Genomic DNA, 55,866 nt, shown 5'->3' with positions numbered 1-55,866 from the left:
TTTATTGTTTAATTCTTTTTCAACTTTGTCGACCCATCCATTGTCTATTTCTTTAGTGGCTTTATTCGTAATCGCTAGTGTATCTAAGTCTGAAACACCTTTTATACCCAACCCACGAGGAACGGAACCTCTTATATATATACTATGTAAATCCAACCCCAAATGAGTTTGGTAGTATTGTGTCACTTCCTCAATTAGCACTTTAAAATCAGGTTTAATCTTCTTAAAACTTGCATCATTTAATATAAACCCGTTCTCATCGACCGGGCAAAAGCGTCCAATATTTTTTATATTAGTCAACTTATCTCCCCTTCAACTTATCAGTTAACTGCTCCTTAGCATGAATAACATTCATTATACAGTGGAATACACTTGTACATCTTGTCCGCCTGATACAATGTTTTTATCTAATTCCATTCCTAATTTTTTCGCTATTTTTATGGAAGCCACATTATCAGGCTGAATTAGTGAAATAAACCTTTTCTTATCAAGTAGTTTACTTCCATATTCCAAGAGTGCCTTGGCTGATTCGGTTGCATACCCTTTTCCCCAATGTCTACGAGATATCCAGTAACCAATTTCCATTTCCTCATTACCTTCAATCGTTTGTGGTACTAAACCCGCGTGCCCAACTAAAGTCCTATCTTCCTTATCAACTAAAACCAATAATCCGATACCTTCGCCGAATTCATATGTACTGTATATCCAATTCAGAAAATCCTGTCCACTATTTATATCCTTTGTTTCTCCATTGCCTATAAATCTCACTACCTCTGGATCTGACAATAAAGACATAAGAAATTCAAAATCATTATCAGTATATGGACGAAAAAACAGTCTTTCGGAGGTGATTGGCAAATTCAACATTCCTTTCCACTTAAAGAATTGCGCCATTCCTTAATGATAATGGAGTGTAGGACCTATTGCTACACTCCATTTCTGATTAGTTTTGAGCATCAGTTACAATAGTGAATGTTACTCCAAACTTGTCCATTAAATAACCCTGGGCTGGGGTGAAGGAGGTTTCCTCCAAAGGACCGATGACTTTTCCATCCTGTTGCAAGGCTTCAAAAATTTGTTTGGTTTTTTCCACATCATTTGTTGTCAGATAAATAGCTGTTTGATTTCCTATTTGACGAGAAAACCCCGGAGAATCGTAAATAGCAATATCTGTTTCACCAACTTTTAACCTTGCATGTGCCACTAGGTCCAAGATTTTTTCTGGGAATGACATTCCGGGAAACTCAGGAATCTCTCCATATGTTTGAATAGAAAGGACTTTCGCATCCAATACCTTTTGATAGAATTGGATCGCTTCCTTGGCATTTCCATCAAACATCAGATGAGGGATAGCTCGTAATGTCATTAACAGTCAACTCCTTAATTTATTATTTATTCTTTTTTATAATAGCATAATAATATAGATTTGATTTCTTCAGAATTGCTATCTTATTAGGAGATTATCCTTGAATATCTTCGTCACTTTTGTATTCTAAAATGTCTCCAGGCTGACAATCTAAGGCCTTACATATTGCCTCTAACGTTGATAACCTGATTGCCTTTGCCTTTCCATTTTTCAAAATAGAAAGGTTTGCCATTGTTATTCCAACCCTCTCCGAAAGCTCTGTTACACTCATTTTCCTTTTAGCCAACATTACATCAATATTAATTATAATTCCCATGTTATTCACCTCAGACCGTTAAATCATTTTCTGATTTTAGATTAATAGCTGTTTGTAAAAGTCTTTGGAGCACAGCAGCAAAAACTGCAATCACCATTGATGCGAAAATAACGACCATTCCGATTATTATCCCTGGTGCGTCGTCAGCCTTTGTAAGAAGATATAGGAATGGTATCTCTACAATATACAGAACAATAATTGTGATTGCACAGTATTTTATAGTCTTTAAAGCCTTAACAGATAGTTCCGAGAAAGCTTCGTTCCTGTCGATATAGCCTAAAAGTTTTAAAGTATGATACAAAGCAATGAAAAACGGTATCATTGCAGCATACATTCCGATTAATATTGGGTATTGCAGATTTGCCAGCTCAGGAGATTGCCAATATAGTGAATTTGGGTCAAACCTGGATAAGCCAAATATACACACAGCAAGGACTGGAGTTCCTATTAGAAAAACAGCTATTCTTAAAAAGAGTGTTGATCCTCGTTTCATAAAAAGCACCTCATTTAAAATTATTAGTAATTCAATATTAATACATTATTTATTGAATTTCAATAAATAATTGACATTTATTAATATATTATTATCGTATTAAGTCTTTTTTTATAACTACTCCCATTGGGTCAAGTCCATTTACAGGGCTGGTATTGCCTATTGCGAAAAATCTAATGGAAAAAATGAACGGGAGCCTTACTGCTGAAACCAGTTAGTGATGAAGTGTGAATGGGAATACTGGTGATGAATTACACATGTGACCATACTACTGAATTTCTAATAAGTTTTATGGGATTTTGTAGTTTGTGACTTAAACTGGAAGGATTATCAATAAGGGAATAAACAATTGAAACTCGGAATGGGGATCCGCCAAATCAGTAAACCGAATCCTCATTCCGTTACCAAATGAATTCTTCAACAACAGGGGCAGAATACATGCTAATTATTATCTGATTTCTAGTGTTATTAGTATTTTTCTCTTCCAAAACTGAATCCGTTACTCCTAGTTAACTTCTAACAAATTATTAGAGCTAATTGCAATTCTATCATTATTAGTTGTTATTATTTCAAGGGGATATATGGCAGATAATTTATCTGAAAATATCCATCGTCTTTCTGGCTGAGTAAGTAATATAAAAATTCCTTTTGAGTTATCACCCATAAAATTAAGTGATGTAGAGTTTAAAGGTTGATTGTCTCTTTCTTGAATTCCAATATCAATTAGCTTTTCACCTGCATCGATTACATTATCTACAGTCAGCCCTATTTCACTAATGTTTAATACACCCTTAGCAGCTGAGAAAGGTTCTACCATTTCTTCAGATATAGAATACCTTGAAATGAACTCAACTATATTACCAGCAGGGTCATTGAAGTATAGTGCATGTGCAGGAAAATGAGAGAAATCTGCTTCATCTTCGCTATCTTCTACATTTAAACTAACTCTTTCTCTGACCCATGATTTTGCTTCATCAAATTTATTAGATGGAATATTAAAAGCAAAGTGGTAATAGGGTTTACCATTTACGTGTTCTGATGTAAATTCCAATTCACTTGAACCAACTACAATTCGAAAGCTGTTTTCACTTTCTTTAATTAAAGGGAACCCGAAACAGTCAACATAGAACTTTCTCATTTCTTTAATACTTTCCGTATATAAAGTTACTGATTTAATTTCCATTGTTTTAGAAAACTCCTTTAATAAATTTTTAACAACCTGTATATACAATGTAATCCATTTATGCTAATAAATAAAATAATGAATTTTAATCACAAGATATAATTACTGGTTATTTCACGAACCTTTATCTATTTGAAATCTTATATATTTGGCTGATTAGTTACTGTTTGCTAAATAAGAACCCCTCTACCCAATCTAAAATAATCAACACATTATTACATGTATATATCAATAGTGGAAAGTATAACAGTAAGCGTTTCGATTTGGAGGTAAATAAATGGAAGGAAAAGAGAATCAGATCAGACTGTCTTCTGCTGAGTTGGGGCAACTTTGGACGCAATATTTAAACGATAGTGCGAGTATATGTATGCTAACTTATTTTGCAGAAAAAGCTGAGGATACTGAGATCAAACCTATTATTGAACATGCTTTAAAGTTATCTGAAGTACATATACAAAAAATAACCTCTATTTTTAATGAAGAGAAACACGCCATTCCACATGGTTTCAAGATTGAAGAAGATGTCAATTTAACTGCACCACGATTGTATTCGGATAGTTATGTGTTAAATTTCATTCATAACATGGCTAAAATTGGGTTAACTTCTTATTCAAGTAGTTTATCAGTAGCTGTAAGAGAAGACATTACCGATTTCTATATGGAATGTCTATGGGAAACAAAGCAATTATACAAAATGGCTAAGGATCTGTTGTTGTCAAAAGGGCTATATATAAGGGCTCCCTATTTCCCAAATATAGAACATAATGAATTTGTTATAGAACAAAGGTTTCTTTGGGATATGTTTGGAAAAAAAAGACCTCTAATTGCATTAGAAGTATCCAATCTGTACTCTAATCTGCAAAGAAATGCTTTAGGTACAGCTACCTTAGTTGGATTTTGTCAGGTGGCTCAGGATAAAGATGTTAAACAATTCTTTTTAAGAGGGCTAAAAATTGCTAGAAACCATATTAAATCATTTGGAATTAAATTAGAGGAAAATTATCTCACTGTACCTATGACTTGGGATACAGAGATAACAAATAGTACAAATAAAACTTTTTCAGATAAAATCATGATGTTTTATATATCTGCACTAATAACATTAAGTATCGGGTATTATGGTACTGGTCTAGCACAAAGTCCAAGAGTAGATATAGGTATCATGTATAACAAACTTTCAGCAGAAATTCAATTATATTCTGAGGACGGGGCTAATATTATGATTCAAAATAGATGGTTAGAACAGCCGCCCATGGCTTCAGATAGGGATGAGTTAGCAATAAAAAATAAGCCAGATCTGTAATATAAATTAAGTGAAAAAGAGTAAGTTATATTAGCTGGATGGTATTATCAAGTTGCTGAAACTGTTTTATTTTGTTTACTGCAGACGCATATCCAATGTGATTATTCCTATCCAAAAAGACCACCAAATAAGCATTTAATTTGATGGTCCTTTACATTATATTCTTTTGCAGTACCTCAAAGTTCAATCTGCTATGACGCCTTTGAAAACCATACCTTGATCAAGGTCAATAACTTCGAGTACATTTGAATTTTTTACATAAACACTTTTATATTGTGCGTGGCCATCTTCATCTTTTAATATAATAACTCGCGTCTGTTTATTATCCTCGATGACCTGAGCCTGGTAATCATCTGAATCTACCTGTTCATCTAATACAGTGAATTCAGGCAGCACTTCAACCTGATGACTTTTTTCCGTTACTTCAACATTCGCTTTTGACTTTTTTGTTTTATCTATTGGTGATACACCGGCATCGGTTATACTTCCTGCAGACAATAGTAGTGCTCCTGCAGCTGTAGTCATAAATAGTGATTTCATATGTTTTTTCTCCTCTTCTATTTGACTAATACCATCATAGTCAAGAAATGTAAGAGAATGCTTTGAAGAAAATTAGAAATTGGTGAGAATTCGACAACAAATAGATGACAAACATTTCCTCTTTGTTTCAACTGGCGATTTTCGTTTCACACAACTTACTTTTTCTTCTTTGCCAATTCGTCTCGGTCCAGAGCCCTCGGAGGTTCTTCAAGCCACTGATTTTTAATCATGATGTTTGCTCCATCTTCAGCGTACTTTAAGATTTCATTCAATAGCCTATTATAAGTAGTACCTAAATCCCTTCTAGGACTCATTGACATACTAGCTCCATAATAACCGACACTAAGCGCTATAAGACCAGTACAATAATACATCATTAACTTATCCGAAAATGTATATGTTGTAGAATCTGTAACAGAATCATCCATCTTTGCTGGAGCAGGAACATCATCCTCATGCAAAATGGACCCAAAAACTTCGCAATGTTTTTGAGAAATTTCCTTACCTCTAACCAAAAACTTCCGTACATCCGTATTCTTTGCCACTTGACTAAACCCAATCATGGTAGCCGATCCTAACGCATTTCGTTGATAATTACCAAACAGATTAACAATTTCAAAACCAGCTAATGGTCTCCTCTCCCCGAAATATCCTGTCAAAGCGTTTTGGCTTTTTACGAAATCATAGCTTTCCGGTACTGGCAGGTATGGCATATTGATGTATAGTCCTTTTGACTGCAGCACGGTTATCACCGTTTTAAGTAATCCGGTTTGTTTATAAACACACTGTGAAAAATAATTAAATATATCCACCCTTCCAGCCATTGACAGGCTAATACTGTATGCCTGTAATGCAATTTGTAAACCTTGATACAGGTAACGTAAGATATAATCATCTGAATACAATTTCGGTGCATTAACGTCAACATCTTCAGATGGATTAAACCCATAAGGTATCGGATAATTCTCCTTAGTAAATATCTCCCTTAGCTTAATCAATTGTGATTGAGCTAAATCCAATGCCTGTTGTACAAGGGGTTGAATTTCACCATCAGATACCTTCGCTAAAAAATATTGCAATTTACATTCCAGTGCACTATCATTCATGTAAGCAGCCCACAATTGTGTAATTTCCGATGAGGTTAATTTCTGATTCTCGTTATTAATATCTTACACCTCCTACTAGTATAAATATAATATTACTTTTTCCATATGAAGGGGTTTTTATGTAAACAAAAACCAGCCCACAAATGAATGAGCTGGTGATACGTTAATAGTTTATTTAATTATTAAAATTGGGCACGTTGCATGGTGAACAATATTTGTACTTACACTTCCCAGCAGAAGTTTTTTCACTCCGCCAAGACCACGACTGCCAACAATAATTAGGTCCATCTCATGATCTTCAGCATATTCGCAAAGCTTATCTCCTGCATTCCTTTGAGAGTCTAATGTACCTAAAATTGCATAACGAATTGAACTGCATTTTGTAGTGATATATGTAATTAAAAATAAAATATCTCAGTTCGGTTTTTTAAACTGAGATTTTTCTTTTATTTATTTTCAATTGCTTCTTCAGGCTTCTTCAACTAAAGCTACAAAAGACTATGATTTATTTTAATTAAAACTTTTCCTTCATAACTGCGGCTTTCGACTAGTTTATGAGCTCTTGCAACATCACTTAAATTGAAGACTTGTGCAACAGGGAGAGTGATTTCATTCGAATCAAATAGCTTCAAGACTTTTTCTGCAACAGGTGCTAAACGTGCTGGATGATGCTTTCTAGTTGTTCCTAAACTAAAACCTTTAATATTCCTGCAACTACTATGTACGTCGCTTGTTTTAAAGGTACCAACTTTACCACTGCTATTGCCAAATTGGACAAGCGTTCCGAATAATGCTAAACAATCTAAACTATCACCGCTAACTTCACCTGCAACAGAGTCAAAAATAATATTAGCACCTTGATAGTTTGTCTGTTTTAATACTTCCTTTGTAAATGTTTCGTAGGTACATACTGTATCAGCTCCCAATTCTTTCACATAATTTTCTTTATCTAAATCTCCAACTGTTCCAATAATGTTTTGAATGCCAGCTAACTTTGCTAACTGTACAAGCATTGAGCCCACACCACCAGCTGCACTATGTATAACTAGGGTATCTGATTTTTGAACCTGTCCAATTTCATATAGAAGAATATAAGATAAAATAGATACTGTTGGCATAGTCGCAGCTTTCTCAAGCGGAAAGTTATGAGGGATTTTAAAAACTAATTGCTCATTTGCTGCTACATACTCTGCATATGAACCGTTCTTTGGAAAAGCTATCACCCTATCTCCTTTTAAAAATGAGGAATTAGGAGAAACTTCTTCAATTATTCCTGAAACATCCAACCCTAATATTAGAGGGAAATTATCTTTTCCTTTATTTCCTGAACGCTTTTTTATATCTGCGTAATTTACACTCGAATAGGCTACTCTTATTAAGACTTCGTTTTCTCCTATTTTTGGTTTTTCAACATCAGTATATTTAAGTACATCAGCATCTCCATATTCATTTTGAACTACAGCCTTCATATTCTTCATTCCCTTCAAAATATTCACATTCTCCTATTCAACAATCAAGTCATTTAGTTCAAGTGTAATCGTTCACAATATCTATATTTTAACATAAATATTCTGAATAACTTGTAAAATCAAGCGAAAATAGAGTAATTTCCAATTTATTCATAATTTTATGCATGCCAATTTGTATTCGTATTTGTAGGTCAAAATGTAGACGTACACTGTCTATTGTTATTTAACAAAAAGGGGTACAAATATCACTACAATTTTAGTGCATATTATAAAGAAAACACTATTAAACCAACAAAAAATAACCATCAAAATTCTCATATGCATACAGAAATTGATGGTCATTTTACATTACATTTTTAATATTTGTGATAGGAAACGGAGGGTTTTGAATTTCCCGATGAACTTATTTAATCAAAATTATTATTTAAACTTATTCTAGATATAGACTCCTTTAATACTTCTAATTAAAAGATTTCGGTGCTATCATTAACCTATAAACAACTATAAGGTTCGTGATCCTAATGCCCACACTAAACTACGGAACAACAACGATCAACTACATACGCTACAGCCAAAATCGTAAAGACCTGAAAATATCTGTAACTATCGTAAACGGGGTCGAAGTGTACTCACCTGATGATCTTGATGATGAGGATCTTAATGACTTACTTAAAAAGAAAGCACCGTGGATTCTTAATAAAATAAAAGAACTGAATCAGGTTGAGGCATCCATTCAGTCGAAGGAATTTGTCAGTGGGGAAAAGCTTCCGTACCTAGGACGTAACTATCGCCTTAAAGTCCAACGCGAGGCTGTTACGAATGCTGAGTTTTCCTTGTACCAAGGCAGGTTCATTGCAACCGTTCCAAAAAACTGGCAGCAAAGTCAGGTTCAAGAAACGTTAGAAAAGCAACTTATCCAATGGTACCGCCAACATGGTGCTAAAAAACTCCAGGAACGGGTCCAGCATTACCAAACGCTGATGGATGTCACACCAGAATCGGTGAATTTACGTACGCAGCATAAACGGTGGGGAACTTGTACGCCAGATGGTGATATTTACATTAACTGGCGATTGATTATGGCACCAGTAAAAGTATTGGATTATGTCGTTGTACATGAGCTTGCACACCTTAAAATTCAAGATCATTCAGCCGAATTCTGGAAAATAATTAAGTCCGTTATGCCAGACTATAAAAAACGAAAAGAATGGCTCCGTGTAAATGGCATGTCCCTGCATTGCGTCGGATGAAAAATAGAGCATGATATCTCATTGGTGTCATGCTCTTAATTTCGATATAAATTATTATTACTTATCCGGTTCTATTCTCCAAAAAATTTCATGCAAGGTTTCTGTATTTATAATAAGTCAGTCTTAAGTTGGAGTGAAAATCGGTCCCAGTATTATTAACTATTTACGACATATACGTTAATGTTAGTTATTATAATTAAAAACAAGGGAGAGTGTTATATGGATATTCCAAAACAAAAAGTCCAAAAAATTTTCGGAGACGTTACAAAGAAAAAGCAAATACATGAATCTGTTCTTCTCATAGAAAATTCAAGTGGAGATGTTTCATACAGTCTTGGGTATGGGGGCAGGGATACAGATACACCATTTCTTATGGCAAGTATAACAAAACTGTTCACAACCACTTGTATTTTTATTTTGAGAGATCAGGGAAACCTGTCACTGGACGATGAAATAACCAAATACTTAAAAAAAGATACAATAAGTAATCTTCATGTTTACAAAGGCCAAGAGTATTCTGATCAACTTACAATCTCGAATTTATTATTTCAAACAAGTGGATTGCGGGATGCCATTGAGGAAGGCAGTAATGAGTCGAAAAAACGTGCTATTTATGAGGATGTGCTAACTGATTTTAATGAATCCATCATAGAGACAAAGAAAATCCAGCCACACTTTGCACCGGGGATGGGAAAAAGAGCTCATTACACAAACATAAACTTTGAAATTCTCGGTAAAATAATTGAAATCGTCACTCATTCACCGTTGGAAGATGTATTTAGACAATTTATCTTCGACCCTCTTGGGCTTATAAATACTTATCTCCCTCAAAATGAGGATGATTTTGTCCCGCATGTTTATTATAAGGACACTGCACTCTACCGTCCAAAACTACTTAAAAGCAGTCGCGCGAGTGGCGGTTGTATTTCTACAGCTCGTGAATTAATGGTATTTCTCAAGGCTTTCTTTAGAGGAAAGTTATTTAATAATAGTATATTTCATGAACTAAAAGTAAATAACAGGTTGCAGGCTTCTATGCTTCCAATTCATTACGGCGCTGGATATATGAGAATTCCACTGAATGGTCTTGCTACACTTTTTATGGGAAAAGGTGAGTTAATTGGTCATTCTGGTTCAACAGGTTCTTTAGCATTTTACTATCCCGAAAAGGATATGTTTTTTATTGGAGATGTCAATCAAATGGAAAACCCCGCAACTCCTGTACGGATGGTGATGCGACTTGCCATGTCTATGAAGTCATAAAAATACAAATAACGGGAGTTAATCAGGAATAAATATTAACGGCCAAACCGTAAAGGGTCAGATTTCTGAATGTTATTAAATTGGTTTTCTACTAACTAGCCCATCCTTCCTCTTTATTTTACTCTTGTATTATATTAAAATCCGTTTCTTCATATTAGCGAATAAATGCCTTACTTTTAACTTTCTTTATTAAAAAATCCTTAATTGCCACCACTTGTTTTGTTGGGTTGAAGCTATTTATTTTCTGTAAAAATAACCCTTGATAATTAAGGGGTTGTAAAACTACCTGTGATTTTGATTTTTGTTATCCGCCCCATTATGTTTCATTCTTTTATAAAACACGTAAATCGCATTGCCAGCCACCAACAATACAGAGCCGGTCAAACATCCATATATAGAAGGTAGATGGGGCACATCAGGAAAAAATATGATTTGACTTCCAATACTACCCCCGATGAATGCCGCTAGAGCCATCATGCTTAGTCCCCATTCAGAATCCTTAAGTTTCTTCTTTTTTTTCATTTTATTCATACTCCCTTCCTCGAAATTTTTACATATATAGCCGAAGCTACCCTATATTATAAAACTTGCCATTCGCCAAGTTTTATATTAGTTGAGGGAATGAAAGGCACCTAATTTGTAACTTAAAAATAAAACACATTAAGCATACCATGGAATAAACTTGCTGGAATTACACTATTTGATTTCTCTCGAAGCCAATTGATAACAAAGGAAAAAAGAAACAATTGTCCACAATATACTATTGTGTTAAGAAATATATCGTCTGAATACTTATATAAAACAGCCACTGGAATGTGCCAAGTTGACCAAATGAGAGCAGTAATAATGTAAGCTTTAAGTCTACTTACAGGAATCAATTCGTTCCATAAAAAACCACGCCATGTGACTTCTTCTAATAATGCTGATAGTGTTGAGACAGTAAATCCTATCAGCAGCATTTTAAAAAACTGTTCGATTGTCCAGTTAATGTTAAATGACAGTAATATAGGAATAATTATTGCAATGATATACCACTTGAATTGTCCGATTGATAAACCGAGTGTTGGAATTATTTTTTCCCTGTAAATTATTTTTTGTATTATAACAACAGTAAGGAAAGGTATCACCATGGCATACCCTAAGAATTTATTCGGATTAATTGTAAAAGAAATTATAAAATGAAAAAGCAAAGTTAAACTAAATGTTATTCCAATAAATAGAGTTACTTTTCTAATATCGACCTTCACTTAGCACCGCCTTTCTTATACCTACAACATCTTTTTTCACACTAAACAGCTTCGATAGTGCAATAAGCTGCTCTCTTACTAAACAGTCGCCCCTTAACTTTAAGTCTATCACTTCAGAAAAAACAAATGGACCTGGAAAACAATTTGTCAGATGAATACTAAGTAATAATCCATTAAACTTAATTCGATTGACATTTATAATAGTAAATTGTTTTAATTGCCAGGTACCCAATAGGTGAGAATATTAAAGCTATACCTAATGAATATAGAACATTGAAAGAAATGACCCCATCCCAGTTAAGATTATATCCTTTATTAGCCTCCAATAAAGAAACTATTGTAAAAGCCAATAAAATTATTATAAAGAGAGTAATGAAGCTACCTATCCAATATTTAATTTTCATTGATTTTGATTGCTCGTAATTCATAACGGAAATCTTCGTAAAGAAGCGTCTCAATACTTCGTCTATTAACCAAAAGAAGAATGCGAAAGTTGTAGCACGAATAAAGCTTATTCTAAAATTTTCTCCTGATAGACTGATTAATAGTGCAAAAATGATACCGAACAGCAAATGTATAAAGAATGCTAACGAAGCCCTCTTGACTCCCATAAAACGCTTAGTGATAAGGTCAGAAAAGAATGTTACTGGCAAACCATAAAGTAAAATAAAGGGAGAAAGAATAAAACTGGTAAATACAACAGTATTAAATAAATCAATGTTTATTCCTTCACGAAAAATAACAACTGCTAAAGTATGAAGTGTATATTTCCCTTATGATTCACCCATTCCGAAGCCAAGCAAAAGAAGATATCCTATTGTGATAAGTGCAATAACATTAAGTAACGATAATAACCATTTACCAACACCATTTTTACCTTTTACCCCAAGAATGACTCCTAATAATGGGAATAAGAACATTGAGATTATTGCTATTTTACCTAATGAACCGAAAGTAAAGCCATTTATCATCATAGAAAACAAAATAATAAATGTCCCTAAACAGATGGTTGAAAGAACATTGTAATTTTTTAATCTAACCCCTCCTAGTTTTGAACTACTGTTTAACACAAAACTTTAAATTACTCCCTTAACTTTTCTGCATCGTTAGTGAAATAAGCCAACTCTTATTAAACCATCGCACCTTATAGTTTAAGTGCAAAACATAACAATTATTTCACTGACAAGTTTGTTAATTTAAAAAAACCAGGGTCAGGTTTCATTGATTTAAGACCTTTTTTTGATTGGAAGTAAATTGTTTTGTCCTCTTCATAATGAACATTTATTTTTATATCCCCAACAACAATCACACTTTCATTGACGCGAGACTCCATTTTTTCTTTCCAGTCAATCGCATTATTAATGAACTGTACAACTTTCTTTATTTTAGCCTGATCTCTGATTTTTGCACATTGATTATCATTTGTGTTTTTATAAATACAAATGTTCTTAGGAATGCTTTCAATCCACTTTTTTGAATGATGAATTAGGGTTTTGTCAAATATGACCTCTGTTTGATTATTAGTTTCAGAATAGCTGCTGTAAACCGATAATCCCCACTCTAATCCATGTTTACGCCATCGTGTTATAAAGCCTGATCCATTTTTATTGGGGCTTGTGTCTTTATATACAACATTCCAACCACGCTTTGGTAATTTTTTAAAGTAAAAATTCTTAATTTCCTTCCATTGGTTACCTTCCATTACATAATTGCTTCTAGTAGGTTCCAATCCAGTAAATAAAGGTATGTCACGCCGCTCAGGAATAATGGACATACCTTCATATGTGTCATCGGTTACGTTTTGATAGGCAAACCAAACAATAATAAACGATAACACAATAACCCCAATGATTAACCCGTTTGTCTTTTTCATCTAATCCCCCCTCCCTTGAGGTAAAATCTATTATTCTCTTTATGACACTAAATTGCTGCTTTCGTACTAACTCCTTATTAAAGTCTTGCACTCGTTTGTTGAAGAATTCACATTGTTCCATCATAACCCTAGTTAGGTAACATCTTATTTAATATTCTAATTTGTCCCCTATGGTTGATTTCGTCTTCGAAGGTATGGAACCATATAAAATAATTATTGGATAAATTGTTATCCCAAATTGCTTCTTCATATAACCACTTGTCATTTCTTTTTTTTAACTCTTCTAAAGTTCTGTTACGAACCTTTTTCAATTTCTCGATATAAAACTCTAAAGGATTACCTTTAATCTGATTTCTTCCTAAATCATCAAGTTGGTAGGCAGCCCCCCATTCTTCAATCTCTTGTTTATTAGGCTTTCTCTTATCGAATAACTCAACTTGAAATCCAAACTCAACAGCAGCCATATGTAGCAATAATGCACCAATCGAATTACCTTCTTCATTTGCCAAAAAATCTAACTGCTCAACAGTTAACCCTTGGACCTCATTTAATGTTGTAAATCTAGCATATTCCATCATAGAAACCAACTGCCCAATTTGTGGTGAATATCCTTGAATTTCCTCAATTTTAAATGTATTAAGTTCTTTAAATTTATTAAGTACGTCCATATTCATTATCCCCCTACTTGTTACATAAAACATACTTTCTTCTTCCACAATCCTGCGGCATTAGTGAAACAAAGATGCAATTACTTATTCTAGTAAAGCACCCGTTAATGCAATAATTATTTTTTATCTTTTACGAAGGTAACTATTCCAATACTAAATACCAAGATACCGATTAACATCAACGAATGTATAAAACCGTTTAGAATTGGTACGTATTCTCCAGTTAAATTCTTATTTCGATACACGATATTAACTAAGTTGTACCCTAAAGGTGTACTAAATAGTAATATGATACCCCCTAAAGTAAAATATATCGCTGCTTGTTTGTTCATAAATCATTCCCCCTGATTCATTTTTGATTCTTAAACTATTCTGTTAATTTAGCACACAAGAAGCGAATACTCTTATTAAACAATCGCACCCGTTTGTTTAACAGGGCATTATTGATTTTTTTCTTGTAACCATTCTTTGTATTCAGGTAATGTGTATTCATCAGTTTTTTCTACGGTCCATTGATTATCATTCTGTTTTAAGAAGACCTTCATTAAATATTCCCCACCAGATTCGTCGAAGTCATCTCTCAAATAAACAATGCTTCCGTGAACCAGAACTGTTACTTTGTTATCATTTATTGCATTCACTTTAATTCGTTCATAACTTTCAATATTGTAATTGGCATCCACCAAGTCAAAACCGTGATTTAAGGATTCAACCTCATTTTTTTCTACATTAACTCCTTTTTCACTATCAATATTCTCTTTTAATTCTGGGTACCTTTCCCAAAGTATATTAATATCATTATTTATTACTGCTTGAGTTCTATGATACATATACTCTCTTACAGGTTTTGTATATTTCACCCAATCTGATGGTTCAGGTTCAACAAAACCTTGTAAATCTTTTTTTGAATTAAGGTCATCTGACAATACGGAATTTTGCTGACACCCTAATAATGACAATAATAAAACGACCATTAAACCCCAAAAATGAAATGTCTTCATATTATTTGTCCCCCTTTAACTATAAGACGAACTTTACTTTGCATTTGCTTCAAAATGGCAAAAAACTAAACTGCTGCTATAGTTGAACAAGGATGCAATCCCTTATTCAAGGAAAGCACCCGATAGTTGAACAACGTCTATTTCTTCATAGGCATGAAAGATGATGGATTTAATTCTTCACTTTCAATCACTATAGCAGTTAACCCTTTATATGTTTTAGTTTCATGCCATTCATACTTCTTCCAAAATACAGCGTCTCCCGACTGAATTTTGAAATATTCTTCTGGCTCACCTCGAACATATCCTTCACCATTCATAATCAAGAGAAGTTGAGGTGTCACTGCTTGGTGGTAGCCTATAACCCCTTTTTCTTCTAAGTGCATACATCCTATATGAGTAACCTTTTCAGTTTGGATAATACGAGACATAATAAAATTTGAATTGAATTTCGAAATTGCTTTCCCACTGTCTTTATCGAATTTATAAAACTCCATTATGTGCCTCCTAAAACATTAGATACTATACTAATTTCGCCAAATTCAACCCTTTCCCTGTCACGTTAATACAATAAGAACAAGGTGCCTTCGTACAAACTCCTTGTTTAACTCTTGCACCCGTTACTTTAAAACAGTCACTTAGCGTGTTTTTTCTTTTGTTTTTATAAAGTAAAATTATTCCTATAACTAATACAATAACTCCGATTTGCCAAAACCATCTATCTTCAGTTTCAAAAAATATAAATGTTAAATAATCTGATGTTTGACTGAACTTATAAGGGTATAAAAAAATTACAGGAAATAAGCCGAATACAGTAGAAAGACCACCTAAGACGGTTAATAAATAAGAAAAAACTTTAATAAATATCCCCTCCAAAATTGTTCGTGCAAGAAGAATCCTTACTACACTAACTAGCTCCGTTACTTTAAGTACATTAATTCACATACTAATTCTAACATAAAATTCCAATAATTCTTTAAATAAGAATAGGATCGCCATAATCGACGATCCCTTGTTAAACTATTGCACCCTTTAATTGAAGAACATAAGGCAATTACTTTACTTACATTACTTTTAAGCTCAAACTTTCGGTATGTTCCTCCCACTGTATAGTAATTTCATAGCTGGTTGGTTCTTCACTAAACTGAGAATCAATAGTCTTCTTTCCTTCTTCAGATAGGTGAAATGGCGTAGTAAATTCCATTTCCTTATATTTCCTAGATAACTCTACTTTTCCTTGTGGAATTGCCTCATCACCAATGTATTCCACAATCAAGTTTTTGTCTCTATCATAAACAACCTTCCAATTTTCACTCTCCCCTGCATAATAACCACTAAAACTTTCTGAATACAATTCCGAGCATCCAGTCAGGTATAATCCGATTAATAGAAATAACATCAACCTCTTTTTTATCATTTGATACACCCTTGTTCCATAATCCTGATAAGTTACTTGAATAGCTTTTATTTCTTTAAACTGTCCAATAAAACATATCCAAAAACAATGCCAGCCACTGTTATCAAAGTAGTAGTTCCCATTGGTATCAATTCTTTTGCGAACAACAAGTTCAATCCAGTAGTCGACAAAATGGGCAATAATGCTATATAGATTGTTGGAATGCCTATTGCGACTATTTTAATCCAATCAAATGTCCATTGCTTTTTTTCTTTCATCTCCATAATTAACTTCGGCAATCGTAAAAACATTCCGATAACGATTGGATATATACTTGCAAACAGTAAAACTGGCATTAACTCAAACGTCATAGATGCCTCTTCTTCTAATCGAACTTGATACTTTGCTCCTAGATAAAAAATAAATCCAATAATAACTGTACATATAAAATAATATAAAAACTTTTTAATCAAAAACTCCCCCTTTTAACCTATTTGCTACTTGTAGATACGAAAAGATTTCCCTTATTGTTTCAATATTAAATAAATTAACCTTATTAAACAATTGCACCCTATAGTTTAAGTGTAAGCCTTCTCAAGCATTTTAATGTATATTTTAATTCTGAATAACTAAATCGGCTTGTTCAATTGGTGAAACTGTTTCCAAATAATAATTTTCTGCTTTCCAGTATCTCTTTTCAAATTTCTCAATGTTAGTTTGTGTTTCTGCACTTTCACGATTGAATCTCTCATCTCTTACACAATCCAGAAAAATCATAAAATCAAAGTGACTTCTCCACTCTTCTCTTTGTAAAAATACTCCTTCGATTATAATTAGACAAGTATTAGGTGTTTTGACAGTCTGGAATTTTTGTGAATCGGTACTATTGTCATAAGTTAATAATTGTAGTTCATTAGATTCTTTTAGTTTTTTAAACAAATTTTCTTTTAGCCATTCTACATCCCATTGCAAATTGTAATACTCATACCATTCTTCATTACCAGTGTTATAACGTCTTTCTCTTTCTACAATGTAATCGTCTATATGCAAAACACAAGTAAAAATATTTTCTTCTTGAATATGCTGTTCGATGTTTCTTACTAATGTTGTTTTACCAGAACGACTTAATCCATCTATTCCGAGAACAACCTTTTGACCTTGTTCCACTTTTGGAATTTTTTTTAATGCATTTGTTATTTTATCTTCCAAACCATTCCCACCCTAATTTTCCATATAATAACAATCTAATAAGTTTGGATACATAACTGAAGATTAGTAAATTTTTTCGATAATTTTTTTAACTAATTTAGTTTTCTTTTTTACGGACACCAATTGAATTATCATTTCACGATCATTGTGATTGGAATAAACAATACGACCATTCTCTAATAATGCTAAATAAAAAATTGATTTTGTCGTTCTATTGTCTAAATCCTTTTGAGTTAAGAATGATAATATATATGCACCTTTCCCATTTACCTTCGATCTAATTTCTTTTGTCTGTTGATTTCCAGGGGTTTCTACTGAAACAGAATTCAGTAGATCTATGATTTTGTTTATCTTCTTTTTATCCCAGACTTTTTTATATTCAACATCCCCATCCAGTTTTTTCTGCACAAATAATTGAGCATAGTCATTTTTTGGAATTAGTCTTGACTCCTCAAAACCACAACCACTACAAAATAGTACAAATATTAATATATATATAAATTTTCCCATCTTCTCACCGATATTTCACCCTCCTGAATTAACTTGTTTTTCTGTTTCGGGATTTTTCTAATTTATAACCGAATTAACCATCTGTCTTTGACAAACCCCATCCTTTAGATAATGCTCTTATTAAACGTAGAAAAGATAATTGGACCGCACTCTTTTACTAACCTGCTGCAATAGTTGAACAAGATATGCCTTTTCCTTATTGAAGAAATGCACACGTTTGTTTAAGTACACTCTTTCACAATCGTTTGATCTTTTTTGGTTTACATATCCTAATATTTATCAATCGTTACACCTATAACAGAAGTCCTAACAAGTTCCAGATTTTGAAACCTTTTTAATTCCTTTGGCGTTCCACTTACTACTGCTCCATTAATAGTTGTATCGTCTGTTGCATTTTCAGTGTATGGGTGTTCTTCCGAAACAGGAAATCCATAAGCATCTTCCCCGTGTTTTACTTTCCATGTATCATCATCCCATTTTTCTTCTAATCGTTCGAGTTTCTTTTCAGTTGCTTTATCAAGCCAAAGCCAAGTTACATTTTTATAGCCCAGCGTTTCACCTAATTCTTCCAGTGTTTTCGGTTCATTAAAAGAAAGCGCCACTTCAACCAATGTGTTTTCATCTAAACCGGTGGCTATTTTCAGTTCCTGGGGCAAAGAGTCATATCTTAAATTAGGGTAATAGAAGTCAATCATTCGCTCATTATTAACCTTATTATACCGAACAACTCTATTTGCTTCCTTGTTGAATTTAGTCATTTTGCTCATTCCACTGCCACGATCAATTACTTCGACATTGCCTATAGCAGGATATTTTTTCGACACAGTATCCCAAACTATTCTCCTGTTACCAATTGTTTTATAGTATGTTGTTTTGCCAACTACACTGAATAAATTATGATGATACATTGTGACACTGGTGATTTCTGCTCCTTGCTGATAACCCTCGGCAAATATATTTGGCTGCTGCACATCTTATTTTTGGATTTTTCTATTAGTGAGATACTCACTGGCACTATAAACCAATACACTACATACAACCAACGTGATAATCGAGATAACGATATATAACATGATCTGTTTCCACTTTGTTTTCTTAATAGATTTTTGAAAAGAAGGATCGCTTGTGAAATCAATTTCCGAGTTCTGATTGGAATTTTTTTTATCGTCCATCATTTCCCTCCTCATATAGCTTGACTAACTTCTTTCTAGCTCGAAACATATTCGTCTTTACAGAACTGTTGCTAATGCCTAGTAGTTTAGAAATTTCTTCATACGATAGCTCGGATTCGTATTTTAGTAGAAGAAGCTCCATAAATTGTGGTTTCAGCTTAGAAAGCAACCTATAAAGTTCTTCCCTACGCTCTTTTGCTAGAATAATCAATTCTGGCAGTTCATCTGCTTTATTTTCTTCCATATTTCCCTCTAAATTTAATATGTATTTTTTATTTTTCCGACATTGATCATAATAATAATTCAATGCCACCCGAACCAACCAGCTTCGTACTTTAGAGGAACGAATGGAATCTGAAAATCTAAGGTATTTATATGCTGTTTCTTGTACCGCATCTTCAGCATCCGAGTGCGAAACACCTTTTTTTACTAAGTACCGAAACACAATATTTAGTTCATTATTTAGTTACTCATTTTTGTTTTGGTCTTCCATTGTCCCTCCCCCTATGTTTAGAAGACGTTTGAGCAAAGAAAAAGTTTACAGGGTTAAAGTGAAAACTTATTCATTAATTTTCAAGACTTATAATAAAAAGACTGCATCCGTCAGAAAGATGCAGATACTTAAATAAGAAAGCGACTGCCTCTAGTTCAACAATCGCACCCGTTAGTTATGCGTAAAGACTTACTCAATAATTGCAAAAGTCATTCTTTCTTACCTTTTCGTTCTAAAAATATAGGTGCTATATTTAGCAAGATAGAAACAATTGTCAAAAACCAAAATGCCCTTGCCATACCAGGTATTACATCCGATAAAGCCACCCAATCTTCCACTTTTACCCACCGAGTTAGATAACTGTAATCTGCACAAATTGTTAATGCTGTAAATGATAATGCCATCGCCATAGCAAGCTTATAATCCTTTCCTGTCGCATACAAAGAAAGATTTATAACCGTTAATACTATTGCAATAACCCCTAATATTACCCACATAACTATATCTCCATTTATTTTTATTTATATCGTGTAATCAGTCTACTATGTATTAAGAAGTGATACTTACTTCACCAACTAAGCTGCTGCGTTACTTCAATAAGCAATAGGAGCTGCCAAATCGACAATTTCTTGTTCAACTAAAGCACCCGTTAGTTTAATAAACTTTCTACTCTTTCTTTCACTTCAAGCGGTAAAGACTGTTTCAGTGCTTCTTCTAACAATTGTGGATATGCTACTCCATTAGTTCTTAAATAGCTTTCAATAAGCAATGCTTTTTCTTGTTTGTTTGGAATTAACCAATATAGGATATACCAATCTTCGAGTGAACATAAAGGGATGTCCACTCCATTTATTTTTTTGTGAGTTACAATGGATTCCTGTTGCAGTGATATTTTATAAATCCCTTCTTGATGTTGTATTGCAAATCCACCCATGACATCAATATCAGTACCATTTATTCTATATTTAGAGAAATTCATTGTACGAAAAGGGGTAGAACTTAATGCTTCTTTCGGTTTCCCAATGGATGACATTATTTCGTTTAATTTGGTGGCATTTGTCTCATCTACCAAAATATCTATATCATTAGGTTTATCAATTATTTTATAAAAACTAAGTAGAAGTGAACCACCAACTCCCCAAGTTATATTCTTGTTACTCAATCTGTCGCCGATAAAAGATAACGTTTTTAGCATATTAACTCTCCTGACATTCATGGTTATTAATGTTTACTCAAGTAACCTGCTGCTATAGTTGAACAAGGAGTGCAATTTCCTTATTTAAGGAAAGATCCCGTTAGTTCATCTTTTCCTTTTTAAAAATACCAAAGTAATTATAATAATAAATACTAATGAAAAAACTGCCACATAAGGGTAAATTGATACTTCAAAAGAATATAGAAACTTGTCAATATCGGATACCTCAGAATTGCTTGCTGGTGTATCTGTGAATACAAAATGTTCTTCCATATTTTCCTCTGTAATGATATAACTTCCAACGATTCCTGAAGCTACGTATGAAACTGAAAACAAGATAATCCCGAATATCAGTAATATAAAATAAATTCGTTTTCTCAATTTCCCAACCCCTAATTTAGTCTCATATCAAAGAGCCTACTTAAACAATTCTGCTGCTTGACTTCAATAAGCAATAGGAGCTGCCAAGTCGACAACTCCTTGTTCAGCTAAAGCACCCGTTTGTTTAGGAAACACCATTCTTTCTCTCCTGTGAAAAACTAAATAATGCTATTACTAAGCAAATCATACTCAATGCCCAAACAACTCCAGCAATACCTATTTGGAAGGAAATTTCTTCTGAAGCCATTGCATGATTGTAGTCGAAAGCAATTGCCTTTAGTGCAAAATTCACTGCAACAGAGACTAACAGTAAATGCAGTAAAGTCGAGATGTATCCCACTCTATTATTTTTATTTTTTACCCAAAGTAATACAATAACTAAAATAGTAATCCCCATAATAATCGCAAATCCACCAATCAACAGACCCATAACTCCTTCTTCTAATGGCAATAAAATCCCCCTAGATTTTAATTCTTTGTTAAACTATCCTGCTGCTATAGTTGAACAAGGAGAACAATTCCTTATTCAAGGAAAGCACCAGTTAATGGAATAGAGTAATATAAATTATACTCCAGAAGTAGTAAAGAAGTACAAAACCAAAAGTACAATCATTATCACTAATATACCTAAAAGAAGACGCTTCATTGGACCCCCCCCATAATCTTTAATATTTAATTATCTACTTGTAACTATAATTTCTTTATCTTATTGGAAAATTCCTTCTTAAACAATCCTGCTGTGTTAGTGGAACAAGGGGGCATTCGTCTTATTAAAGTAAAGCACCCAATAGTTTAATAAGAATATTTGACATCCCATTAACATTTTTATTGTTTTAATTGATTCATAACATCAAGGTCACTCATTTCACACCACATTTCTTTAATTAAACTGTTCTCAAATCTAATTATCATAATACCTGTTTCTTTTACACGTTGGTCAGAAGACGGTATATCTTCCCAGCCACCTTTATAGGTCATATGTCCTGTATATCTTACAGTTACTTTATCTTCAAGTTCTAAATAATCCTCAATACTCCAAATATCATCAGTAAAAACTGTTCTAAACCAATTCATAAAATCATTAATAAACTCATCATGACCATTGAAGTCGTGATTCGGAACATGACTTACAAAATTAGGTGCAGTAATCTCTTTTAGTGCAGTGACATCACCTTTCGTGAAAATGTCATTAAACCATCTCTCAACAACTCGTTTCTTGTTCATCCAATCTCCTCCCATTCCATTATTTCTGTATAATAATTATGTAGTATTAAACTATCCTGCTGTGTTAGCACAATAAGATTAACTCAATTTTTCGACTAGAAGCTGTTTATGTTTGTTTGTTAAATTCATTAGGATAAAATTATTATTTTTTATTTGTTTAGTTAGTTTATTTACTTCTTTCCAAGCTAAATCATATTGATATTTTGTTACCACACCATCTACAAAAGCCTTCTCAAGTTCATCAGTATCGAGCTGTATTATCTCCCCTGAGGGCAGAACCACAATATCCAAAAATAGGTCATCCATCCAAGGCACATTTTCTTCGACTCCGTTTCGAAGACAAATATCAATATACCACTGAACAATTTCTCCATTAGAATTGAACATTGATGTAACTGAATGATGTGCTTCTAAAGGAAATTGGTGAAGCCACATATAATCATTATCAACAATGGTAACGTCTTTGTTGCCATACCTTTTTATTAATGGCTCGTTAACCTCAATTATATGGTTTAAGGTTACATATCCTTTAAATTCATTTGAATAAAAAAATTCTTGTGAATACCTCTTTTTACTAACACGTTTCCATCCGTTATGGTTACCGTACTTTCTTTTTAACAGCCCTTCTCCCTCCCTTGTTTAACAATCCTGCTACGTTAGTGAAATAGCGTTTTTATTTAGTTTTTGCTATTAAAGAAATGCCCCCTCTACTTTAGGTGCAATAGTTCACATTTCATATTCCAATTCATTTATTGCCAGTTTAAATTTAACAAATAACTTTTAAAAACCCAGTTTCTTTTGGGAAATCATTTCTGGTGAGTTCTCTACCAGTAATAAGCTGACTATACGAGGTTATCGTTCCATCGTGAGAAACTATGTATATTCTTTTATTTCCAATTTGCTTACACCATTTTAAAAATTCTTCTGCTACAAATTTAAAATCTTTTTCAGGTAACTTATTTATCCCTTTTGACCACCATTCATTTGATAGTTCTTCTTCGATGTAAAAATCAGTAAAATCTTCTTTTATTATTTCTTTTGTTAGAATTTCATCACAAGGTAGTGTCTGCCATTCTGGATTTTGAGGAAACATTCTTGGAGATATTAGTGGGCTTACTATTTTCCGACACTTTATACCTTCACTCCAAATTTGTGCAGTCTGTAAGGTTCTTCTAATTGGACTAATTATAATTACATCTGATTGCGATAAAGGAAACTGTTTTTTTAGTGTCTTGGCTTGATTTACTCCTTCCTTTGTTAATGCAGGGTCTAAAGTATGTAGACTTTCAGGTAAATCTAAGGTGTGTTCCCCTTGTCCGTGTCTTATAAAGACTAGATCCATCAAAGCTCCTCCTTCAAAAAAAGTAACTCTTATTCAACAATCCTGCTGCGTTACTTCAATAAGCATCAGGAGCTGCCAAGTCGACAGCTCCTTGTTCAGCTAAAGCACCAGTTAGCACAATAAGAAAACATTTTCTTATAAATTTTAGTCTATCTTTGTAAAAGAAACTAAGTCTCCATCATCACAAGAAAGAAAGCCATTTTTTTCGTAAAAAGCACGAACATCAGGTGCATCATTTGTAAGTAAAACCTTTTGACGAACATCTTCATATTTAGAAAGAATTCTCTTCAGTAATTCAGAACCAATTCCTTCATTTTGGTAACTTTGTAAAACTAAAATATCTTGAATATAAATAATTGTTAAACCGTCACCAACTACTCTAATAAGTCCTACTAATTTTTCATTATCCCAAGCTGTTACAACTGATAAAGAGTTTTCAATTGCCTTTAACAATCTCGGCATATCATTAGTATACGCTGACCATTTAACATCCCCATATAGTGTTTGCATGTCATATTCCTTAAATGGACCGTTTTCTTTGTATTGAATATTCATAATTAGTCTCCTAAAGTTTATATTTTAATGGAGAAAGGTTAATATTAACTCTAATTATTTCTATAGTCCCTATTATGCTCGAAGGTAATTTCTATGATATATATACCTTTTCAATAATTGTAGTATATTTAATATTGAAGGAATTAGATTAGTGAATTGTGTTTTCTACCACGCATTCAATAAGAAAGAATCTATTCCTACTCACCCTTTTTGAATAAAAAATGACTTCATATCTTTCTGGAATGTCTTAATTTAATATACGTTGGATTTTCTTCTGGAACTCTTTCATATTGAAGTTTGAAACCTTTGGCTTCATAAAATGGAATTCCTTTCATATTTCCTTTTTGAACAGACACCCATTGCTCTTTGGCTCCATATTCTTCTTTCTGTTGTTTCGTAAAAGCATCCAATAATTTAGAGCCAATCCCTTCATTTCTTCTTGCAGGGTCAATGTATATAACGAATAATTCTCCGACCTCTTCATCAATCATTCCTCCGCCTGCCGCACCAACTACTTTTCCGTTCTCAACGGCAACAAAATATCCACCCCAATCACGATTAAATTCTGTTACTTCTCTTAGTATTCTCTCGTGATTATAAAAATCTTTTATCACTCTTTCAATCCATTCTTTTGAGTGACTTTCCCCGTATGTCGCCCAATATCCCCTAATACATACGCTTGAAATTCCTTCAACGTGGCTTTTATTAGCCTTCATAATTTTTATCATATTTTCTCCTTTAATTCCTTTTGAAGTAACTAAATATTAAACAATCCTGCTGCGTTAGTGGAACAAGCAGTTCAATTCCTTATTGAAGATTAGCACCCGTTAATTTAAGTTCAACATTTCATCTTACCTTTATTTTCAAATAGAGTTATTGTATCTGTTTAATAATCTTCCTTCTTTATCTACCATCCCTAATCCATAGGCTTTTTCAAAAATATTATACACTTGATTCCAATTTCCACTACTCGAGTAGTTTTGGTTAATCGTAATATGTGTTTTCGCTGTTTTGGCTACATCTCTAGCATCAACTTTACTAACCATTTCAGCCTTTTCAAGAGCTTTCTTAAATTCATCATAGGTAGTGTCAGATTTATAGTCAGCCCAATTACTTATGCTACCTGTTTTTTGATATGATTGTTGTATGGGTTTAACTTTATTCAGAAAGTTATATGCAATTTAGTTGGACTATTCAGTGAACCGTTAATATTCACAGAAAACACCTCCTCTTCTTATTAAATATTCTACACTTTCTGATGTTAACCTCCTTAAGTATTCCTGCTACGTTACTTTAAGTACATTTTTTCACAATCTAAGTATTTATCTTAACATGAATATTCAGAATACCTTGTTAATCAAGCAGAAGCTAATCAATTTGGTAAATTTATGTATGCCAATTTGCATACGAAATTGTAGGTTGAAATGTAAACATACACTAGCTATTGTTATCTAACAAATAGGTTGCAAATCACACTACAATTTTAATAATTATTAAACTAAGAATACTTTGACACCAATAAAAAATGACCATCAAACTAGTATACAAAAATTGATAGTCATTTTACATTATATTTTTAATGTTTGTGATAGGAAATGGAACCTGTTACAGACTTTTTGAATTTTTTTCTTGTAAACATATTGTGATACTAAACAGGAATTTTCTATAATTACCCCAAACACAAAACTATAATTCTGTATGGTATTGTTTGGGCGGGGATACTTTTTGTGGATGGTCCATAAAATACAATGAGATCTCGGTTCGAAGGGTCTCTTGTAAAGGGTTGCCCATTTTGTAAAACAATTTGGGTATATGGAGATAGATTTAATCGTAATTGTCCATCACTACTCTCTAACTGACTATTAAAATAATCTACTTTTATATTTTGATTTGGGTTATCTTTTACCATGACGAGTGCTTGATATTGTGGAGGATAAATAAGGAGTGTAGGTGCATTCCCGTCATAATAACCTGTCACACTATCTCCTATTGAAACATTTACATGGTCTACAAAGTAAGTCGTAGGTGAAATTATGAAATTCACTATTGCTCCTGTTCCGTTTTCAACAGTTATTAACTTTTTACAGCCATCCGCTTCCCCATTTTGCCCTATAAGATCGGTAATCATGGTGACTGTCCCTTGAAAAGAATAAAATTTGGTCATCCTTATACCTCCTGTAAATAGACATTATCTATAAAAACGTCCCCGTCACATCACCTTGCTTCACGTCGGAGCATAATGTTTATAGAATAAGTCTTATTACCATTTGAAAGTTCCAAATGTTTTCCTCCAATGCACATAAACTTATTTTGTGTACCATATGTAGGTCAATATCTATTCGACTGTGTGGTTGCCCATAATACATAAATGTTCTGTACTTTTATAGGAAGTAAATTTAATACGATTAAGAAATTAATGCAATATAGGTAAATGCACAATTTTAGGAAGACAAGTTAACAGGTTTTTGACTAATGAATATGATGGTGTGAGATAAAAATTATAGGGAGAGTTTTTATGTATCCTATCAGCTAACTAACAAGTACGATGCTTTAAGATAAGGCATAGTCTATTCTTGATTCAATTTACTAAACCGATTGGGAAGAATTTATTTGTAAAGGTGTTATATTCACCCACACCAAAAGTAAAAAATGAAAATAGAATATGTTAGATTCATTAAGGGGGTGAAAGGCAATGGGTAGTTACGGATCTGGATATGGCGATACTTTTGTGTTGATTGTTGTATTGTTCATCCTTTTAATTATTGTTGGCGCTTCTTTTTATGGTTCTTACTAAAATAACAACCGAATCCATTTCTTCTTTAATTACGTAATATAATAACCTTGTCCAAAATCCTCCTGCGCTCATTAAGCTACCTTTATTATATAAATGAGAAGTCGTCCTAATCATGACGACTTCTATATATATGTGTTAGCCCCGTTGTATTAAATGTGATTTAGACAGTGAAGGCGGAAGGTAACTATTATTAATTCCATTTGGCTACTAATAAGGACATAGTGTTATTATTATTTCAATCCTTTAATCCACATTATAAGAGAAGAAAAATTAATATTAAATAAAGCCTAATTCCTCGCTAAAAAGAAAGCGTAATTAGGCTTTTTTATCCTTCGTTATTTTAATATATCATCTTATTGATAAATGTGATTGCAACAAGTGGTAAGTCTTGTCGTAATCAATGGTAAAAAAGATGATTTGATATGGCTGTATTCACTCCTACATCCAAAATACAAGGTATAGATAGGTATCTGTTAATACGCAATATGTTTATAATGCACTTCAGCAAGATCCATCAATTGTATGGCAAGTGCTTCTACTTTTGCACCGGGACAATTATATTTTCGCAGCTTCTTCTTGATTTGCCTGCGCATTTCGCGTTTGACGTCATCCTTTACTGTCCAATCGATAACAGCATGCTCTCTGATTATACCAGTAACGATATGCGTCAGGTCTTTCACATCTTCTGGTTCGAATTCTTCTAGTTCCTTTTCAAGCATTTGATAAAAGGGGTATTCCTTTGGTTCGAAGCCATGCTCAACACTTTCTTCTGCATTATTGCGCATGACATTCATGACATCACGGTATTCTTCCAGCAATTCCTCAATGGTTAGTTGTCGTGTCTTGCGCTGCTCAATTAATTCCTCTAGCCGTTCTTTCAGCGATGTATAGAGGACTGGATTTTCGTCCAGCTTAACACGTATTTCATGCTTAATCGCATGCTCTATCTCAGCTGCTTTTGATTCGGGTGACTTTATCTCATCAAGCTTCTGATCAAACCGGTTCGATAAAATATCAATCGGCTCGACCAATACATGAGGAGTTGTTGCATATACATGCTCCTCGACCAGTTCCCTTACTTTCGCACCACAGTCAGAGATGTCCATTCCAGTTTCGACATGATACCTTGACTTAGCCAATTTTCGAATCTTCCCTAGCCACTTCAAATCGTCTACATATGGCTTTGCTTTTGGATTTGGCAATACCATATCCATGCTTTCGGAAAACTTCTGAAAAGCTGTATCAAATTCATTGCGGATGTCTTCTGGTGCCAGCACCATTAAGCATGCTTCGAGATCATCTTTATTTTTATAGTCAAAAAACCGCATTGCCTTACGGTGTCGTGTTTGTAAGCGTGGGATTTCCACATCAACTTCCCGCAATGCACCTTTAATATCTTCCTCATGGAAAACACCTAATGCTTCCTCTAAGAAACGTGATACCCCATAATAGTCAACAATTAAGCCATACGTTTTTTTATCATATGTCCGGTTTGTTCTGGCAATTGCCTGGAGCAAATTATGCTCTTTTAAAGGCTTATCCAAATACATTACCTGTTCAATTGGTGCGTCAAATCCAGTTAACAGCTTATCGCATACGATCAAAAAGCTTAACGAATCCTCACTCATCGGCTTTTTAAAACGTTGAATAACCTGCTTTTCTTCCTGTTTTGCTAAATGATGCTCTTTCATCTCTTCCTCATCATTATGTCCACTGGAGATAATCACCTTGGATTCATAATCACTCAGTTCATCCAGCATTTGTTTATAAACAACAGCCGCTTGCCTGGATACAGCAACAATTTGTGCCTTGAAACCATTTGGCTCAATGTGAGTTTCATAGTGCTCAATCATATCCAACACAACCGAACGAATCCGCTTTGGCGATGCAGTAATGGTTTCTTCTGTTGCATACTTCTTTCTAATTCGCTCCCGATCTTCCTCCGAATACTCACGGAAATAACGGTCAAATAACTGATCAATCGATTCCCCATGAACGTGTAAATCAACCATCCGGGCTTCGTAAAAAATTGGTACTGTTGCCCCATCTTCCACAGACTGTTCAATCGAATATTTATCAATATAAGTTCCAAACGTTCGAAATGTACTCTTATCCGATTTATCGATTGGCGTACCGGTAAATCCAATATAAGTAGCATTTGGCATGGCCAACCGCATATTCATCGCAAGTTCACTGTATTGGGAACGATGGCTTTCATCGACCATAACAATGACATTCTCAGATTTAGTGAGCTGCGGATATTCTTTCTCACCCTCAGCCTCCTGGAACTTCTGTACAAGCGTCATGACTGTTGACCCTGGACCTCTTTGTAATAGGGTTTTTAGTTCTGAAACAGATTCAGCCTGTTGCGGATTCGGAAAACCACACAGGCTAAATGTATTCGTAATTTGACGATCCAAATCCTGACGATCGGTGACAATCACAATCGCAGGGTTTTTCATTTTAGCAATGCGTCTTAACTTTGTTGCCAAAAATACCATCGCAAGACTTTTCCCTGAACCTTGTGTTGCCCATACCACACCACCACGATGCTTGGGATCTTCAGCATGCAATATACGATCAATTGCTTTATTCACTGCACGATACTGCTGGTAACGCGTCATCTTCTTAATAACTTTACCCTCATCCGGTTCATAGACAATAAAATTTTGAATGATATCAAATAAACGTTCTTTCACTAAGATCCCAGTCAGCAAAATATCCTGGGATGATGGACTAGCACCGATTTCCGCAACAGTTCTTGGATATGGATCCTTCCATTCACTATAATGCTGCAACCTGGCACCAATTGTTCCAGCTCTAGCGCGATCATTACTAGTCGAAATCATAAACTGATTATACTTAAATAGCTGCTCATTCTCACGCTGGTAACGAAGAAGCTGTTTCACACCTTGCGAAACCTGTTCATCAGGTGGCAATGTCGGACTCTTACATTCAACCACAACCAAAGGCAATCCATTCACAAAAATCATCACATCCGGGCGAATCGTTCCCACTGCATTTGTTATTGAAAACTGATCCACTACAAGAAAATCGTTGTTTTGGATATTATCAAAATCAATAAGTTGAACCGTCTGGCTTTTACGCCCTTTCCCAAGATCCTGCTGCACGGAAATCATGTTAATCAAAAGCTCATGAAAATCCTGGTTCGCCTCCATCAGATTGGTCGCTTCCATATGCGTCAGCGAACGAATAACCTTGTTCAGGTTATTCTCAGAAAGCCATGGATTTAATCGCATTAAAGCATCCGTCAGTCTTTTTCGCAGCACAATCTCCGCCTGTGTATCCCGTTCCTCGTCTAAAGAGGCTCCATGGACATACGTATACCCAAGACTTTTCAGATGATCAATCACTCTATCTTCGACTAATCCTTTCTCATTCCAGTCTTGCGTAATACTCATGTTTCCACCACCTCTTCATTGTCGATTGGAACACGGACTTTACCGGTTAGGAGGTCTTGCATAAGACCTTGTTTTATCTCCAAGATCTTTGATAACTTTTGCTGTTCGATTTTTATTTTATAATCAATTGAAGATAATTTTTTTGAAATTTGTTTTTGCTCTCTCAAAGGAGGCTTCATTAATAATAAATCCCTAAAAGATGTTGCGTTTAATTTAAAGTTGACTTGAACAGAAGTATCCTTCGAAAAATACTCAATTGATTTTAAGTAATTTAACAAGTAATGGTAATATTGAAAATCACAGTCATCATTGTTTACTCTTATACGCAGAATAAATGAAGCAAAAGTATAATCCTCATCTAAATTAAAAATTGCTGTTTTCCCTACGTGAAGTTGACTACCAGACCTCCAATTGAACAATAAATCACCTTTTTGCAATTTAAATCTTTCCTGAGCTCTCTTCTCTATATAAACCTTCTTAGAAAGGTTTAACTCACCTTTTAAAGTTATGTTTGCACCAGTAATAATTGGGATACCGATATTAGGGTCTGAATTATTTGATACAGCTTCAGATATCCCGTATTCTACACTCGCAAATTCCTTTACTGAAAGAACTTCCCATGTACTAGGTATCTCCCCTAAAGGTGAGTGTTTAAATTGGGTATGCCCTACCCCTTTTGTTAAGAGTTGTTGCATCACCCCACTCTTTACTTTTTCTGTTTGATGGATAATTTGTTCTGTCTTCTCTATCGCCTCATCTACAGAAGAAAGGATTGCTACTATTTTTTGTTGCACCTTTATATTAGATGGAATTAGTATATTAAAAGTTTTAATTTCTGATTTGCTAATTTCTTTAAAAGTACTACCTGAACCCAAACTTTCAAATTTCTTAGCATTTAAAACTAATGTATAATATAAAAATTCAGGGTCTATTAACTCATTTTTACTTATAAAATTAGTAAATCCTTGATTAGTTGTCACAGGTATTCTATTTATTACACATTTACCAATAGTTGCTCGGGTTGTCATTAGCACATTATTGACATCTATTAGTTTTGCAGCACTCTTTTGAAGACCAATTTCTGTAATGGTATTAAGAGTTTTGTCTAAATACTTATTATTGTTCTTGGTAATATCTGTTGGCGTAACCCATTTTATATTTCCATTCCAATAGCCAGTTTCTTGTCGACTTGGGGTGCCTCCACCAACGATTTCAGCAACATCTTCTAATTTTACTTTTTCCCACTCACTCACCGTACCCCAACTCCTTCAAATACCCATACATCTCACTTTCAATTTTATCCCGTTCGCTTTCTAACTCTTGAAGTTCGGATAACGCATCAGCAACATCAATCTGTTCTTCTTCCTCTGTGGTATCAATATAACGAGCTATATTTAGGTTATAATCGTTTTCTTTAATTTCTTCTAAACCAACTACGCGGCAGTATTTTTCTTGTTCTTCCCATGAATCATAGGCTGCTACGATTTTTTCAATATCTTCAGTTCTTAATAGGTTTTGATTTTTGCCTTCTTCATAGTTCTTTGAGCCATCCAGAATAAAAACTTTACCTTTATTTTCAGTACCTTTATTTCTATTTAATATTAAGATACATGCCGGAATTCCAGTTCCATAAAACAGATTTGATGGTAAACCAATAACAGCTTCAACTAAATTCTCTTTTAACAATCCTTCTCGAATCTTGCCTTCAGCTCCTCCACGGAACAAGACACCATGAGGCATGACAACTCCTGCTTTACCTTTATGATTCAAAGTAGAAATCATGTGCTGGATAAATGCATAATCTCCCGCATTTTTAGGAGGGATACCAAAACGAAAACGACCATATTCATCACTTTCCGCTTCTTCACGCCCCCAATTCTTCAGTGAAAATGGTGGATTGGCAATTACGCGATCATAAAGAGACAACTCCCCATCTTCAGCAATAAGCTTCGGCTCACGGATTGTGTCCCCACGCTCAATTTGGTGATCACTTAAGCCATGCAGCAACAGATTCATTTTACAAATTGACCACGTGTTTAAGTTACGCTCCTGTCCATGCAACGATAGATTACGTGGATCGCCACCTTCACTTTTTATGTAATCCACTGATTGAATCAACATACCACCAGAACCAGCAGTCGGATCACAAACACGCATACCTTCCTCTGGCTTTATCAAATTAACAATTAATTCAACCACTTTGCTTGGTGTATAGAATTCGCCGCCCTTTTTACCAGCATCATCTGCAAATTGTTTGATTAAATATTCATACGCACGTCCAAGCATGTCAGGCTCGGACAAGTTTCCAGTTGAAAGATCAATTGAAGAAAAATGTTGAACAAGCTGAAGCAATAATTTATCAGGAAGTTTTTCTTTATCATTGAAGTCAATACTTGCTAGCACACCTTCAAGTGAAGTGTTCTCTTCCTCTAGTGCCTCAAACGCCTTGTTAATCGTGTTACCGATATCTTGTGTCTGACTCTGAATATGCTTCCAACGAGCACGATCAGGCACAAAGAATTGGTGCTCATCACGATCATACCATGCGTAATCGTCACCTTCTTCTCGTTCAATTGTCTCCGCTGTTTCAACAAAATCATCGCTCAAACGTTTCAAAAATAATAAACCAAATATGTAATTTTTATAATCAGAGGAGTCAATGCTCCCACGTAATATATTAGCTGATTCCCATAAATGGGCTTCAAGTTGCGGCAAGGTTAATTTACTCATTTTAGTTTTCCTCCATATGTATAGTCCTATGTTACTAATTATAACAGAGATGGGGGTGGGGGAGTATATGTTTGCTGGTTATCGGTGTGAGGTGTGCATGTTTTTGTGTATGCTAAAGAAAAAGGCATACTGAAGTTAGTATGTCTTTTCTCAATCTGTCTTCAACAATCACGTCTAATTATTGAAGATCATTTTTTATTGCATAGTATCGTTGTACTACGCAGTATATAAAGCTATTTTTTATCTTGATTATTCAATAAAAGCGCCCGATTGCGGCATAGTAAGGCTATCTAAAGACTCCTTTTCTTTTTGACAGCCAATCTTCCAAAGCATCCTCGTGTTGCTTTGTGAATAATGATGGCATCTGTTCCAAAGGAAAATATTTTAAATCCAAAGTCTCATTACCATCTGCTTTAAGTTTTCCGCTAATTGGTTTGCATTGAAAACAATGCGTAATGGTCTGAGCCTTATCCCCATTTGGATACTCAACTGAATATTTAGAGTAGACACCAATTAGATGTTCAACCTCAACAGTTAATCCGGTCTCCTCAAAGATTTCTCGTTTTGCAGTTTCTTCAAGAGATTCTCCAAGTTCCATACCACCACCCGGAAGTCCCCACTCATTGCTATCTCCACGCTTTTGCAAAAGTATTTCATTTCGTTCGTTGTACACAATACCTCCAGCAAAATTAAGAAATATTAAATCATGCCCAGCTTTTTCCCGAATATAATGAATGTAATCTTTATTATTAGTCATAAATAGCTCCCGATTTCTTTACTCTAATTAAGATTAATTTTATTAATGATTAGCGCTCGTTTGCACAACAATTCTACCTTATGATCCTAGTTTTTTATATTTTGACTTGTATGTACCGTCTTGATAAACTTTATAAATATTTACAGTTCCTGAACCACCGTTATTCTGCGTAGATTTGGAAACAAGTTTAACAGTATAATACGAACCTTTCTTGTCTGTTTTCAATTGCCCACCCATATCGCCAAAAGCTATATCATCATTATTTCCAGCTTCGATTTGAAATAATTAACAGCCGCCTTGCCGCTCGAAATTTGAACCTGGTTTGTATCTGTAGTTTCAGATGTTGATTTTGTTTCTTGTTTTGGGTTATTGTTAATTTCATCATTGTTGATAGTACCATCCACAGAGGAACTAGATAAATTACTATCTTGCGAATCGCTTGATGAATCATTGTCTTCAGACTCGTTGCCCTTTTTAGTCCCATCTTGTAAATTGCTTGCTGAAGACTTGCTTTCTTCCTTAGTTATGTTTTCCGACTTATTATTGGTTTGTGACTGACTTTCATTTGTTGAGGAACTATCATCAGATGAACTTCCGCAAGCAGCAAGAATAATTAACGAAAAAGCCAACTAACACATCCCAATCAGATTTCTATTTTTCTTCATTTTCCAAAACTCCTTTTATTTGTATCCATAGCACAATTAATATTTATCCTAATCTTCTACATATCAATAGCATCTACATTACTGTGAAGGAACACCAGGGGTAGAATTTTAAAAGACTCTGCATATGTACATTCTTCATCTGTCTTATCTGCTATTTGCATCGCTTTTTTTGTAAAGTAGTTAGTTACAAATGAAAGGTGTTCACCAGAAAACTGACTATTATGTGCTTGAATTGCCTTAATTTTGTCCACCCAAAATCCATCTACATTAATAAACGAATTGGGATGATAAGTAGTATAATAGCCTATTGCTTGAACTCGATGCGGTTCTATCCCTCCTTCAAGTTGCTCTGGATAAAATCGAAAGTTACCACTTGATCGCGCTGCAAAAGAAGCTACTTTTCCCGTAATAACGTGGTCAATATGTGTTTCATAATATAGCCAAGGATCAACTGTAAAAATAATATCAGGACGCACCTTCCGAATTACACCCACTAAATAAAGTTTTATCAGTACTTCCAGAACCGCCATCAGTTACCGTAAGATAGTGAACTTCCACCCCTTTATCCACTAGTTTTGCAATTGTCGCACCAGCACCAATATCATTGTCATCGGGGTGCGGTTGAATAAATAGCGTCCGCTTCATATTAAACGGATTTGGAATCTTAAATGGTATCATCGTTTTTACCTCACTTAGATTAATATGATATTTCATAGTATAGTAGAGAACAATAATTTCTCATCAGTCTTCGATTTATATTTATATTCAAAAAATATTGCCCTTACAATAATCAGGAACATTTAACCATTCCCCACTATTTAAATCTAGAGTTTTATCGGAATCTTTTCTTCAATTAACTGGCTCGATTGTTGAAGTCAGTTCCTACTTTACTGGTACAATATTTGTCATTCAGAGATAAAAAGTATATCAACTTAGGTATATTCCCTTGGCTCGAAATCAAACTTTATTATACAGTAGAGTATTCAATATATTGTACTGGCTCTCCACTCCGCAAACGGTTGCTCTTTTCTCCGCAATGACTGGCTTAAAACTTCGCATAAGTGGCTCAATTCACCCGCAATATTCAAGTAGGGTGTCATTATTTTGCTATTTTTATTTCTGGCAAGTATATTCTTTGATCGGTAATCCACTTTTTAGGTAAATGTTCACTTATTACAGGCCCATCTTCTTCCAGTCTATCAAAATGTAAAATTCCGCAACTATTTTTGTCAAATTCCCATAGTGGCCTACTAGCCAAAATTAACTTATTGGCAAAATTTATATCACTTGTGGAAATAATAACCTGCTTTTCTTGTGCTATATCACAAATTAAAGATATTAAAGCATCGTCCCTTAAGGTATCTAACATCTGAATTGGATCGTCTAAAATTAAAGTATCTAGGATTGCCTTGTTATTATTCGATGTAGAATGTTCATCAGCGACTTGTGATAAGAAAATAGATAAACCTAATAATGAAAGCTGGCCACCACTAAATGCAAATGTACTATTGGAATTGGTGCTTTCAATATAGTTCTCCAAATCATTTTCAAATTTATGCGGTATTGGGCGGAATATTAAGTTTGTTCTTTCTCTTAGACCTGGTACAACTGCATCAGACATTATGGATTTCCATGGTGATGTATCAGAAAGGACTTCAAATATAGTTGAAATTCTAGTAGCCATTTTGCCAATTTCCTTATTGGTTTCTTTTCTTTGGATTTCCCTTTGCCTCTTTTTGCTTTCAATTAAAGCAGCATTTTTCGCTTCAGTACTTGAAATTTCTTCATCTAAATCGGCTTTAACACTTAATAATTTTATGCTCTCCTCAATAGAACTTAAGAAATCTTCCAAATTTTTGAAGCCGGTTAAAGCACTTAGTAATGTGTCTTGCTGCTGAACATAGCTATAATATAATTTATTCTTAATACCCTGAATATCATCCATGAAGTTACTTGATTCTAGTTTCTGCAATTGTGATTTAATATTAATTTTCAAGTCGCTAAGAAAGGTCATTACATTATCTTTTTCCAGTACGTCTGTATACCCGTAATGTGCTAAATTATCTGTAATACTTTTTTTCGTTTCTTCTATTTGATTTGTAATATAATTACTTTCTTTTATCCTGCTGTCATACAAATCATTTTCAGAGTTAATCAACTCAATTAGAGCATCATTTTCTTCTTTTACTTTTTCATGCTTTTTTTCTACATTACTGAACTCATTATTTAATTTAACCTCAACCGATTCATTAGCCCTGAGTAACTTCAAAAATATATCATCGCTTAAACATTCATTTATCCCATAAAAAGCAAGCAGTGGCTGCAAAAAAGTATTCAGGCGCTTATTCTCTGTCTCCACATCCACTATTGTTTTTTTCAATTCTCTTAATTTTTTTTCATTATCTTCTCTTGATATCGTTAAATTTTTTATTTCACTAATTTTGTTTTTTATCTTTACAAATTCATTATTTAACTCGAATAAATTATGTATATTTGTTTCCTTTTGATTTTTTATAGATTGTAATAATTGCTGCTTTGATGGATGATTCACTCCACATAAAGGGCATTCTTCACTTGAAACATTTTTGGAAAGCACATCGAAAGATCCTTCAATTTTTTTCTGTTCCTCGTAAATATTATTAAATTTGCCATCAAAGCCATCTAATTCTTTTTCTAATTTACTAAGAAACTCTTTATTATTCTTATCAGAGTTTTCATTTAGCCATTTTTCGATTTCATTAACCTTTTCCTGGTGCTTTTTAATACATTCATTGTTGTCAATAAATTTCGAGTAAGATTTTTCAATCTCTTCTCTTTCCATATTTAGTTTATTTAGTTTCTCTTTAATTTCTTTAATTTTCTCTAACATGTAACTCATTTCTTCTTTATTACTTTCAATCTTATTGGAAACCTCAGGATGCTTTAGAATCCTTAATTTTAATTCTTCAATTAACTCTGATATTTGTTTTTTATTATTTTTCTCAATATCAAGCTTACTATAAAGAGTTGTGATGAATTGAATATCATTATCAATAATTTTAAGTTTATTCTCTAATTGTTCTATTCCATTTTTTCTGTCTTCTTCTTGTTTTGAGGTTAATTTTAACTCCTTTTCAAGTTCTTCAACCGGTTTGGAAAATTCATTTCTCTGTTTTTTATAGCTCAAAACTATGCTCTCTTCTTGACTTTGACTTATAAATCTATTTATGACTCCCCTTTTCTCAGTAACTTTATTGAGAACGTCATTCAGCCAATTCCTCCATTCTTCTACTTCTGACAAACCGGACATATTATTAGTGGGTTTTAAAGGTAAGGTTATAATAGTATTTAAAGTCTTCTCTAGCTCTATTACTTTCAACCTGAAGTTTTCTAAAAGGCCACCTTGATCTTTTTCGCTTATATCATTTTGTTTTTTTTCAAGTTCTCTTAGCTTTTCATTATTATATTTAAGTTGCTCATCCAATTCTTTTACTTGATTGTTTACTTCTGTTAAATCCAAAAGGGGCGCCAGATTTTCTAACCTGTCTCTGCCATTTGCTATGGCTAACTCCTGTAATTTTGCTTGGGAAAGCGAATGCGCCCATAATAAATCATCTCTACCTGCTGCGCTATCAAAAAATGAATCAATTAGTGCATTAGAATCGTCAATTCCAGTTTCATTTCTTGTTATCTTTTGTATTTTGCTACTTGGACTCGATACTTCTTGGAAATATCCAGTTATTTGAGTTTCTATATCTGGATTGATTAATGATCTAATGTGAGTATTCTTTGCCCTATTCCATTCTCCTTTATAGGATATGTACCTAGCTATATTGTTATTAAAAAGCCATCCCACCGCATCTTGAAGTGTAGTTTTCCCTCTACCATTTCTGCCATATACAACTGTTAAATTTCTAAAAATATTTATCGACTTCTTACGAGAATAAATTCGAAATCCTTCTACATCTAGTTTATTAATCCTGTACTTTTTCAATTTTCGTCCTCCTCAAACAAATTAGCTATTCCATTATCGTTCCTAGTTAATTTAATAGAGTACCAAGGGTTAAAACAGTTATTTACCACTTTTTCAGCAATATTTTTTATATCCATTTCATCTGATAAATCTAATAAAACCTTTCTAAAATACCGATTATCATCTCTCCAATTTTTTAGCCAAGTGTCGACTTCAGGGCTAATTTCCTCCTTAACTAACACTATCGCAAGTTGAGAATAACTGTATTCTGGACTAATAGAAGAAAGTGTTTGAGTAATAATAGGGGGATAATAATTATTTTCACTCATATCATCATAAACTTGATTTTCACCAGTTATAATTCCAATAATAAATCCATGGATTCCAGTTTTCCCATACAAAACCCAGTTGATAGGGTGACCGTAATCAAATGTGTTCGTCTCTACTTTTATGTATTCTATTTCACTAGGCAACTCAGAATGATATTTTGGATCATTAGAAACTGAAGTGAATTGTTTACTTATACCTTTATATAACTCGCTTGTAAAATCTTCGTACTTATCTTCTTTAACCATTATGGTCGCCTCGCTCTCACAGGTGGTTTTGTAAAATCTTGGCCGTTAAGAAACTTCTCTAAATCATCAACCTTAAGAACATCAATATACTTATACTCATTTGGAAATCTTTCCTTAACTGCTTCTAAAATTGCTTTAATTAAACTATCGATAAATTGATAATACTGAACATCAATAACTGTAATATGGCGATGAGTTGGCTGAATTATAACTCCATCAAAGGTTATAGCTATACCATTAGCTATTTTGTCCTCAGGTACTGTTGGATCAAATTTGAAAATATGAGCTGATATTGGATTTGCATCAAATTGTCTACCTGCGACAGTTAGGTTTGGTGCATATTCATTTGGATTCTGTATTAGTTCGATGTCCTTGATATAAAGCTTATGTAGGGCAAAGCCTAAGTTAGAATCATAAAATTTATAATTCCCATCTAGCTCTGGATATTTGTATATATGACTATTTTTATTAAGCACTTTTATAGATTCAAAGTTAGAATGTGCTGTTAAAAACCTTTCGATTCCTACATCATAAATACGCCTTGCTCTGTAAATACTTTCCACGAAAGTTGGTTTTAAATCATCTGATTTATATTTTTCTAAAAGGGGGATTTTATCTTGATCTATATTACAGGATACGCTTAACCAACGCTCATAAAATTCCGCTTGGGAAAACCATAATAAGTCATCTAAACTGTTCTGCAACCAATATCCATTTTCATTATTAAATAGTTCCTCGGTATCTTTATATACCCACTCTCTAGGTGAATCATATGGATTAATCCAGGCCCATTCAAAGTTATCTTTCACTTTATCTTTAAGGGCCGTCATTAAATAAGTTAAAGATGCAGCTAAACCAACAAAAACGACTTTACTATAGTTTGGTCCGTTTTTAATACAATTCAAAGATTTTTCGAGCAGTTCCTTTTCCCCTTTTAGAAATTCTGGGAAGTAGCCTTCATTTGACAAGGGGCTAGTTAGTAAACTTTCTGACCAAACGGATCTTGTGTTAATATTGTTTTTTCCGTGGGCAGCTAAAATAAGCCATTCCCTAAAAACATTCTCTTTAGATGACTTATCTAACAAATCGGCAACATTTATCACTATATCACTTTGCTTACTGTCTGAAATAGATTCAGCTACTTCAAAATACTCATCTAAATTTAGAGAATATACTCTTACTTTTCCATTCGATTCCATAACCTCGTTAATAAGTGATCGGTGCTGAAAATTAGGTACTCCAATAAACCGGTGCTGACCTTTGTTTGTCGTTATGCATTTAATAAAATTATTATGTTTCTCCATTGAAAATTGTCTCTCACCATCTATGTTAGGATAACAAAAATATTCATACAATTTGGAAATATCCCCAGATATAGATTCAGGGATAACTTCTCCTTGCCCTCTTAAATAATTCTCATAAATATTACTAACATCCCGTCCTGATGGGGCAACACTATATCCAGTCATCGATAATCCTGCACCAATAATAAATAAGATATCTTCCTCTCCTTGTCTTGCTTCATTTAACCACTTTGATAATAAAGAGCCACCATCCTTTAAGTTTAACTTCTGAATCTCGTTTGTTAACATAATATCCCCCCTCGTAAATTGTTAGAAACTATTAAAATTCTCTGGATAAAGTTCTGCTAAACTAACCTCCAATTTGTCTTTAATCCTAATTAAATTCAATACAGAAATATTCCTTCTCCTCTTTCCACGGCACCTAATACGTTCTATGCAGTCCACACTCAAATGCTAGTTCTTCTTGTGACCATCCCTTTTTAATTCTGTAATGCCTATATTTTCTCCAATTGTCATTAAGATTTGCTTTTTCTTTTTATTAGTCTTCATACCACAATTCTGATAATATGATGACTATAAATCGACAGACTATAAGTAGCATTTACAGGAGGACATCTTATGGAGAAAGAAATCAAGGAACGGATTGAGAAAGCTGAATTTCCAACAATATTAAAAGACTATTCCTTAAGAAATTATCACGTTCATCTCTATCTAAATGAATCCGTTTTAAATGAAATAGAGGAATCTTACATTGAGTACGACTCACTTTATAAATTTGATGGAGACTGAATTCTGTTGTTTTGTAATCGCAGGTATTAAAAAACAAGAGAAACACGAATATTTCTATCACTATTTAAAAAAGGTTCTTGATAGCAATTTACACCTTATTCCTAAATCTAAAGTTCCTGAGTGTCAAGAACTTATTAAACTAGAGAAAAACCTTTCTAAACTACCTGAAAGTTCAATTCTAGTTTCTTTAAAAGATCTTTTAATTACTATACAAGACTTTAAACAGTGTGACGAACCGAAGAAATTGCTTCATGCATATAAAATTTCTGGTGCATTACAAGTTCTTTTTACTTTGTATCCAGATAACATTTATAGAAAGGAATTCGTAGATATTTATAATAATTCATTAAACCTTAGCTCATAAATTAAATATTTTATTTTATTTTTCAAACTTTTGCAGCATCATATGTAATCTATTTTTTGGCGATCATCTATAGCTCTCATTTCGTTTATTGATAAACTCATTTGTAGACCTCCTTAATATAAACACAAGTATTGTTTGAACCTACTTGATAAGCCACTAAGCTACGATTTACAAGCTTTACTGACCGCTACCTTCATCCGACTAAATCATAAGCAAATCCATTAAACAAGGTTATTAACAACAAGCAAACTTTTTTCTCTCCTTTATGCATTAAATACTTAGCATTTAGATCCGTGTTTGTTTTGGAATTCAATATATCGTTTAAGCGTGAGGCGATAATGAGAGTCTTCTGGATACTCCCTATCTACAGAAGCTATCATAGAAGGAGAAAGCTCTGTTTCACCATTATATAAACCTTTTTTAAGTATTCCTTTCCACCGACTGATATAATCTTTTACTGATTTGTCTCCCAAATTATAATTCTTTTTTAAAAAGTCCCCAAATTCCATTGCATTCCCTTCCCTCCATATTATTTTCTAATATATCTATTCTCTGCCATCTGCTTCTTTTCCTTCTCAAAGGGAACAGAAAAACCAGTAATGAAAGACTTTATTGCGCAGTAGTATAAGTCTACTAAGCCATATAGATTTACTCCACCACCTGGCACGATTGTATTGCTGAAGGTTGACCTCCTTATTTAAGCAACCGTTCCATAAATGTAAATCATCTATTCACCACTATAACAGACAAAATATTCCAAAACTATACATAATTCTGAGGGTATGCAAAAATTTGAATACCTTAAACTTTAAATAGAGATTATTTAAATACTTAACGACTTATTTAACCAGCATTAGCGTGAATTGTTGTTTCTGTTATATTAAATGACTGATAGGAATGCTACCAAAGACTTGCTTCAGATCTGATTGAGGCAAAATCCACTTACAGATGAAATATTTACAATTGAGCCGCATTCATCTTGTTGAATCATTTGTTGTTCATATTTTATGCAAAATGCTACGCCTTTAAGGTAATAGAAAAAATTCTATTTCGCTAGTTAATAACGCTACACGGGTAAAACAAAGAGAGCGCTTATTGAAAATGAGATACACAACAAGGTTTTTTTAAATAATCTTAACAAATCGATTCGGAATTATTGGGTTGTAACCCACGCCGTTCGTACTAAAAAACCTCCTTCGAATAAACACATTCAAAGAGAATAATAGTTTTAACAGAAAACAATTACTATAAAATATTAACATTCATTGTTACTTCAGCAGGCTTCGTTTCTACGATAACCTCCCCATTCCGTATCGAATATAGAACTGGAGCTTGTGTGCGAATAGCTTCGTACTCTGAATCAGAATCAATAACAATTAAATTCGCCCTGTTTCCTTCTTTTACACCGTAGTCTTTTTCAATAGACAAAGCTTTTGCCCCGTTGGTTGTTATCAGATCGAGTGCAGTTACGATATGATCGTAGTCGGTCATATGGCAGGCATGTAAGCCAACGTCGACGACTGGCATTAGATTTCCATTACCAAGCGGGTACCAGGGATCCATGATGGAGTCCAAGCCAAAGCAAACATTGATTCCAGAATCTGATAGTTCTTTCACTCGTGTTAGTCCCCGGCGTATTGGGTGATTGTCGAATCTTCCCTGTAAATGTAAATTTGCTTTCGGAAGGGCAACAAAATTAATGTTTGCTTTTTTCAGTGTTTGGAACAGTTTGTAAGTATATGCGTTACTGTACGAAGCCATTGCTGTCGTATGACTCGCGGTAACACGGTGTCCTATGCCCATTTTTAGTGTTTCACCTGCGAGTACTTCCAAATACCTTGATTGGTCATCGTCAATTTCATCACAATGGATATCGACCAATTTATCGTATTTTTCAGCGAGTTCCAGCGCCTTTACCACTGAACGAACACCATCTTCACGTGTTAATTCATAATGGGGAATTCCGCCAACGACATCAGCTCCCATTTCCAACGCTTTAACCAATAGTTCTTCTCCATTGGGTTTCGTGTAAAGCCCTTCTTGTGGTAGTGCCACGATTTGCAAGTCCATCCAGGGCTTAATTTCCTCTTTCACTTCCAGTAATGCTTCTAGCCCTTTTAAGGTTGGATCACTTACATCCGCATGGGTTCGCACATGCTGAATGCCGTGTTTCAGCTGCATTTTGATTGCCTGGAAAGCACGTTTTTTAATGTCTTCTATTGTTTCGTTTACAACTTGTTTTCTTTCAGACCAAATCTCAATTCCTTCAAATACGGATCCCGATTGACTCCATCTGGGCGTCCCAGCTGTTAGTGCATAGTCCAGATGAATATGTGGCTCAACATATGGGGGCAATACAATTTTTCCATTTAGATCAATGATATGTACATCATCTGCAGTATAGTTATTCGTATCAGGCGTTATGGTTTTTATTTGGTCTGATTGAATTTCAATATTCCATTTGCCTTCCTGGCCATAGAGTTTTGCATTTTTTAAAAGCATTCTTAAACCGCTCCTTCATCTTATCTTTACTTTGGTAGAATTTATATTCAGGAAGAGAATTGGCACTTCTCTTCTATAAAGCTTTCGCTTACTACTTTATCTTCCATCCTCTAAATTATAAACCCACGTTTTCAGAAGAGCAAAAAACTCTTCAATTGAGATATAACCCTACCCCCTCATTTTGTTCAAACGTTTGAGGTCTCAACCTCCAATATAAAAATGTAAAAAACATTTGACATTGTATTTAATTATTATTACAATCAAAAATGTAAAACATGTTTTACTAAATAATAACAAGAAAGGTTATCATATGATAAATGTTATTAGGAAATTTCGTAAAGATAAAAAAATGTCACAAAAGATTCTTGCAAACAAATGTAAGGTTTCCAGACAAACAATAAATGCTATTGAAAATAACAAGTATGATCCAAGTCTTGATCTTGCATTTAAAATCGCAACTATCTTAAATGTCACAGTGGATGAGCTGTTTCAATTTCAGTTGGAAGAAAACAAAAGTAAGGAGGAGACTGAATGAGAAATAAAAAACTAAAAGTACTGGCTGGCATTATTCTAAGTCTTATTATCCTTTTATTATTGGGATTGTATATTGTAGACTTTATTAATGATAGTGATGGTCAAACAGCTGATATCCTAATATGGATTATTATTATTGTAACATTCTTTCATTCAGCGACATGGGGCAATGATTCAAAAGTGCAAAAAGATGAAATGGGGCGACAAATTCAAAATATTAGTGGAAAAATAAGTTACTATATCCTGACAGTTTTCCTTTTTGTTCTTTGGTTTGTTTATAGTCAATTAAATGAGACTGATTTAGGTAGTATCTTTTTACTTTCCGCATTTTGTATAGGAGTTATCACCTTTCCAATTGTTCAATTTGTTGTTTCCAGAAGATTTATGAAGGACTAACCTTTTGACTTATGTCTAATAAAAAGCGGGCGCTTGTCTATCATGACAAGCGCCCTACAACTGAACAATTTCATATTCTTTTAAACGATAGATGGAGTCGAAAACTCAGTACGAGAACTGTTTCCGATATGCCTTAGTCTAACTCTATTCAAATTCTTAACGACTAGTATAACCAGCGTCAGCATGAATTGTTGTTCCAGTTACATAAGATGACTGATCGGATGCTAACCAAAGACTTGCTTCAGCAATTTCTTCAGCTTTTCCGAATCGGTTTAATAGACTTAGCTGTGGCGCGTATTCTTCAGCAGTAAAGCCAAATTGCTCTAACGCTCCTCGTAGCATTGGTGTATCAATTGCTCCTGGTGCGACTGAATTAACACGAATATTTTTATCACCATTTTCTAGTGCGGCAACTTTTGTCATTCCAACTACACCATGTTTCGCTGCAACATATGCAATGTTATCTGGTTGAGGGCGGTATCCACTTACAGATGAAATATTTACTATTGAGCCGCCTTCTCCTTGCTCAATTAGTTGTTGTAATTCATATTTCATGCAGAGTGCTGTCCCTTTTAGATCGATAGCCATTAGCTTGTCCCAGTAATCTTCATCGAATTCTGCTACTGGTTTATCATCTGGAGTTAAAGCAGCATTATTAATAGCTACATCAAGACGTCCATATTTTTCAACAGTATCCTTAACCATATCTTTTACCGGCTCTGCCTTTGAGATGTCCACTTTCACAAAGTGTGCAGTGCCTCCACTATCCTCTATTTCTGAGACTACTTTTTTACCTTTTTCTTCATTCATATCAGCTACAACTACTTTTGCTTTTGCCTCAGCGAAAAGCTTTGCAGTTGCTTCACCCATTCCCATTGCTGCACCTGTTACAATTGCAACTTTACCTTCTAATACTGGAAAAGTCATTTTAATTACGCATCCTTTCAATTTTATATTGAAATCTTGTGGATCAATTCAAGTATAAGTATTTTATGAAAACGCCTCAATATGCAATAATATGGGAAATGTATAAAAACATACATAGTAATCGGTTTTGTCCATTAAAATGTGAGAAGGAGCATTTATATGTCTGTTCAGTATCCCGATAAACGTGTAAGAAGAACGATAGAGAACTTTAAAAAAACCTTGTTATCAATAATGGAAACTAAAAATTTTGAGGACATTACAATAACTGAAATCGTTAATGTAGCAGATTACAATAGAGGAACTTTTTACGCCCACTATGAACAAAAGACAGATCTTTTGGATGAGATAATTGAAGATATGTTCGAGGATATGGAAGAGTCATTTCGAAAACCGTATCGAGACTTAACAGAAGTCGATTTTAAAAATTTATCACCTGATTCAATTGTTTTATTTGACCATTTTTTAAAGAACCAGGATTTGTATAAACTTATGTTAAGTTCGAATACAAATTATAATTTCCGCGAAAAAATGACAGATAGATTGGATCAGTTATTTAGAGGCGATTTCGAATTCTCAGTTTCAGAGATTGACCCAAACATTGATATTAATCTTTTTAGCACTTATCGTATTCATGGCATTATTGGATTAATACTTGAGTGGATTGACAATGACTTTAAACAATCCCCATCGTACATGGGAGATCAACTAATTCATATACTAAGCTTTTACACACTGAAAATCTATATTAAAAAGGATAGTCTGGCCTAATATTTAGTTGATTTTCTCTGCCAATTCTAAAATAATCCCTTCTGGTCCACGAATGTAGCATAATTTATAAGCATTTTCGTAGTTTTGTATCTCACCAATAAGTTCCGCGCCTTTCTTTTTCAATTTAGCAACAACGGCTTCAATATCTTCAACAGCAAATGCAATATGCCGGATGCCTAAGGTGTTTGCAAAAGGTTGCTGAATACCTTTTTCATCTAAAGGCGTGTGGAATTTGACCAGCTCCAAAGTTGCTTGGCCGTCCGGCACCCCTAACATAACAACCGTCTCTCTAACATCGTTTAGCCCAATTATGCGTTCCACCCACTCTCCTTTCACTTCTGTTTCCCCTAGCACTTCAAGCCCAAGTTCAATAAAAAAGGCTTTAGCGGCAGGAAGATCATTTACGATTACACCCACATGATCAATTCTATGAACCTCCATATATCATACCTCCTAATTCCCTTTATTTTGTAATTTCATACTCATATGTTTCTTAACTATATAACTTTTGGACGTAATGATGGTGCCAATCCTTTATAGGGTGCAGTGCCCGTTAACGAAAGGTCATAATAAAAACAATTTACTACCCTAAATCTTTTGGATTAATAATTGCTAATACTTGATGGTCCTCCCACTGTCCATTTATCTTAACGTTCTTCTTAGCAATACCCTCTTTATGAAAACCTGATTTTTCCAAAACTCGAATGGAACCTGCATTATGAGGCATAACACCTGCTTCTATACGATGCAATCTCAACTCCTCGAAACCATATTCTACAAGTAATTTTACAGCTTCTGTCGTAAATCCTTTGCCATTATGTTTTTTGTCTAAAAAATAGCCAATAAAAGCACTTTGTATTGATCCGCGAACAACTTGAAAGAGGTTAATTGTGCCTACCAAACCATTACCGTCATTGTTAAATATTCCAAAGAAATAGTCTCGATCTTGATTTATATCCTCTTCATATTTTTTTATCCTCTCTAATTGACCTCTTATTGTATAGAAATCACTTCCACGTGACATCGAAAATTCCTCGAAAAATTCACGGTTTTCTTTTTGTAACCTCAGCATTGCTATGCTGTCATTTGATTTAAGTTTTCTAATATGAACATTGCTTCCTTTAATCATCAAACTCCCCCCTTCCCTCTACTCAAATATTTCAGAGGATTGCCCACTTAAAGCTTTCAATTTCATTCCATACTATTCCTTCTTTTGCTCCCATTATATTGCCCTTTAAAAAGGACGCGTTCTAAATTTAGAAAAGCGCGCCCTTAACGTAGCAAATTAGTTGCCGCTTGCTGTTATAAAGATACATATAACACATCGATAAGCACGGATACCTCTGTTGGCGAATCGTCGCAGTAAGATTCCCACGGTGATAGGCACCGTGATTTACGATATGCTGCACGAGTTCTAAAAGATGGGTTTCCAGTCCTCTGAAAGTCGGATGTCCTGGAGGTATATTGTACCGTCGTATAAGTATAAACAAGCATCTACGTGATCTAGCAATACAGTTTTAGGCGCTTTCTTTTTCACACTCCTTTTGCATTCATTTATAGATGGATTAAAATATTGATAAGCTTCCCGAACGGGTCTCTAACGTAAAAACGCCGCACACCCCATGGCTCTTTGGCTGGACCATACTCAATTGGTATTCCTGCTTCTTTTACGCGAGCTAGTGCACTATCAAGATCATCAACTTCGATTGACAAGTCAGGTACCGGTGTCCCCGAGCCACCTTCTGAAAGGAAGTTAATTTGAGTGTCCATTTTCTCATGTGAGCCGTAAGTCGTAATAAATTCCAGATTCATTAATTGATCAAGTCCAAGCACTTCCCCGTAGAAGTACTTTGCTTTAGTAAGATCCTGTGTCTCCACATTAGCAACAATTCGTTTAACCTTCATTCTTAACACCTCCCTGTTGCCATTACTTTCTACAATCACTATTAATAATCCTTGTTAAATATCTAATTTCTCTTGAAAGTTTAATTCCACATACATACTACACACTGGTTCCTACATGATAGTATTAAATTTTCATAAACTTTTGATTTTCATGACACTTATTGACCTCGAGAATCGATAGTAGTTATGAATAATGAAATTATTCATAACCAACCGAGCGCGGACTAGCCCAGTATACAAGAAGAGCAAATTTGTCTACATCATAAAGTTACCCCTGCTCTATTATCTGAATAAGATTGCCGCATGTATCTTCGAAGACAGCTAATGTGACTTTTCCCATTACGGACGGTTCCATCGTGAACTTTACACCTTGTTTAATTAATCGTTGGTACTCTTGGTGAATATCTTCAACGCCAAACATTGTTACAGGGATGCCGTCAGCAAATAACTTCTTTTGATATTCTTTTGCTGCAGGATGGTCATTCGGTTCGAGCAAAAGTTCAGTGCCGTCTTGATCATCTGGAGAAACAAGTGTTATCCACCTATATGCTCCCGCGGGCTCGTCATGCTTTTTTACAAAGCCCAGCGTATTTGTGTAAAAATCTAATGCCTTGTCTTGATCTTGAACGAATATACTGGTAACAATGATTTTCATAAATTTTTTTCCTCCTTTGATTGTTACAATGTATGGTTCTTTGCTAACAATCACGCTAAAGAACGATACATTCATTATTACTTATAAATTTACTCTACCCATCCTTTCATCAAATTTTTAAGTGGTTCGTTGTTAAACATAAGTACTCGATATTTTCCCTTTCGTTTTGATTTTACGAGCCCGGCATCATCCAATACAGAAAGATGTTTAGCTATTGCCTGTCTCGAAATGGAAAGATCGTGCTTCATAATGAGGCGTGCTGTAAGTTCATATAACGTCAGTTCGTTACGTTCGGATAGTTCGTCTAATATCAGCCGCCGAGTCGAGTCGCTGAGTGCTTTGAATATAGCGTCTTTGTTCCACATACATCAAGTATACGCAACCATATAGTTGCATGTCAATAGAACCTTGTGAAAATGGTACACGCTCAATCAGATAAACATATGAAAAGCTTACATCTTTAAAACGATTTTTTCATACAATTCTATAAGAGGTGATGAATAGTGCCAAGAGTAGCGTATACTGAAAATGACGTTAATTTAATAGCAAGGATGATGAGGGCAGAAGCCGTGGGTGAAGGAAAATTAGGAATGCTGATGGTTGGTAATGTAATTGTTAATCGAGCGAGAGCTGATTGTTTATCTTTTGAAGACTTACGAACAATACGGGAAGTTATTTTTCAAGTACAAGGAGGAAATTATTCCTTTGAAGCAGTACAAAAGGGTAATTTATTTTATAGTCCAGCAAGAGGTGTAGAAAAAAGATTAGCCAGAAAGGTTTTAAAGTATTGGAGACAACATCCTGCAAAGTATGCTCTTTGGTATTTTAATCCATCTGGTGAATGTCCTCCTACATGGTTCGGTCAACCCCTTACAGGACAATATAAGGAACATTGCTATTATGAACCAGTAGCTAATACATGCGCAAGTGCTTATAGATATTAGCAAGTCCCCACACATTGTGGGGGATTTTGTTCGTTAAGCCTATTACAATTTTCATCCAGTTTATTCAACAATTACTTGCGTTAGAATAAGAAGCCACTTTTAAGGCACTCTATGAACAAATGAAAACACCTATAAGTTGTTTACTAAATACAGGAGGTCTATATGCAAAAAGATAAACAGGATAGAGAAAATTTGAGGGAAAGTACGAAGCCAGGATTTGCCGGAACCGATCCTAAAAAGGTAAAAAAAGAAATCGACAAAGATATAAGCGAGGGACAAGGTGCAATGACTTCTCGACAGGCAGGATCAATGCGAGATTAAAAAACCACTTCTTGTGGTTTTTTAATTTTACACTTTTATATGAAGCCTTTGCTCAGTTCTTTTTTAACAGAACGAATACAGCACCATAAAACAGCGACATCAACAATGAGTAGGACCCATAACTTAGGTCAAATAGGATATTGCCTCCAAATAAAGGTGTGATAAAGATTAGATAAAAAGGATACTGTATTGACGCTATTACATCTAAAATACCATTTCCAATCATATCATGCTCAAATGTTGTGATTACAAATACAATTACACCTGATATGACCCCAATCATTGAAAAAGTCTTCAATATCCTACTTCCTTTTTTAGTATACGTTAGTAATAAGACCATAAACAATACCGTTACAAGTGAGTTCAAAATGTCGATATCTGAATCAGGATGTTTAATTGATGGTATTAAATTTATTGAGAACGCCAACAAATATGAGCCTATTACTAATAGTAAGAATATGTACTTCAAATTAACTCCCCCCTTTCAAGAACTTTCGATAAACTTGTGTATTATGTAGAGGCTTAAAGCCTAATGACGTGTACAACCTCTCAGCACCTTCATTTCCTTCTACAAAACAAATATAAATTTCCTCACAACCTTCACCTAACATTTTATTCATACCAAATTGTAGAGATTTACGTCCATACCCTTTGCCTTGATAGCTTGGAGCAACCATTAAGTTTTCTATTTCTCCTTCACCAATAGTGACTGAGGAAACAATTTGATCATTTTCTAATACTAAATATACATTGCTTTTTTTATGTAATTTATACTTTTTAACGCTGTCTTCTGAGGCTAAATAAGGTTTAATATCATTCATTTCGTGCAACTCGTAATAAGAGTCCTGTACAACTTTTACAAACTGATCAAAAAACTTATCTTCATATTTAACAAACTCTAAATCTGTTTCTGGGAAACTTCCGCCCCTGTATACCAATTCAGGCGATCCCCACCATTTTTTCAACCCCATTTTCTTAGCGAAACCAATCGGATTTTCTGACTCAACTCGCATATAAGTACACAAAAAATCAGGTTCTGCTTCATAAATTAATTCTTCCATTTCTCTATATAATGCAGAACCAATACCCTTTAAGCGAGAATTCGGTTCAACATAAACACTGACTTGGGCAATAGACTCCCCATCATTCATATAGATCGATCCGTATGAGAACCCTTTTATGCCACTTTCTTCATACAAGAGTAAATGAGAAGAATTTTTAATCACTTCATCTAAATCACCGATATCTTCTTCAATACCCATTTTTTCTATTAGAGCTAATATTCTCCCCTTATCTTCTTTATCCCTATAAACACGTATCATTAAGATAATTTCCTTCCCGATTTAACAATTTCAGATATTCTTAGTTCCTTGTTCAACTCTTGCACCGGCTAGTGCAATAACAGTTTACGATTTTGATAGTAACGATTCAATTACTCGTACGATTACTTCAGGTTTATCTTTATGTATTTCATGGTCACTTCCTTCAGCAATTATTAATTCTCCCTTACTAGATAACTGTGATAGTTCAACCTGTAAATCCCTCCATACCTCTTCGTGAAGAACGGCTTCTGAGGCTGGAATACCATGTTCAATAAAAGGTTTAGCTGATAATTCTTTATCCCTTGCTATCACAATTAATGGAATATCAGGAAATGTACCATATTCATTTATTAATTGGCTGCTTTGTTCCCAATTCATAAATTCATCAGCAATCGTGCGGAATAAAGATGGGTTGGTTATAAATTCTTTAAAATTTTCAACGTCCTTTTTTACTAACACAGCTTTATATTCTTCAACCATAGGTGAAAACATTTGATTTAATTCTTCTTTTGATTTTTTTGACGTCTCTGTGTTTCCCTCTATCATTTTCTCTAAGGAGATCATGGAATACATCACAGGAAGATTGAGGTCATATACCCTTTTAAAATTGTGTGATGTTGCATCTACTAAAATGACTCCTTTAAGTTTTTCTGGAAACATTTTTGCAAATTGCTGAGCACATAAACCACCGAATGAATGCCCCATTAAGATAAACTTTTCTTCAATTTGAAGGTCCTCAAGTAGTCCATTTAGCTCCATTGCAATATTCGAAACCGTTCTTTGTTTTTTTGCCTCTAGACTATTTCCATAACCTGCTCTATGATAAATAACAATTTTGCAGTTATTTTTTATACGCTCTATAAATGGTAGCCAGTTATAGAAAGAATTTCCTATTCCTGTTTCAATAACAATTGTAGGTCCTTTCTCACCAATAACTAAGCATTCAAGGTCTACTTCTTTCACCTATCCACCTCCTTTTTCTTGTCTACTGTTACTTCAATAAAAATAAGGCGTTCTCCTTCTTTTGCGAGAAAGGCATCCCATTCTGTTGAAGAACCTAATTATTTTTCATTCAAAATCTTTTCTAAGCGGGGAACAACATCTCCTTCAATTGCATCATCTAAATCTTCCATTCTATATTCAAGGTTCGAAATGATGTGTTCATATTTAGTCAATTTAGCACTCTGCTGAAATAATACAATCCCCATAATCACATTTACCAATAAAACAAGAATTAATATAATATTATAAGGTTTTTTCATAAACATCTGCCCCCTTAGCATAAAAATGCCAATCCCCTTGTTCACTTTGCTGCGATGTAATAGTAGCTGCCGCATCGACAACTCTATATCGTGAATTGCCAGTTAGTAAAAATAGATCAACCTTGTAATATTAACATAAAGTCCTAGACTATCGCCCCTAAAATTCTAATTTTCTGAAATAGTCAACAAAATAAAAGAGATCAAGTAAACGATCTTCTTGTTCTATGTTCAACTAATGCAACAGTAAAGTTATTCCAATTCTGTTCTGAGCAGTGAAAAAACCAATGCATCGTGAGACTGGTTATTTTGATAAAGGTATCCTCTTAATAGCCCTTCCTTAGCAAAACCTAATCGCCTTAATAGTTGTATAGATGGCTCATTTTGTGGAAACGTTACTGCACCCATTCTAAACAAAGCTAAATCTTCAAATGAATAACGTAATACTTCTTTTACTGCTTCAGTCGTAATTCCTCTGTTCCAATGTGATGGATGTAATTCAAAACCAATTTCAGCCTTCTTACTCCAAGTGCTAAGGTTGTTTAATCCCAATGTACCAACAAAATCTCCAGCCTCCTTTAATACAATTCCCCATCGTATACCTCTTTTGCTGTCATATGTCTTTTGAAAAGACTCTACTATTTTTGAGGCATCATCGATATTTTTTAAACTATCCATCCCATAATATTTAGTTACTTCATCTTTTGACATTATTTCGAAAAAGCTACGGGTATGCTCCTCATTTACTTGAACTAATCTCAGTCGATCCGTTTCCAATTCAGGAAATTCCATTAGATTTCCTCCCTCACAGTTTTTACATATTAATTTCATTACTCTTATTGAATAATCCTGCTTCTACTTGAACCACTGGCATTGTCTTAAAGTTAACCGATAACTGAATAAGATACGCATACTTAATTTAATATAATTGAATATTTCAATATCCACTTCATCTATGTAACAAATCTGTTGCTGTAAGTTCCATAATTTATTTCAGATGTCTCATTATTTTTCTGAAACGGTTGGAGTCTTTCAAGAGTAGTAAAATAGACAGGATTATATTTAATTTCGTCACTGATTAAGTTTTTTACTTTTAACAAACCTTTAAATTCTAACTCCGAAACGTTTTGACCAGTTTCTTCGTAAAGTTCTCTTATAGCACAATCCTTTGGCGTTTCATTTTCTTCCCTCTGTCCTGCCGGCAATTCCCATTGCTTTCTCAAAGTGTTATAACATAATAGAAAGTTGTTATCACATTTTATTATTGCATAAGAACCAGCCAATCGGTGATAACCATATATTTCAGTTTCTTTTACAACAAGAAAGTCAAGAAATTCAAAACTATTACCCCTAGTAATTTTCAATTGGTTACCCCCTTTTATTAGTGAACTTCTTTCTTCAACATTACTGCCTCTATACTTGAACAAGGAGTACAATATCATTGTTCTAGGTAAGCACCAGCTAATTCAATATAATCTCCATTTTTCTACCCTTTGTTGTCATCCCAATCGACCTATAAAATTCAATAGCAGATGTATTTTCCTCGGATACTCCCAATTCAATACTATCAACACTGAGGTTCCCCCCAAAATTAAAAACGTATTGAGTTAGTTTTTTTCCGACACCTTTCTTTCTATATGTTTCAGCAACGCCTAGACTGTTTATAACTAATACTTTCCTTGCTTTAACAAAAGAGTTTTCAGTTGTTTCTTCTTCATTTGTTACTATAAAACCGACTATATCATTGCCTATGGTAGCCACAAAGATATGCTGTTTGTCATCAATTAATTGACTTTCAAAGAACTCTTGCTCAACTGGAGTGGAATTATCCTTGTACAAATCTGGTCTTACAAAAACGTGGAAATCATGAACTTGCCTAAATAAAGGCAGCAAAAATTCATAATCGTTTTGTTCGGCATTTCGAATAGATATATCCATATTTTTTTCTACCTCTCAATAATTGTTTAACTAGTATTTTACCACTTCTCACTCATGCCAGGGCATGCTTTATTAAACTTTTGCTATTTATTTCATTGCACTTAATACATTTGCACCTAAAAACGTTCTGTAAATTAACCACCGCCTATTATAGCAATAAAAACTCCAATAATTGCGATTATATATAGAACAGCTATGGCTAAATACGAATACATTACTATCTTAATCCATTTATTTAATCCCTTGTTCATAACAATTGCGACAAGTAAAAAAACAATTGAACTTATAATAAAATAATAATATCTTCCCTCAGTGAAGGTAGGCATCAATGTGTTCATTGTTGCAATTTCATAAGCTACTATTACCGCTGAAATAGCAGAAAATAAAGTCATTACTCCTATACTTTTTTCCATGAAACCTCCCCTATTTCTATATAATAGTTCATCTTCCTTCTCCCCGTAATTGTACCTGAAACTATACATAGGTGGTAA

General features: G+C 34.0%; 74 protein-coding genes and 2 pseudogenes (1 of these 76 only partly in view). 11 read left to right on the top strand and 65 right to left on the bottom strand.

Annotated elements, in window-relative coordinates:
• From ACE1TG_RS03010 to ACE1TG_RS02985, 6 genes are all read right to left on the bottom strand, one after another.
• A protein-coding gene (locus ACE1TG_RS03010) for a nucleotidyltransferase (RefSeq protein ID WP_375050877.1) crosses the window boundary here: on the bottom strand, positions 1-300 show its start. 549 nt of this gene lie to the left of the window's left edge; the window shows 300 of its 849 coding nt (coding positions 1-300); its start codon is at positions 298-300; its stop codon lies beyond the left edge, outside the window.
• A gap of 54 nt (positions 301-354) precedes the next feature.
• Positions 355-894, bottom strand: a complete 540-nt coding sequence (locus ACE1TG_RS03005) for a GNAT family N-acetyltransferase (protein ID WP_375050876.1) — start codon at positions 892-894, stop codon at positions 355-357.
• 49 nt (positions 895-943) lie between these two features.
• Positions 944-1,366 carry a VOC family protein gene (locus ACE1TG_RS03000; protein ID WP_375050875.1) on the bottom strand — a complete coding sequence of 141 codons (423 nt, stop codon included), beginning with the start codon at positions 1,364-1,366 and terminating at the stop codon, positions 944-946.
• A 94-nt stretch (positions 1,367-1,460) separates the two neighbouring features.
• Positions 1,461-1,682: a helix-turn-helix domain-containing protein gene (locus ACE1TG_RS02995; RefSeq protein WP_375050874.1), complete on the bottom strand. Its 222-nt coding sequence runs from the start codon at positions 1,680-1,682 to the stop codon at positions 1,461-1,463.
• Positions 1,683-1,692: 10 nt separating this feature from the next.
• A complete protein-coding gene (locus tag ACE1TG_RS02990; protein WP_375050873.1) occupies positions 1,693-2,175 on the bottom strand; it encodes a DUF2975 domain-containing protein in 483 nt (160 codons plus the stop codon).
• Positions 2,176-2,680: 505 nt separating this feature from the next.
• Positions 2,681-3,358 (bottom strand): VOC family protein, encoded by a 678-nt coding sequence (locus ACE1TG_RS02985; RefSeq protein ID WP_375050872.1) that lies wholly within the window; start codon positions 3,356-3,358, stop codon positions 2,681-2,683.
• Between the two features lie 277 nt (positions 3,359-3,635).
• Here ACE1TG_RS02985 and ACE1TG_RS02980 point away from each other — a divergent pair, with 277 nt between their 5' ends.
• Entirely contained in the window at positions 3,636-4,661 is a 1,026-nt protein-coding gene (locus tag ACE1TG_RS02980) for a DUF3231 family protein (RefSeq protein ID WP_375050871.1), read from the top strand.
• Positions 4,662-4,844: 183 nt separating this feature from the next.
• On the opposite strand, the gene ACE1TG_RS02975 is transcribed toward ACE1TG_RS02980, so the two are convergent.
• From ACE1TG_RS02975 to ACE1TG_RS02960, 4 genes are all read right to left on the bottom strand, one after another.
• Entirely contained in the window at positions 4,845-5,201 is a 357-nt protein-coding gene (locus ACE1TG_RS02975; protein WP_375050870.1) for a hypothetical protein, read from the bottom strand.
• A 155-nt stretch (positions 5,202-5,356) separates the two neighbouring features.
• On the bottom strand, positions 5,357-6,367 hold the full coding sequence (locus ACE1TG_RS02970; protein WP_375051086.1) for a DUF3231 family protein: 1,011 nt from the start codon (positions 6,365-6,367) through the stop codon (positions 5,357-5,359).
• Between the two features lie 111 nt (positions 6,368-6,478).
• Positions 6,479-6,664 carry a universal stress protein gene (locus ACE1TG_RS02965; RefSeq protein WP_375051085.1) on the bottom strand — a complete coding sequence of 62 codons (186 nt, stop codon included), beginning with the start codon at positions 6,662-6,664 and terminating at the stop codon, positions 6,479-6,481.
• A gap of 131 nt (positions 6,665-6,795) precedes the next feature.
• Positions 6,796-7,785, bottom strand: a complete 990-nt coding sequence (locus ACE1TG_RS02960; RefSeq protein ID WP_375051084.1) for a quinone oxidoreductase family protein — start codon at positions 7,783-7,785, stop codon at positions 6,796-6,798.
• A gap of 512 nt (positions 7,786-8,297) precedes the next feature.
• On the opposite strand from ACE1TG_RS02960, the gene ACE1TG_RS02955 reads away from it, so the two are divergent.
• Positions 8,298-9,026 carry a M48 family metallopeptidase gene (locus tag ACE1TG_RS02955; RefSeq protein WP_375050869.1) on the top strand — a complete coding sequence of 243 codons (729 nt, stop codon included), beginning with the start codon at positions 8,298-8,300 and terminating at the stop codon, positions 9,024-9,026.
• Positions 9,027-9,245: 219 nt separating this feature from the next.
• Positions 9,246-10,289, top strand: a complete 1,044-nt coding sequence (locus ACE1TG_RS02950) for a serine hydrolase domain-containing protein (protein WP_375050868.1) — start codon at positions 9,246-9,248, stop codon at positions 10,287-10,289.
• A 282-nt stretch (positions 10,290-10,571) separates the two neighbouring features.
• Here the strand turns inward: ACE1TG_RS02950 and ACE1TG_RS02945 are convergent, their stop codons facing one another.
• The 26 genes from ACE1TG_RS02945 to ACE1TG_RS02820 form a co-directional block, all read right to left on the bottom strand.
• Complete coding sequence (locus ACE1TG_RS02945) at positions 10,572-10,811, bottom strand: hypothetical protein (RefSeq protein ID WP_375050867.1); 240 nt, start codon at positions 10,809-10,811, stop codon at positions 10,572-10,574.
• Between the two features lie 122 nt (positions 10,812-10,933).
• A complete protein-coding gene (locus ACE1TG_RS02940) occupies positions 10,934-11,536 on the bottom strand; it encodes a CPBP family intramembrane glutamic endopeptidase (protein WP_375050866.1) in 603 nt (200 codons plus the stop codon).
• Between the two features lie 773 nt (positions 11,537-12,309).
• On the bottom strand, positions 12,310-12,510 hold the full coding sequence (locus ACE1TG_RS02935; protein ID WP_375050865.1) for a hypothetical protein: 201 nt from the start codon (positions 12,508-12,510) through the stop codon (positions 12,310-12,312).
• Positions 12,511-12,707: 197 nt separating this feature from the next.
• Positions 12,708-13,409, bottom strand: a complete 702-nt coding sequence (locus ACE1TG_RS02930) for a hypothetical protein (RefSeq protein ID WP_375050864.1) — start codon at positions 13,407-13,409, stop codon at positions 12,708-12,710.
• A 128-nt stretch (positions 13,410-13,537) separates the two neighbouring features.
• A complete protein-coding gene (locus ACE1TG_RS02925) occupies positions 13,538-14,077 on the bottom strand; it encodes a DinB family protein (RefSeq protein ID WP_375050863.1) in 540 nt (179 codons plus the stop codon).
• 116 nt (positions 14,078-14,193) lie between these two features.
• Positions 14,194-14,409, bottom strand: coding sequence for a glycosyl transferase (locus ACE1TG_RS02920; RefSeq protein ID WP_375050862.1), 216 nt, complete (start codon positions 14,407-14,409; stop codon positions 14,194-14,196).
• A 108-nt stretch (positions 14,410-14,517) separates the two neighbouring features.
• The gene (locus ACE1TG_RS02915) at positions 14,518-15,078 is read right to left on the bottom strand and encodes a hypothetical protein (protein ID WP_375050861.1); all 561 of its coding nucleotides are present in this window, start codon (positions 15,076-15,078) and stop codon (positions 14,518-14,520) included.
• Positions 15,079-15,215: 137 nt separating this feature from the next.
• Positions 15,216-15,572: a cupin gene (locus ACE1TG_RS02910; RefSeq protein ID WP_375050860.1), complete on the bottom strand. Its 357-nt coding sequence runs from the start codon at positions 15,570-15,572 to the stop codon at positions 15,216-15,218.
• 25 nt (positions 15,573-15,597) lie between these two features.
• A complete protein-coding gene (locus ACE1TG_RS02905; RefSeq protein WP_375050859.1) occupies positions 15,598-15,951 on the bottom strand; it encodes a hypothetical protein in 354 nt (117 codons plus the stop codon).
• A 187-nt stretch (positions 15,952-16,138) separates the two neighbouring features.
• A complete protein-coding gene (locus ACE1TG_RS02900) occupies positions 16,139-16,492 on the bottom strand; it encodes a hypothetical protein (RefSeq protein WP_375050858.1) in 354 nt (117 codons plus the stop codon).
• 47 nt (positions 16,493-16,539) lie between these two features.
• Entirely contained in the window at positions 16,540-16,944 is a 405-nt protein-coding gene (locus ACE1TG_RS02895; RefSeq protein ID WP_375050857.1) for a hypothetical protein, read from the bottom strand.
• 142 nt (positions 16,945-17,086) lie between these two features.
• Positions 17,087-17,680, bottom strand: coding sequence for a kinase (locus tag ACE1TG_RS02890; protein WP_375050856.1), 594 nt, complete (start codon positions 17,678-17,680; stop codon positions 17,087-17,089).
• A gap of 63 nt (positions 17,681-17,743) precedes the next feature.
• Positions 17,744-18,190, bottom strand: coding sequence for a hypothetical protein (locus tag ACE1TG_RS02885; protein WP_375050855.1), 447 nt, complete (start codon positions 18,188-18,190; stop codon positions 17,744-17,746).
• Positions 18,191-18,459: 269 nt separating this feature from the next.
• Positions 18,460-19,161, bottom strand: coding sequence for an anti sigma factor C-terminal domain-containing protein (locus ACE1TG_RS02880; RefSeq protein ID WP_375050854.1), 702 nt, complete (start codon positions 19,159-19,161; stop codon positions 18,460-18,462).
• Between the two features lie 190 nt (positions 19,162-19,351).
• Positions 19,352-19,807, bottom strand: a complete 456-nt coding sequence (locus ACE1TG_RS02875; protein WP_375050853.1) for an RNA polymerase sigma factor — start codon at positions 19,805-19,807, stop codon at positions 19,352-19,354.
• A gap of 257 nt (positions 19,808-20,064) precedes the next feature.
• Positions 20,065-20,352, bottom strand: coding sequence for a hypothetical protein (locus ACE1TG_RS02870; RefSeq protein ID WP_375050852.1), 288 nt, complete (start codon positions 20,350-20,352; stop codon positions 20,065-20,067).
• A gap of 152 nt (positions 20,353-20,504) precedes the next feature.
• The gene (locus ACE1TG_RS02865) at positions 20,505-21,050 is read right to left on the bottom strand and encodes a nucleotidyltransferase domain-containing protein (RefSeq protein WP_375050851.1); all 546 of its coding nucleotides are present in this window, start codon (positions 21,048-21,050) and stop codon (positions 20,505-20,507) included.
• Positions 21,051-21,155: 105 nt separating this feature from the next.
• Complete coding sequence (locus ACE1TG_RS02860; RefSeq protein WP_375050850.1) at positions 21,156-21,431, bottom strand: DUF4306 domain-containing protein; 276 nt, start codon at positions 21,429-21,431, stop codon at positions 21,156-21,158.
• Positions 21,432-21,555: 124 nt separating this feature from the next.
• Positions 21,556-21,882 (bottom strand): hypothetical protein, encoded by a 327-nt coding sequence (locus ACE1TG_RS02855; protein WP_375050849.1) that lies wholly within the window; start codon positions 21,880-21,882, stop codon positions 21,556-21,558.
• Between the two features lie 374 nt (positions 21,883-22,256).
• Positions 22,257-22,655 carry an ester cyclase gene (locus ACE1TG_RS02850; protein ID WP_375050848.1) on the bottom strand — a complete coding sequence of 133 codons (399 nt, stop codon included), beginning with the start codon at positions 22,653-22,655 and terminating at the stop codon, positions 22,257-22,259.
• Positions 22,656-22,733: 78 nt separating this feature from the next.
• Positions 22,734-23,090 (bottom strand): ribonuclease FAU-1 family protein, encoded by a 357-nt coding sequence (locus tag ACE1TG_RS02845; protein ID WP_375050847.1) that lies wholly within the window; start codon positions 23,088-23,090, stop codon positions 22,734-22,736.
• Between the two features lie 331 nt (positions 23,091-23,421).
• Positions 23,422-23,997, bottom strand: a complete 576-nt coding sequence (locus ACE1TG_RS02840; protein ID WP_375050846.1) for a histidine phosphatase family protein — start codon at positions 23,995-23,997, stop codon at positions 23,422-23,424.
• Between the two features lie 144 nt (positions 23,998-24,141).
• Positions 24,142-24,552 (bottom strand): GNAT family N-acetyltransferase, encoded by a 411-nt coding sequence (locus ACE1TG_RS02835; RefSeq protein WP_375050845.1) that lies wholly within the window; start codon positions 24,550-24,552, stop codon positions 24,142-24,144.
• A 227-nt stretch (positions 24,553-24,779) separates the two neighbouring features.
• Positions 24,780-25,280, bottom strand: coding sequence for a GNAT family N-acetyltransferase (locus ACE1TG_RS02830; protein WP_375050844.1), 501 nt, complete (start codon positions 25,278-25,280; stop codon positions 24,780-24,782).
• A 135-nt stretch (positions 25,281-25,415) separates the two neighbouring features.
• Entirely contained in the window at positions 25,416-25,598 is a 183-nt protein-coding gene (locus ACE1TG_RS02825; RefSeq protein WP_375050843.1) for a hypothetical protein, read from the bottom strand.
• 623 nt (positions 25,599-26,221) lie between these two features.
• Entirely contained in the window at positions 26,222-26,716 is a 495-nt protein-coding gene (locus ACE1TG_RS02820; RefSeq protein ID WP_375050842.1) for a hypothetical protein, read from the bottom strand.
• A 528-nt stretch (positions 26,717-27,244) separates the two neighbouring features.
• Here ACE1TG_RS02820 and ACE1TG_RS02815 point away from each other — a divergent pair.
• Entirely contained in the window at positions 27,245-27,346 is a 102-nt protein-coding gene (locus tag ACE1TG_RS02815) for a YjcZ family sporulation protein (RefSeq protein WP_375050841.1), read from the top strand.
• 473 nt (positions 27,347-27,819) lie between these two features.
• Here ACE1TG_RS02815 and ACE1TG_RS02810 read toward each other — a convergent pair whose 3' ends face one another.
• The 12 genes and pseudogenes from ACE1TG_RS02810 to ACE1TG_RS02755 form a co-directional block, all read right to left on the bottom strand.
• Positions 27,820-30,768 (bottom strand): type I restriction endonuclease subunit R, encoded by a 2,949-nt coding sequence (locus ACE1TG_RS02810; RefSeq protein ID WP_375050840.1) that lies wholly within the window; start codon positions 30,766-30,768, stop codon positions 27,820-27,822.
• Positions 30,765-32,021 (bottom strand): restriction endonuclease subunit S, encoded by a 1,257-nt coding sequence (locus ACE1TG_RS02805; protein WP_375050839.1) that lies wholly within the window; start codon positions 32,019-32,021, stop codon positions 30,765-30,767. Before ACE1TG_RS02805 ends, ACE1TG_RS02810 begins: the two co-directional genes overlap by 4 nt.
• Positions 32,014-33,498, bottom strand: a complete 1,485-nt coding sequence (locus ACE1TG_RS02800) for a type I restriction-modification system subunit M (RefSeq protein ID WP_375050838.1) — start codon at positions 33,496-33,498, stop codon at positions 32,014-32,016. The genes ACE1TG_RS02805 and ACE1TG_RS02800 overlap by 8 nt, the downstream gene beginning before the upstream one ends.
• A gap of 286 nt (positions 33,499-33,784) precedes the next feature.
• Positions 33,785-34,255, bottom strand: coding sequence for an NUDIX hydrolase (locus ACE1TG_RS02795; RefSeq protein WP_375050837.1), 471 nt, complete (start codon positions 34,253-34,255; stop codon positions 33,785-33,787).
• 78 nt (positions 34,256-34,333) lie between these two features.
• Positions 34,334-34,492, bottom strand: coding sequence for a hypothetical protein (locus ACE1TG_RS02790; protein WP_375050836.1), 159 nt, complete (start codon positions 34,490-34,492; stop codon positions 34,334-34,336).
• An 11-nt stretch (positions 34,493-34,503) separates the two neighbouring features.
• On the bottom strand, positions 34,504-34,884 hold the full coding sequence (locus tag ACE1TG_RS02785; RefSeq protein ID WP_375050835.1) for a hypothetical protein: 381 nt from the start codon (positions 34,882-34,884) through the stop codon (positions 34,504-34,506).
• Positions 34,885-34,976: 92 nt separating this feature from the next.
• Positions 34,977-35,414 carry a PIG-L deacetylase family protein gene (locus tag ACE1TG_RS02780; protein ID WP_375050834.1) on the bottom strand — a complete coding sequence of 146 codons (438 nt, stop codon included), beginning with the start codon at positions 35,412-35,414 and terminating at the stop codon, positions 34,977-34,979.
• Complete coding sequence (locus tag ACE1TG_RS02775) at positions 35,386-35,634, bottom strand: PIG-L deacetylase family protein (protein WP_375050833.1); 249 nt, start codon at positions 35,632-35,634, stop codon at positions 35,386-35,388. Before ACE1TG_RS02775 ends, ACE1TG_RS02780 begins: the two co-directional genes overlap by 29 nt.
• A gap of 385 nt (positions 35,635-36,019) precedes the next feature.
• A complete protein-coding gene (locus ACE1TG_RS02770) occupies positions 36,020-38,893 on the bottom strand; it encodes an AAA family ATPase (protein WP_375050832.1) in 2,874 nt (957 codons plus the stop codon).
• Positions 38,890-39,447 carry a hypothetical protein gene (locus ACE1TG_RS02765; protein WP_375050831.1) on the bottom strand — a complete coding sequence of 186 codons (558 nt, stop codon included), beginning with the start codon at positions 39,445-39,447 and terminating at the stop codon, positions 38,890-38,892. The genes ACE1TG_RS02770 and ACE1TG_RS02765 overlap by 4 nt, the downstream gene beginning before the upstream one ends.
• A complete protein-coding gene (locus ACE1TG_RS02760; RefSeq protein ID WP_375050830.1) occupies positions 39,447-41,039 on the bottom strand; it encodes a hypothetical protein in 1,593 nt (530 codons plus the stop codon). The genes ACE1TG_RS02765 and ACE1TG_RS02760 overlap by 1 nt, the downstream gene beginning before the upstream one ends.
• A gap of 133 nt (positions 41,040-41,172) precedes the next feature.
• A pseudogene (locus ACE1TG_RS02755) lies at positions 41,173-41,238 on the bottom strand (helix-turn-helix domain-containing protein); the annotation flags it as partial.
• 131 nt (positions 41,239-41,369) lie between these two features.
• On the opposite strand from ACE1TG_RS02755, the gene ACE1TG_RS02750 reads away from it, so the two are divergent.
• A complete protein-coding gene (locus ACE1TG_RS02750; protein WP_375050829.1) occupies positions 41,370-41,540 on the top strand; it encodes a hypothetical protein in 171 nt (56 codons plus the stop codon).
• A complete protein-coding gene (locus ACE1TG_RS02745) occupies positions 41,530-41,904 on the top strand; it encodes a hypothetical protein (RefSeq protein ID WP_375050828.1) in 375 nt (124 codons plus the stop codon). The genes ACE1TG_RS02750 and ACE1TG_RS02745 overlap by 11 nt, the downstream gene beginning before the upstream one ends.
• Before the next feature lie 278 nt (positions 41,905-42,182).
• Here ACE1TG_RS02745 and ACE1TG_RS02740 read toward each other — a convergent pair whose 3' ends face one another.
• Entirely contained in the window at positions 42,183-42,413 is a 231-nt protein-coding gene (locus tag ACE1TG_RS02740) for a hypothetical protein (RefSeq protein WP_375050827.1), read from the bottom strand.
• Positions 42,414-43,149: 736 nt separating this feature from the next.
• Positions 43,150-44,406, bottom strand: a complete 1,257-nt coding sequence (gene codA, locus ACE1TG_RS02735; protein WP_375050826.1) for a cytosine deaminase — start codon at positions 44,404-44,406, stop codon at positions 43,150-43,152.
• Between the two features lie 310 nt (positions 44,407-44,716).
• Here codA and ACE1TG_RS02730 point away from each other — a divergent pair, with 310 nt between their 5' ends.
• The gene (locus ACE1TG_RS02730) at positions 44,717-44,941 is read left to right on the top strand and encodes a helix-turn-helix transcriptional regulator (protein ID WP_375050825.1); all 225 of its coding nucleotides are present in this window, start codon (positions 44,717-44,719) and stop codon (positions 44,939-44,941) included.
• Complete coding sequence (locus ACE1TG_RS02725) at positions 44,938-45,336, top strand: hypothetical protein (protein WP_375050824.1); 399 nt, start codon at positions 44,938-44,940, stop codon at positions 45,334-45,336. The genes ACE1TG_RS02730 and ACE1TG_RS02725 overlap by 4 nt, the downstream gene beginning before the upstream one ends.
• A 156-nt stretch (positions 45,337-45,492) precedes the next feature.
• On the opposite strand, the gene ACE1TG_RS02720 is transcribed toward ACE1TG_RS02725, so the two are convergent.
• Complete coding sequence (locus ACE1TG_RS02720; protein ID WP_375050823.1) at positions 45,493-46,263, bottom strand: SDR family NAD(P)-dependent oxidoreductase; 771 nt, start codon at positions 46,261-46,263, stop codon at positions 45,493-45,495.
• 159 nt (positions 46,264-46,422) lie between these two features.
• Here ACE1TG_RS02720 and ACE1TG_RS02715 point away from each other — a divergent pair, with 159 nt between their 5' ends.
• Positions 46,423-47,031, top strand: coding sequence for a TetR/AcrR family transcriptional regulator (locus ACE1TG_RS02715; RefSeq protein ID WP_375050822.1), 609 nt, complete (start codon positions 46,423-46,425; stop codon positions 47,029-47,031).
• A gap of 3 nt (positions 47,032-47,034) precedes the next feature.
• Here the strand turns inward: ACE1TG_RS02715 and ACE1TG_RS02710 are convergent, their stop codons facing one another.
• From ACE1TG_RS02710 to ACE1TG_RS02685, 6 genes and pseudogenes are all read right to left on the bottom strand, one after another.
• Positions 47,035-47,472, bottom strand: coding sequence for a VOC family protein (locus tag ACE1TG_RS02710; protein WP_375050821.1), 438 nt, complete (start codon positions 47,470-47,472; stop codon positions 47,035-47,037).
• 142 nt (positions 47,473-47,614) lie between these two features.
• Positions 47,615-48,160, bottom strand: coding sequence for a GNAT family N-acetyltransferase (locus ACE1TG_RS02705; RefSeq protein WP_375050820.1), 546 nt, complete (start codon positions 48,158-48,160; stop codon positions 47,615-47,617).
• A 127-nt stretch (positions 48,161-48,287) separates the two neighbouring features.
• Positions 48,288-48,470 (bottom strand): annotated as a pseudogene (locus tag ACE1TG_RS02700) (DinB family protein); the annotation flags it as partial.
• Between the two features lie 115 nt (positions 48,471-48,585).
• Complete coding sequence (locus tag ACE1TG_RS02695) at positions 48,586-48,936, bottom strand: VOC family protein (RefSeq protein ID WP_375050819.1); 351 nt, start codon at positions 48,934-48,936, stop codon at positions 48,586-48,588.
• A 268-nt stretch (positions 48,937-49,204) separates the two neighbouring features.
• Positions 49,205-49,591, bottom strand: coding sequence for a VOC family protein (locus ACE1TG_RS02690; RefSeq protein WP_375051083.1), 387 nt, complete (start codon positions 49,589-49,591; stop codon positions 49,205-49,207).
• 89 nt (positions 49,592-49,680) lie between these two features.
• Positions 49,681-49,956, bottom strand: coding sequence for an ArsR/SmtB family transcription factor (locus tag ACE1TG_RS02685; protein ID WP_375050818.1), 276 nt, complete (start codon positions 49,954-49,956; stop codon positions 49,681-49,683).
• 138 nt (positions 49,957-50,094) lie between these two features.
• Here ACE1TG_RS02685 and ACE1TG_RS02680 point away from each other — a divergent pair, with 138 nt between their 5' ends.
• Both ACE1TG_RS02680 and ACE1TG_RS02675 read left to right on the top strand, forming a co-directional pair.
• The gene (locus tag ACE1TG_RS02680; protein WP_375050817.1) at positions 50,095-50,535 is read left to right on the top strand and encodes a cell wall hydrolase; all 441 of its coding nucleotides are present in this window, start codon (positions 50,095-50,097) and stop codon (positions 50,533-50,535) included.
• Positions 50,536-50,697: 162 nt separating this feature from the next.
• Positions 50,698-50,856: a hypothetical protein gene (locus ACE1TG_RS02675; protein WP_375050816.1), complete on the top strand. Its 159-nt coding sequence runs from the start codon at positions 50,698-50,700 to the stop codon at positions 50,854-50,856.
• A 52-nt stretch (positions 50,857-50,908) separates the two neighbouring features.
• Here ACE1TG_RS02675 and ACE1TG_RS02670 read toward each other — a convergent pair whose 3' ends face one another.
• The 8 genes from ACE1TG_RS02670 to ACE1TG_RS02635 form a co-directional block, all read right to left on the bottom strand.
• Positions 50,909-51,325: a hypothetical protein gene (locus tag ACE1TG_RS02670; RefSeq protein ID WP_375050815.1), complete on the bottom strand. Its 417-nt coding sequence runs from the start codon at positions 51,323-51,325 to the stop codon at positions 50,909-50,911.
• Between the two features lies 1 nt (position 51,326).
• Entirely contained in the window at positions 51,327-52,178 is an 852-nt protein-coding gene (locus tag ACE1TG_RS02665; RefSeq protein WP_375050814.1) for a GNAT family N-acetyltransferase, read from the bottom strand.
• Positions 52,179-52,262: 84 nt separating this feature from the next.
• Positions 52,263-53,141, bottom strand: a complete 879-nt coding sequence (locus tag ACE1TG_RS02660) for an alpha/beta hydrolase (protein ID WP_375050813.1) — start codon at positions 53,139-53,141, stop codon at positions 52,263-52,265.
• Between the two features lie 98 nt (positions 53,142-53,239).
• Complete coding sequence (locus ACE1TG_RS02655) at positions 53,240-53,440, bottom strand: hypothetical protein (RefSeq protein WP_375050812.1); 201 nt, start codon at positions 53,438-53,440, stop codon at positions 53,240-53,242.
• 249 nt (positions 53,441-53,689) lie between these two features.
• Positions 53,690-54,229 (bottom strand): GNAT family N-acetyltransferase, encoded by a 540-nt coding sequence (locus ACE1TG_RS02650; RefSeq protein ID WP_375050811.1) that lies wholly within the window; start codon positions 54,227-54,229, stop codon positions 53,690-53,692.
• Between the two features lie 161 nt (positions 54,230-54,390).
• Positions 54,391-54,801 carry an NUDIX domain-containing protein gene (locus tag ACE1TG_RS02645; RefSeq protein WP_375050810.1) on the bottom strand — a complete coding sequence of 137 codons (411 nt, stop codon included), beginning with the start codon at positions 54,799-54,801 and terminating at the stop codon, positions 54,391-54,393.
• A 97-nt stretch (positions 54,802-54,898) separates the two neighbouring features.
• Positions 54,899-55,375: a GNAT family N-acetyltransferase gene (locus ACE1TG_RS02640; RefSeq protein ID WP_375050809.1), complete on the bottom strand. Its 477-nt coding sequence runs from the start codon at positions 55,373-55,375 to the stop codon at positions 54,899-54,901.
• Between the two features lie 134 nt (positions 55,376-55,509).
• A complete protein-coding gene (locus ACE1TG_RS02635) occupies positions 55,510-55,788 on the bottom strand; it encodes a hypothetical protein (protein WP_375050808.1) in 279 nt (92 codons plus the stop codon).
• Positions 55,789-55,866: the final 78 nt, after the last annotated feature.

The sequence above is a fragment of the Virgibacillus sp. JSM 102003 genome (assembly GCF_041949995.1).
Classification (GTDB): domain Bacteria; phylum Bacillota; class Bacilli; order Bacillales; family Amphibacillaceae; genus Lentibacillus.
This window is presented reverse-complemented; position numbering and strand designations above follow the sequence as displayed.

What these genes read in the sequence shown, in the direction of transcription:
- ACE1TG_RS03005 (WP_375050876.1), bottom strand. Translation starts at nt 894, where the DNA reads ATGGCGCAATTCTTTAAGTGGAAAGGAATGTTGAATTTGCCAATCACC.
- ACE1TG_RS03000 (WP_375050875.1), bottom strand. Translation starts at nt 1,366, where the DNA reads ATGACATTACGAGCTATCCCTCATCTGATGTTTGATGGAAATGCCAAG.
- ACE1TG_RS02995 (WP_375050874.1), bottom strand. Translation starts at nt 1,682, where the DNA reads ATGGGAATTATAATTAATATTGATGTAATGTTGGCTAAAAGGAAAATG.
- ACE1TG_RS02990 (WP_375050873.1), bottom strand. Translation starts at nt 2,175, where the DNA reads ATGAAACGAGGATCAACACTCTTTTTAAGAATAGCTGTTTTTCTAATA.
- ACE1TG_RS02985 (WP_375050872.1), bottom strand. Translation starts at nt 3,358, where the DNA reads ATGGAAATTAAATCAGTAACTTTATATACGGAAAGTATTAAAGAAATG.
- ACE1TG_RS02980 (WP_375050871.1), top strand. Translation starts at nt 3,636, where the DNA reads ATGGAAGGAAAAGAGAATCAGATCAGACTGTCTTCTGCTGAGTTGGGG.
- ACE1TG_RS02975 (WP_375050870.1), bottom strand. Translation starts at nt 5,201, where the DNA reads ATGAAATCACTATTTATGACTACAGCTGCAGGAGCACTACTATTGTCT.
- ACE1TG_RS02960 (WP_375051084.1), bottom strand. Translation starts at nt 7,785, where the DNA reads ATGAAGAATATGAAGGCTGTAGTTCAAAATGAATATGGAGATGCTGAT.
- ACE1TG_RS02955 (WP_375050869.1), top strand. Translation starts at nt 8,298, where the DNA reads ATGCCCACACTAAACTACGGAACAACAACGATCAACTACATACGCTAC.
- ACE1TG_RS02950 (WP_375050868.1), top strand. Translation starts at nt 9,246, where the DNA reads ATGGATATTCCAAAACAAAAAGTCCAAAAAATTTTCGGAGACGTTACA.
- ACE1TG_RS02945 (WP_375050867.1), bottom strand. Translation starts at nt 10,811, where the DNA reads ATGAAAAAAAAGAAGAAACTTAAGGATTCTGAATGGGGACTAAGCATG.
- ACE1TG_RS02935 (WP_375050865.1), bottom strand. Translation starts at nt 12,510, where the DNA reads ATGATGATAAATGGCTTTACTTTCGGTTCATTAGGTAAAATAGCAATA.
- ACE1TG_RS02930 (WP_375050864.1), bottom strand. Translation starts at nt 13,409, where the DNA reads ATGAAAAAGACAAACGGGTTAATCATTGGGGTTATTGTGTTATCGTTT.
- ACE1TG_RS02925 (WP_375050863.1), bottom strand. Translation starts at nt 14,077, where the DNA reads ATGGACGTACTTAATAAATTTAAAGAACTTAATACATTTAAAATTGAG.
- ACE1TG_RS02920 (WP_375050862.1), bottom strand. Translation starts at nt 14,409, where the DNA reads ATGAACAAACAAGCAGCGATATATTTTACTTTAGGGGGTATCATATTA.
- ACE1TG_RS02915 (WP_375050861.1), bottom strand. Translation starts at nt 15,078, where the DNA reads ATGAAGACATTTCATTTTTGGGGTTTAATGGTCGTTTTATTATTGTCA.
- ACE1TG_RS02910 (WP_375050860.1), bottom strand. Translation starts at nt 15,572, where the DNA reads ATGGAGTTTTATAAATTCGATAAAGACAGTGGGAAAGCAATTTCGAAA.
- ACE1TG_RS02900 (WP_375050858.1), bottom strand. Translation starts at nt 16,492, where the DNA reads ATGATAAAAAAGAGGTTGATGTTATTTCTATTAATCGGATTATACCTG.
- ACE1TG_RS02885 (WP_375050855.1), bottom strand. Translation starts at nt 18,190, where the DNA reads ATGGGAAAATTTATATATATATTAATATTTGTACTATTTTGTAGTGGT.
- ACE1TG_RS02870 (WP_375050852.1), bottom strand. Translation starts at nt 20,352, where the DNA reads ATGTGGGTAATATTAGGGGTTATTGCAATAGTATTAACGGTTATAAAT.
- ACE1TG_RS02865 (WP_375050851.1), bottom strand. Translation starts at nt 21,050, where the DNA reads ATGCTAAAAACGTTATCTTTTATCGGCGACAGATTGAGTAACAAGAAT.
- ACE1TG_RS02850 (WP_375050848.1), bottom strand. Translation starts at nt 22,655, where the DNA reads ATGAACAAGAAACGAGTTGTTGAGAGATGGTTTAATGACATTTTCACG.
- ACE1TG_RS02845 (WP_375050847.1), bottom strand. Translation starts at nt 23,090, where the DNA reads ATGTGGCTTCACCAATTTCCTTTAGAAGCACATCATTCAGTTACATCA.
- ACE1TG_RS02840 (WP_375050846.1), bottom strand. Translation starts at nt 23,997, where the DNA reads ATGGATCTAGTCTTTATAAGACACGGACAAGGGGAACACACCTTAGAT.
- ACE1TG_RS02835 (WP_375050845.1), bottom strand. Translation starts at nt 24,552, where the DNA reads ATGAATATTCAATACAAAGAAAACGGTCCATTTAAGGAATATGACATG.
- ACE1TG_RS02830 (WP_375050844.1), bottom strand. Translation starts at nt 25,280, where the DNA reads ATGATAAAAATTATGAAGGCTAATAAAAGCCACGTTGAAGGAATTTCA.
- ACE1TG_RS02825 (WP_375050843.1), bottom strand. Translation starts at nt 25,598, where the DNA reads ATGGTTAGTAAAGTTGATGCTAGAGATGTAGCCAAAACAGCGAAAACA.
- ACE1TG_RS02820 (WP_375050842.1), bottom strand. Translation starts at nt 26,716, where the DNA reads ATGACCAAATTTTATTCTTTTCAAGGGACAGTCACCATGATTACCGAT.
- ACE1TG_RS02815 (WP_375050841.1), top strand. Translation starts at nt 27,245, where the DNA reads ATGGGTAGTTACGGATCTGGATATGGCGATACTTTTGTGTTGATTGTT.
- ACE1TG_RS02810 (WP_375050840.1), bottom strand. Translation starts at nt 30,768, where the DNA reads ATGAGTATTACGCAAGACTGGAATGAGAAAGGATTAGTCGAAGATAGA.
- ACE1TG_RS02800 (WP_375050838.1), bottom strand. Translation starts at nt 33,498, where the DNA reads ATGAGTAAATTAACCTTGCCGCAACTTGAAGCCCATTTATGGGAATCA.
- ACE1TG_RS02795 (WP_375050837.1), bottom strand. Translation starts at nt 34,255, where the DNA reads ATGACTAATAATAAAGATTACATTCATTATATTCGGGAAAAAGCTGGG.
- ACE1TG_RS02790 (WP_375050836.1), bottom strand. Translation starts at nt 34,492, where the DNA reads ATGGGTGGGCAATTGAAAACAGACAAGAAAGGTTCGTATTATACTGTT.
- ACE1TG_RS02775 (WP_375050833.1), bottom strand. Translation starts at nt 35,634, where the DNA reads ATGAAATATCATATTAATCTAAGTGAGGTAAAAACGATGATACCATTT.
- ACE1TG_RS02765 (WP_375050831.1), bottom strand. Translation starts at nt 39,447, where the DNA reads ATGGTTAAAGAAGATAAGTACGAAGATTTTACAAGCGAGTTATATAAA.
- ACE1TG_RS02760 (WP_375050830.1), bottom strand. Translation starts at nt 41,039, where the DNA reads ATGTTAACAAACGAGATTCAGAAGTTAAACTTAAAGGATGGTGGCTCT.
- ACE1TG_RS02750 (WP_375050829.1), top strand. Translation starts at nt 41,370, where the DNA reads ATGGAGAAAGAAATCAAGGAACGGATTGAGAAAGCTGAATTTCCAACA.
- ACE1TG_RS02745 (WP_375050828.1), top strand. Translation starts at nt 41,530, where the DNA reads ATGGAGACTGAATTCTGTTGTTTTGTAATCGCAGGTATTAAAAAACAA.
- ACE1TG_RS02740 (WP_375050827.1), bottom strand. Translation starts at nt 42,413, where the DNA reads ATGGAATTTGGGGACTTTTTAAAAAAGAATTATAATTTGGGAGACAAA.
- codA (WP_375050826.1), bottom strand. Translation starts at nt 44,406, where the DNA reads ATGCTTTTAAAAAATGCAAAACTCTATGGCCAGGAAGGCAAATGGAAT.
- ACE1TG_RS02730 (WP_375050825.1), top strand. Translation starts at nt 44,717, where the DNA reads ATGATAAATGTTATTAGGAAATTTCGTAAAGATAAAAAAATGTCACAA.
- ACE1TG_RS02725 (WP_375050824.1), top strand. Translation starts at nt 44,938, where the DNA reads ATGAGAAATAAAAAACTAAAAGTACTGGCTGGCATTATTCTAAGTCTT.
- ACE1TG_RS02720 (WP_375050823.1), bottom strand. Translation starts at nt 46,263, where the DNA reads ATGACTTTTCCAGTATTAGAAGGTAAAGTTGCAATTGTAACAGGTGCA.
- ACE1TG_RS02715 (WP_375050822.1), top strand. Translation starts at nt 46,423, where the DNA reads ATGTCTGTTCAGTATCCCGATAAACGTGTAAGAAGAACGATAGAGAAC.
- ACE1TG_RS02710 (WP_375050821.1), bottom strand. Translation starts at nt 47,472, where the DNA reads ATGGAGGTTCATAGAATTGATCATGTGGGTGTAATCGTAAATGATCTT.
- ACE1TG_RS02705 (WP_375050820.1), bottom strand. Translation starts at nt 48,160, where the DNA reads ATGATTAAAGGAAGCAATGTTCATATTAGAAAACTTAAATCAAATGAC.
- ACE1TG_RS02695 (WP_375050819.1), bottom strand. Translation starts at nt 48,936, where the DNA reads ATGAAGGTTAAACGAATTGTTGCTAATGTGGAGACACAGGATCTTACT.
- ACE1TG_RS02690 (WP_375051083.1), bottom strand. Translation starts at nt 49,591, where the DNA reads ATGAAAATCATTGTTACCAGTATATTCGTTCAAGATCAAGACAAGGCA.
- ACE1TG_RS02685 (WP_375050818.1), bottom strand. Translation starts at nt 49,956, where the DNA reads ATGTGGAACAAAGACGCTATATTCAAAGCACTCAGCGACTCGACTCGG.
- ACE1TG_RS02675 (WP_375050816.1), top strand. Translation starts at nt 50,698, where the DNA reads ATGCAAAAAGATAAACAGGATAGAGAAAATTTGAGGGAAAGTACGAAG.
- ACE1TG_RS02665 (WP_375050814.1), bottom strand. Translation starts at nt 52,178, where the DNA reads ATGATACGTGTTTATAGGGATAAAGAAGATAAGGGGAGAATATTAGCT.
- ACE1TG_RS02655 (WP_375050812.1), bottom strand. Translation starts at nt 53,440, where the DNA reads ATGAAAAAACCTTATAATATTATATTAATTCTTGTTTTATTGGTAAAT.
- ACE1TG_RS02650 (WP_375050811.1), bottom strand. Translation starts at nt 54,229, where the DNA reads ATGGAATTTCCTGAATTGGAAACGGATCGACTGAGATTAGTTCAAGTA.
- ACE1TG_RS02640 (WP_375050809.1), bottom strand. Translation starts at nt 55,375, where the DNA reads ATGGATATATCTATTCGAAATGCCGAACAAAACGATTATGAATTTTTG.
- ACE1TG_RS02635 (WP_375050808.1), bottom strand. Translation starts at nt 55,788, where the DNA reads ATGGAAAAAAGTATAGGAGTAATGACTTTATTTTCTGCTATTTCAGCG.